Genomic DNA, 57,671 nt, shown 5'->3' with positions numbered 1-57,671 from the left:
ACTATATTTGTAGTTGGATTAAACGGGTTCGGGTAGTTTTGTTCGAGCGTAAATCGTTCAGGCGTATCGGGTTCTGATTCTGTCGGTACCGTTATTCCGGCATTAAACTTATAAATTCCATTAGGATAAGATGCAATCCAGGTATTACCGTTTCCATCATGTTTAATGTCATAAATTCCTTGTGAGTTTGGTAAATCATGGATTACCCATTCTTCCTCATCTACTTTAAATACTCCAACACTTACATTGTTTCTATTGGATAATTCCATCCAAATATTTCCATCCGAATCTACTTCCATTGCTTCTGTAGCGCCAGTCTCTTTTCCCTCAGGAAATTGATATGTTGCTAAATTTTCACCATCCCATTTCCTGAGGCCGTCTTCATCTAAAAACCATAGATTGTGTTCTTGATCAGCCGCTAATTTTGTATAACCTACAGTCAGAACCGAATCAGGATAGGGGCTCCATTTGGACCATTCATCTCCGTCATATTGAATAAGATGCAAACCCGTTGAGGTTGATGAGGTAGCATATATAAAGTCATCGGGACCCTGTGCAAAAGAAAGGACAACGCCTCCTATCGTTCTAGTGTCCATTGGAAAGTGAGTGAAATCCTCCCCGTCATACATTAAGATCCCGCCATCTTCCGTTTGGTAGTGGCCAAACCACATGTTTCCATCGCGGTCTTCATACATTCCCTCTCCGTAAAAGCCCGGATATTCGTCCACAATATGAAATTCACCCTCTTCAAGATAGGAAAGGTCATCGCCTGTAGTCCCAAACCATACGGTGCCATCAGAAGCTGCATGAATTTTCCAGGAATATTTGTCTGCTAATCCGTCTGTTTCATCGTAATAGGTCCAGTCGGTACCATCAAAGTATGAAGTACCGTAGAATCCACTCGCCCAAAGGCCGTTTTTCTCATCAACCGACAAGCCAAGTATAACATTTGAAAAAAGTCCGTTATCAGACCAAGTGGAGTAAAAAGCCCAAGTGTCCTCCTCTTTGAGAAAAACCCCGGCTTTTTCGGAGGTATTTTTCAAAAACATATCGGAGCCATCCTGATTACTTACTATTGTCTCAATAGCTGAAAAATCCTGTCCATCGACAATTTCCGGCATTTCACTCCAGGATGAGCCGTCATAAACGAGGACATTGCTTCCTTCCTGGGCACAATACAATTGGTTATCGGACCCTAATGTTAAATCCACACAGTAGGAATCAAAAATTTCAGAGGTATCGTCATAATTATTCCATTTGCTGTATTCATAATAGGCGATGCTACTGTCGGCTAAACTACCCCAGACAGTTCCATTGTAGTCTGCAGCTATTGCGATGATGTCATCACCCAAATTACTGTTGTCAGGAGTAAAGGACTGAACATAGTTTAAGGATGGTTCGAAGACGGCAATTCCGCTGCTTGTTGAATCCGTAGGTTGCACAACAACCCAAACCCGGCCGTCATCATCAACCGTCATTTCCCGGGCACCTGCTAAGGACAGGTTATCAATGATTTCATAATCCATGGTATCGGAACGAGCTATTACCGTTTCTTGGTCAGGATCATACACGGAAATCCCACCAATTTTTTCTAACACCTGTTCCTGTTGTCCTGTTTCAGGGTCATAGTTATTAGAATAATCGGGCTGATGATAGATCCACAATCGTCCTTGTGAGTCTAATATGCCTTGCTGCATTTGGTTCGACATGGTATCAGAATCGGCTAATTGATAACTGGAAATCTCCTCCCAATTACTGTCATATTGATAAGCACCGTAATTTGTTAACACCCATATATTCCCGTTTTGAACTTCGATCATATCCAACGGAGGCCCCGCCAGTTCTTCTCCCACTTCAAGATGGCTCCAGGTTGACCCATCTAATATATCAACTGCATAATTGGCGTACCCAGAAGACATGAAATAATACCGTCCCTGACTGTCTGCAAATCCATTAACATTATAATACGAAGAAAGTGAATTTTCTCCCGTATTTCGTGGAGTTAGGTGGGCCCCAATTTCTTCATTATTTCCTACTGAGGTTGTTTGAGAGGGTTTATACGCACTTGATGCTCGCTCCAAGTGTCTATTTTCGAGCAGTTCTTTTTTATCAAGTAAAGGCAATTGAAATTGTTGGGCTTGAGCCGGTATATGACATGCATAAGCAATTAAAAGTACACAACTTAGTAGCAGTAATAATCTATAGGGTTTCATTATATTTCTAATTTATTTAAGGCTATATTTTCTACTAGTTATATCGTTATATTGTAAAATTACGTTAACGAAATAATGAAAACTATCAAAAAAAATACACGACATGGGTATGTAGTTTTTGTGGTTCACAGAAACTTTATATTGTTATGTCATGTTGAAATGTTGGTTAGCAATATGTCATTTCGTTCCAACGCATGGCCCCTGTTCTTCATGTGGTTAGTTCCGTTACTTTTATCTCGTATATTTACTTTATATGAATTAACACACATCGCAGCCAATGCACCACGGCTCGCCTGAGCCGTGCATTTTTTTGTCGATTTCTAATAACATCCTATATTCATCTACTTACCCTCATCCCCACGGCCCTGTCTCTGATTTGCAGCAAGCTGAAATCTGTCTCTCTCCAAAGAGAGTTAGGTTTTCTTGCCTAATAAAACAGGTAAACATATACCAGCAATTTATCGAAAGCCAAGAACCCTGTGTCCCTCATGGAGGGACCGGAAAATCAGCTTGCTGATTTTGCAGGGAGGGAAGTCATGCCTTTCTGCCAGACAAAAACCCAGAAACATTTCCCCTTTCAGAAATTCTGATTTCTGAGTTCTGAATTCTATATTCCTTCTCAATTATTAATTCCAAAGCAAGTATATCCAAATCATGAGCAATCCAATCGTCGGCGTAGTAATGGGAAGCGATAGTGACTGGTCTACCATGAAAGAAGCCACTGAAATTCTTGACCACTTTGAAGTACCTTACGAAAAACGCGTGGTTTCAGCACACCGTACCCCCGATGTGATGGCCGAATATGGAAAGGAAGCCAAAAGCCGTGGTATTCAGATTATTATTGCCGGGGCCGGTGGTGCTGCTCACCTGCCAGGTATGCTGGCCAGTCACACTACCCTGCCGGTAATTGGAGTACCGGTTAAAACTTCGGCTTTAGGTGGCGTGGATAGCTTGTACTCCATCGTGCAGATGCCCAACGGGATTCCCGTAGCTACTGTAGCCATCGGTAAAGCTCAAAATGCCGGCTTACTGGCGGTACGCATGCTGGCCATGAATGACAACCAACTCACCTCCAGATTGAAAGCTTATCACAAAGAAATGGCGGATGCTTCAATGAAAAAAACGGAGAATTTGAAATAGGTCTCTAAATTCCGCATTATCTGGCAATTAATTATAAACCAGTCAAGATGGAAAAGAGAGTCATCTTATTTACACTTTTGCTTTTCGGAGGATTAAGCATTTCTCAATGCTCACTGATTGATGGGGGACAAGAAACTATTGATGGGCCACACTATGTATTTTTGGTTTTCAATGAAAATGAAGTTCAAACCAAACCACTAAAACTGGGTCCAGACTTTGGAGAAGGATGGTGGCAAGATCAATTATATATCACATTAACAAATGAAAAACACCTTGCCATACACCCTGGGGCAAGCACTATTTTAATCGCTTCAAAAGATCTAAAATATATTTCGCGGTATTCATTGTCTTATGATGATAACCAACTGGGACCTTGGTTTAGGCTGATCAGGAATAAAGATATCGTAAGATGGGATGATGCAGTATCTGATTCGGTGGTTACCTCAATTACCGTACAAAAGTTTAATACAGAAGATCCAAATAATCCGTTCTACGAAAATATCTATGAATTACATGCAGAACGTCCTTCTCAAGATCGGTTTCTAAGTAAAACCATCTCTTCACATCGCATCAATCTAACAGGCTACGAACTATATGGCTATAATGTAATGCAGATGATGGTTAAAGATAGTTTGGGTACCCGGCTCTCCATGAATCCTTATTATCACCTTTTAAATGCTATTGAAGTACCAAAATTTGAGTCAAACTCAGCCAATGCAGTAAAGATTGATAACGTACCAAGTCTGGATATTCCCTTTAAATATTATGCTGGCACTCTGAATAACCGGTTTTCGTTTGTTATAGGTTATAGTCGTGAGCTTCTGGTTTTTGACTCTAAGACGGGTCCATGGAATACAATCTCTACCCAATTAAGCCCCTACTTTGGTTTTATTAACACTACTACAGCCATCACTGATTCTTCTCTGGCTTTTGTAAATAGCAAGGGATTATGGACTTACAACCCCTTAACAAAAAAGCTCGTTAAGCTACATCCATTTGAAGAGTCTACCCAGGATGCCGTTGTGCAATATGATGAGCAAAAACAAAAACTACTGTTGATATATCACTATAGAGAAACCGAAGGTCACACTTTTACAGGACGTGAGTTTCTAAAAGTCTTTTCATTTGATAACTATGGCCAAAAGACGGAAGTATTCACTAAAAAATTTCCTGATTCTCCATCAGCGATTTCAAACTTCATAAAAGTTGATGGAATGTATTATGTCATCATAAAAAAGCATTCCTGATATGAATACCAAACTAGCCTCGCTACTCATCGTTTCACTATTCTTTATAAATGGATGTTTTGATTTTGGTTGTATGCTTGGTGGTGGATATGAAACTACCAGCTATGGTACTGATTTATACATATTTGAATCCGAGGATGATTTATCTAACTGGAATAACGAAACTGTTTTTAATTACAGTAGCATAGATGCTTACCCAGATATTTATTACGGAATAAGAGATATCAGAACTACAGCAGATGGTACCGCCAGTTTCTATTTTGATCATCTTCCAATATTCATCAATTATGGGTTTAATGAGCAGAATTCTGTGGACTTAAACATCTACAGTAATTTGTCTGATTATTATATACATGACCGAAATATTGACTTGCTTCCCCTTTCTTCTAGTACCGTGTTTGCTATTTTTGAGTTTAGTTCACTTGACGACCCTTATAATGAAGGCGTGTCTCACCCCATGTATTACCGGGAATCCGTTGTTTTGGATTGGGATCTTAGCTCATCGCATTTAGATACTTTGGCTTATTCGGAAACCACTTTCCGAGCTAACAACAAGTTTGGTTATTCTATGTTCCACTCCCCAAGATACGATGTGGATAAAAATGCCTATTTCATCTCAGCTAGAAATGATTATTTAATTACTTCGGATTCCACGAATACCAACTTCTACTACAATGACTTCTTTTCTGAGGCTTTCCTGGTTAAATATAATGCAGAACAAGCCCGTCTCGACTCACTCATCTCTGTAGAACCTTCAAAAACAAACCTTATGGTTCGGGGAAACTCAATTCTCGTATACGGTTCCGATAGTTTTAGAGTCATTTCTACCGATGGCAAAGAATTAACTCCCGAAACTACCGGCAAGAAATTTGTAATGGGCATTGACGGGGAATCAATTACCTTTAACAATGGCCGTGATTATCTCCGGGTTTCCGATAATAAAACCATTCGTCTGGTCAATATTATTTCTGATATCGATTATGCTTTTCCCTCTGAAGATAAAGTTGCCATACTTTCTAATGACCGTCAAACTTTATCCTTGCTGGATGTTGAAACGGAAGAGTTAATCAGACAAATTCAGGTGGAAGACATTGAAGGAATTCCTAGTACACCCTCAAAAAGATCCACTTATACTTTTCGCCGGCCACTTTTTGACCGTGATTCCAATCTCAAATTCATTCTCATGGACCATCATCATTATGATGATCCTGATGAACCTTGTGACTAAGCTTACATCATTCAAACAGCCGAGACAACTGCTAATACAAGAAAATCCTGAATCCGGCTTCGTTGAAAGCCAAATTCAGGATTAATAATTAATTGAATCTATTGATCAGAAATCAGCTTTCTGCTTCTTCAGCCTTGGGATAATCGGTATAGCCCTCCTTACCCGGGGTATAGAACGTATCCTCATCCCATTCAGCTAATTCAAGACCGTGCTCAAAGCGCTCTACCAAATCAGGATTAGAGATGTAGAGCTTGGCAAAGGATACCAAATCGGCATGCCCTTCTTCAATTACTTTATTGCCGCTTTCCTGATCAAAACCGCCGTTAATCATAAGGGTTCCGTCATACATCGGACGGTAGTGCTTGGCTATTTCGTCTACAGCATATGGAATATCCGACACATCCGTGAATGGTTCTGATAAATGAATATAAGCCAGATTATAGTCATTGAGTTTGCTGATCACATAATCAAAAGTTGGGATGGTTTCCTCGTCCATCTCCATCCCAAAAGCCCCATGCAGAGAGGGGTTAAAACGGGCACCGATTTTATGCTCAGGCACTTCTTCTTTTATAGCATCCAGCACTTCAAAAAAGAACCGTGCCCTGTTTTCAATGCTGCCACCATATTCATCGCTGCGTTGGTTTGAGGTTCCATTAAAAAACTGGTGGATGAGATAGCCGTTGGAGGAATGAATCTCCACTCCATCAAAACCAGCCTTCATTGCGTTAGCCGCTGCGTTACGAAAATCCTGTACCGTTTGCTTTATGTCGTCAATGGTCATCTCCTTTGGAGTAACCGTATCCTTAAAGCCTTCTGGCGTGTAAGACTGCTGTTCCGGGTTGATCGCAGAAGGTGCATGGGGTAGCTCTCCGTCATGAAAATCCGGGTGTGAAATCCGGCCTACATGCCAAAGTTGGATAAAGATCTTTCCGCCGGCTTTATGAACACGGTCCGTCACTTCTTTCCAGCCCTCCACCTGTTTTTCTGTATGAATTCCAGGCGTGTTGATGTAGCCTACGGCTTTCTCGGATATCTGAGAACCTTCAGAGATGATGAGTCCGGCCGAAGCCCGTTGTTCATAATACAATCCCTGTAAATCTCCGTTGGGTACGTTGCCTTCGTTATTGGCACGGCTCCGTGTCATAGGTGCCATTACTACCCGGTTTTCTAATTCTAAATGATCGTTTTTAAGTGGTTTTAATAATGGTTGATCGCTCATTAATAATCTAAATATTTAATGCTAATAATTATTTGGTGGGATGCCTCAGGTAAAAGTTGAATAATAGTTTTGATATAGACGCCTGATATCCCAATTCAGATGGTTCAACAGAAATAGAGTGTAAATAAATCCAAAAAATGAATATTCATTCTATTTAATCAATTCATTTGAACTTATCTCGGGATTTGCCTTATTTCCTTTTCTCCTAACCAACCTTAACTTCATTTCAAAAAATCATGAAGGCTTTCTTTACGCTGTTGCTGGGTCTTTTTTGTACCATTGCCCAGGCCCAAACTCACTCTGTTTCCTCGCCCGATAATGATCTCAGTGTGGATATTTATGTCGGCAATCCTGTAACCTATTCCATTCAGTTGAATGGGAAAACAATACTGGAACAGGCTGAAATTGGATATAAAATCAACAACCAGAAACTGGAACTGGGAGAAGCGGCACTTATTGACACCAAAGAATCTTCACATTCGGAAATTATTCGTCCTGTTACGCCAACCAAAAATGCGGAGATAGAAAATGACTACCGTGAATTAGCTTTAGAATATGAAGATTACACCATCCGTTTTCGTGTTTTTGATAATGGGGTAGCACACCGGCTGGAAACCAATCTGGAGGGGCAAATCACCATAAACGATGAGCAATACGATCTGCAGTTCCCTCAAAATACAGAAACCTGGTATCCGCTTGAAGATGGCTTCTTTTCCTCCAACGAGCGCAACTACCTGCATGCCAAACTGGATACCTTATCTCCACACAACCTCGCAAGCCTTCCCGTATTATTTGGTGAAACCGGGGCTCATAAAATTATCCTAATGGAATCCGGCTTGCGTGACTATGCGGGGATGTGGGCTATCAAAACGGCAGAGGGCATTAGTGCTACCTTCCCCAGCTATCCCGACAAAACTACCGACGTTACTGATCGCTACCGGGAAGTAGTAACCCGTCAGAATCATCTTGCCAAAACTTCCGGTACTAGAAATTTCCCCTGGCGAATTTTTGGAGTGGCAGAAAAAGATACCGACCTGCTCAGCAACGACCTGGTGTATCAGTTAGCCGATGAATCAGAAATTGACACAGATTGGATCAAACCGGGCAAAGTGGCCTGGGACTGGTGGAATGCTTTAAACCTGAAAGGCGTGGATTTCGAATCAGGAGTGAACACACAAACCTATAAATACTACATCGATTTTGCCTCGGCGCATGGCATTGAATACGTGATTCTGGATGAAGGGTGGTACAACTTGGGAGATTTGTTGGATATCAGCGAAAACGTGGATGTGAAGGAGCTCATCCGCTATGGTGAAGAAAAGAATGTGGGCATCATCTTGTGGGTGGTTTGGCGCACGCTCAACGATCAGTTTGATGAAGCGCTGGATGCTTTTGCCAATTGGGGCGCAAAAGGCATCAAAGTGGATTTTATGAACCGTGATGACCAGTGGATGGTCAATTTCTACGAAAAAACAGCCCAAGCCGCAGCCGAACGAGAACTGCTGGTGAACTTCCACGGAGCCTACAAACCGTCAGGCATCCGACGTACTTACCCTAATGTAATCACTCGAGAAGGCGTGATGGGCCTGGAGTATAACAAGTGGAGCCAGAATGTGACCCCCACCCATAATGTTACCATCCCCTTCATCCGCATGGTGCCGGGTCCGATAGACTTCACCCCCGGAGGACTCACTAACACCCAGCCTGGAAATCACAGAGTAAGCCATTTCCGTCCTATGGTGATGGGAACCCGTGCAGCCGAAGTTGCCAAATTCATTTTATATGAAAGTCCGCTGCAAATGATGGCCGACACTCCCACCAATTACCAAGATGAAGAAGAAACGGCTCAATTTATGGCTTCCATCCCCACTACCTGGGATCAAACCATTCCACTGGCCGGACAAGTAGGTGAATTCCTGGTTACCGCTCGCAGAAAAGGAGATACCTGGTACATTGGAGGGATGAGTAACGAGGAAAGCCGTGAACTCACTGTTGATTTAGATTTTCTGGAAGATGGAAAGTATGAAGCAGAAATCTTTAAAGATGGGATCAACGCGGATAAACATGCAGAGGATTATATAATTGAAACGCAAAATGTGACTGCATCGGATTCTATGGACCTCAACTTGGCACCTTCTGGTGGTGTAGCAATTATATTAACTAAGCGTTGATACTACACAGAAAAAAAGCCTCACGGATACTGCGAGGCTTTTTCATTCAACGTATTGAAGCTTACTTAAGCAATGTCATTTTTTGGGTTTTGATGTAGCCCGGAGCTTCCATCCGTACAATATACATGCCACTGGAAAGTCCGGCTGCATTAAACTGTACCGTGTGGTCACCCGATGACTGCATACCATTAACCAAGGTAGTTATATAACGTCCCAGCATGTCGTACACCATCAATTTAACGTATCCGGGCTGTGCTACAGAATAGCTAATATTGGTGGTAGGATTAAATGGATTGGGATAAGCGTTATTCAGCTTAAAAGTAGTAGGTTTCTCAGGATTTTCATTGCTTACAGAAACACCATTCCACTCAAATTTATACTGGTAGGCTATCAGGCTACCAAAGGATACATTTATTTCATCCATCAATCCTTCTTGGGAATAGGTGTAGTTTTCCCTCATGTAAACCGACCATTCCTGATTTTCTCCCCAGCCATTATTGATATTTAATACAGTAGAGTCAGGATTCTCTTTCTCATTGTAATAATGCACCAAACTTGTACTTGGAACCGGTTCTCCTTCTTCCCAGGTAACGGTATTGATATATTTGGTTTCTAACAACTGGTTTGAACTATGGTATAAGGTGCTATACTGCTGCTCTATATTTAACCATTTTTCACCATCCCATTCCTGGTAGATATAATCCGGAAATTGATTGTAGATCAATATAGCTGACAAATGGAGAGTAGCATTAAAACTGAATACATAATCCAGGAGTCCCTGTACGGTTAAACCGGGATACATATCACGCTCATAATTTTCCCATTCTTCAGTTTCCCATCGTACTTGAGTGGTATAAATCAGAGTGTCATTAGTTTCTTCCATGGAGTAACGCTCCATCGCTTCCCAGTCTTCCGTATCATCTACCCAATAGTAAATGATGCCTTCCGAGATCTGTCCATTGGTAATAGTGAAAGTATCTTTATAACCAATAACCCATTTACCATCCACCCACTCTTCATATACCACCTCAGCCAGTACCTCATTGTTGTAGGAATAAGAATATCGCTCATAAGGCTCAAGCTCGCCGCTCATATAATTCAACTCTTCATACAACTCCTGAGTTAAACGGCCATTGGTATAAGTGTTTGTCATCTTAGACTCAACTATCCATTCAGTATCAACCCTGGATTCAGCTATTTGTTGGGTCAGCAAACCCGATTCATAGTTGAAATCTACCCGCGTACCATAAAACCAGCTGCCCATATCATAGTAAATGATATCGAGGCCGGTAATCAGGTCTTCCTGTTCAGCTTTTTGCTTGTTCTTTGCAAGGTGTTTTAGCTTAGAAGTTTTTTCAATGAACTTCTGTATCGAACTTTTCTCCACTTTAGGAATGGTTCTTACTTGTGCAGTAATACCGGATGAAGCCACAAGCAGGCATACTGTCATCCAGCATATTTTTGTTTTCATAGATGTGATGTATTTATTCTTGTTGCGATCTACACAACTGATCTCGTCGCCCGGAAAAGCTTGGGACGAACTACCTCTCAGGTGGTTTAATCAAGAAATATTACGACTATTTTAGGAATAGTTTGCAATTCTCAAAAAATAATTTGCACCTTCCAAAATCTCCCCTTAACATTGGAGCCATGAATTTAATCCAACAAAATACCACCCGCTCTTGTACAACGATGATGTGTATGTGCACTGCGCAGGCATAAGGGCTAAGGTATACGATAACGATTTTCAAACACAGCCCTTTTGAATGTAACTCAGAAGGGCTTTTTTGTTGGTTGATGTATAAACGTTCTTTAAAATAGTTGCATTCTCATTGAGAAAGGTGGAGGGATCAGGTCCTGTGAAGCCTTGGCAACCGTCGCCCGATAGCAATATTGGGAGAAAAGGTGCTACATCCTGTCTGTTCTGCATTTGGCGGAATGGAAAAGATGAGTTCGACAAGGTCTTCATTAAAAAAGCCTCTTTCGGATTCATCCCGGAAGAGGCTTTTTTTGTTTTAATAATTTTGAATCAACTTTGGGCTGTCATTACGAGGAGCTCACAAGTTAGATACAGGTTTCAGAATTATAACGATGAAGCAATCTACCGAAAACGAGATCCCAATTAGTTCAGGGAGATCGCTTCGTCGGAAGAAAAGAAGCCTTGATGTAAACTAAGTTACTCCTCGCGATGACATGTTGAATTTAGATTTTTGAATTAGGATTAAATATGCGAAGTACATTTAACAACTGGTATGTGAAAAAGATGAGAGCTAATGAAACGCTTTCTCTTGAAACCGACCGCGTGGAAGAGCTGCTGGAAGAAGTAGAAACCATTGCTGTGGTGGGCATTTCCCGCAACCGCCATCGCGACAGCCAGTATGTAGCGCGTTATTTGCAGAAAGCCGGCTATAAAATTGTGCCGGTAAATCCAGCCGCGGATGAAATATTAGGCGAAAAAAGCTATCCCGATTTGAAAAGCATCCCTTTTGACGTAGATGTGGTAGATATTTTTCGCCGGCCGGAAGACATCCCGGGTGCCGTAAATGAAGCACTGGAGGTAAACCCTAAGGCCATTTGGCTGCAACTGGGAACGGGCGATCACCCCGAAGAACAAGAAAAAGTGGAAGCCCGGGACATTGCCTTCATCCAAAAACGTTGCATTAAAGTGGACCACCAGTTTTTGATTCGGCCCAAACTTGAGGCACAGGAAGCCGGCTAAGACTTTTATACAATCAACAAAAAATAAATACTCACTCAACAACCCTAACCATTATGAGTAACGAAAAAGAACAACGCGACTTAAAATTTGAAACCCTACAACTACATGCGGGACAAGAACCTGACCCAACCACCGGTTCTCGTGCAGTTCCCATTTATCAAACTACTTCGTTTAATTTTGATGATACCGATCACGCCGCCAACCTGTTTGCGCTGAAAGAATTCGGCAACATTTACACGCGTATCATGAACCCGACAACGGATGTATTTGAAAAACGTCTGGCCGCATTGGAAGGCGGAACAGCCGCTCTGGCTACCGCATCGGGACAGGCTGCCCAGTTCCTCGCCATCACCAACCTGGCACAGCAAGGCGATAACATTGTATCCACGCAAAACCTTTATGGCGGAACCTACAATCAGTTTAAAGTTTCGCTGCCACGCCTGGGTATTGAGGTGCGTTTTGCCGAACAAGACACGGTTGAAGAATTCGAGAAACAAATTGACGATGACACCAAAGCTATTTATGTAGAGTCCATTGGAAATCCGCGCGGGAATGTGGCCGATTTTGAAGGCCTTTCTGCCCTGGCCAAAAAGCACGACATTGCGCTGGTGGTAGATAACACCTTTGGTGCAGGCGGCGCACTGGTTCAACCCTTAAAACACGGCGCTAACGTGGTAACAGCTTCAGCTACCAAGTGGATTGGCGGTCATGGAACCTCTATCGGCGGCGTAATTGTAGACGGCGGAAATTTCAATTGGGGCAATGGCAAATATCCCGGTTTCAGCGAGCCTTCTCCTTCGTATCACGGCTTGAATTTCTGGGAAGTATTTGGCGAAGACGGTCCGTTTGGCAACATTGCTTTTGCCATCCGCGCACGTGTTGAAGGCCTGCGTGATTTCGGCCCGGCTCAGTCTCCGTTCAACAGCTTCCTGCTGCTGCAAGGCCTCGAAACGCTATCATTGCGTGTAGAACGCCATAACGAGAATGCCTTAAAATTGGCAGATTGGCTGAAAGATCAAGATGCTGTTGAGTGGATAAACTTTACCGGACTGCCAGAGCACGACCACCACGAGCGTGCCAAAAAATATCTGAAGCCCGGTCACTTTGGTTCCACCTTTACCTTTGGAGTGAAAGGCGGTTACGATGCAGCTCGCAATTTCATTGAGAATGTGCAAGTATCGAGCCACCTGGCGAATGTTGGAGATGCCAAAACACTGGTTATTCATCCTGCTTCTACTACTCACCAGCAGTTAAATGAAGAAGAGCAGGCAGCCAGTGGTGTTAAAGATGATCTGATCCGTGTGTCGGTAGGTATCGAGCACATCGATGACATCATCGAAGACTTTGACAAAGCTTTTGCCACCATTTAAAGGGAAAAGAAACTTCAACCTGTAAGCAGCATATCGTCCGCTGCTCATTAAAATAAAGGGAGCGAGTTTTACGGCCTCGCTCCCCTTTTATCAATCATTCCCGGATGGATCCGGAAACAACTCAACGAATTACAAAATACACAACCTATGTCTACAGTAACAACTCAAACACACATTGATGACAAATTAAATGAAACGCTTAGCGGCGTGATTTCAGCAGTGAAAGAAAAAGCCGATAATGCAGATGTGAGCTTTACGGCTACTTCTGAATTGACAGAAGGCTTCCGCTCAAGCATTAAGGCCCGGAACTTTGAATTTATCTCAGATGAACCCGAAAGTCTTGGCGGACAGAATGAAGGACCGAACCCCGTGGAATACGTGTTAGGTGCTTTTGCAGCCTGCCAGGAAATAGTGATTAAAGCACATGCCGGTCAACTCGGTATTAAACTGAAATCCGTAAAGGTAGAGGTAACCGGTGATCTGGATCTCCATGGTTTTTTCAACCTGGATAATACCCGGCCCGGTTTTACCAATGTGAAATACGAAACGGTTATTGAAACCGACGAAGACGATCCAAAGAAACTTGAACAACTAAAAGACATTTCCCTGAAGAACTGTCCCGTACTGGATATCATACAAAATCCTGTACCGGTGCAAGGGGAATTGACTTATGTGAATTAACCCAATAGAAGGGACGCAATGCCATTTTCGTCCCTTCTACTATAATCCAGGAATACATGGCGAAACCTGAAGTACTTACTTTTGATACTCCTTTTACCACGGAGAGTGGATTTGTTCTGGAAAAGCCACAAATTGCTTACCAAAGCTGGGGCTCTCTTAATGAAAACAGGGACAATGTGGTATTTATATGCCATGCATTAACAGGCAATACCGAAGCTGATGAATGGTTTGGCGGTTTGTTCGGCAAAGACAAACCCTTTGACCCCGACAGACATTTTATTCTGTGCCCCAATATTCTCGGAAGTTGTTACGGAAGTACAGGTCCCACCTCTATTAACCCAGAAACCGGCAAGCCCTACCAGGCTGATTTTCCGAATATTACCATCCGTGATATCGTGCGATTTAATCAACAGCTTCTAGATGATCTGGAAATCAATGGAATAGAACTCATGGTTGGTGGTTCATTAGGTGGCATGACAGCCCTGGAATTTGCCGTAATGGACGACCGTATTGAACGAGCCTGCGTGATGGGCATGGGGAAGGCACACACGGCCTGGGCCATTGGCATCAGCGAAGCACAACGCATGGCTATTTATGCTGATGCACATTGGAATGATGGGTTTTATGATGAAAAAAATCCCCCTAAAAAAGGATTGGCAGCCGCCCGTGCCATGGCTATGATTACCTACCGCACGCCTGAGAATTACGAACAGAAGTTTGGGCGCGATGTTCACCCTCAAAAAGATGTCTACCAGGTAGAATCCTACTTAAATTATCAAGGCCAAAAACTGGTAGAACGTTTTGACGCCAACACCTACGTAACGCTATCCAAGGCTATGGACTTTCATGATGTAGCACGCGGGCGGGGCACGTTTAAAGAAATACTGAGAAAGCTGGATATTCCCGTATTGGTGATCGGCTTTACCAGTGACAAGCTTTATCCCATTGAAGAGCAACAAGAACTCGCCCAGCTCATTCCCAACAGCCGGTTGGCCGAGCTTGAATCGCCTTACGGCCACGATGCTTTTCTGATCGAATTTGATCAACTAAATGTTGAACTCAATAACTTTTACCACTCACTCACTAAAATAAAATCCTGAATTACGGTTTGAAAAAAACAAGCTCAGCACCTCATATACTGCCCATTTCCCAAAAGAAGAAACTCTCCGTTTTCATTGCGGGTATCGGAGCAGTAGGCGGCACTTTAGTTCGCCAAATTAACCAATTGAATTCCAGTGCTTTTGAACTGGAAATTATCGGAGTATGCAATAGCTCCTTCACATTGTGGAATCCCGATATCGATATGCTTGATTCGAAAATGCTGAAAAAGGATGGAGAAAAAACTAACTGGGATACCATTCCCGCACGCCTAATTGACCAAAAGTATGAAAATCCGGTGTTTGTGGACGCTACGGGCAGTGCTAACGTAGCACGTGCCTACTACCAACTATTGACAAATGGCATACATATTGCGACTCCCAGTAAACGGGCCAACACTTTTGAACAGGAGTATTTCAACAAACTGTTGAAAGCAACTCAGAACGGCACCCATTACCATTACGAGACAGCCGTTGGAGCTGGTTTGCCGATTGTGAGCACCCTGAATACTTTGCTTAATACCGGGGATGAGATCACAAAAATCACCGGCGTTGCTTCCGGAACTATGACTTATTTGTTTACCCAACTTCAAAACGGAGTTTCTTTCAGTGAGGCCGTACATAAAGCCAAGCAACAGGGCTATTCAGAACCCGATCCCAGGGATGACCTTTCAGGAGAAGACGTGGCACGGAAATTCTTGATACTTGCACGAACCAGCGGATACACTTTTGAGCGCGATGATATAAGAGTAGATACCCTGGTGCCTGAAAAACTCATTACACTTTCTACAGATGAGTTCCTCAAACATTTACCTGACTATGATGGCCATTGGAAAAGCAGAAATGCCCAGGCTATGGTAAATAACCGCAAGTTACGTTACACCGGCACTTTCAGTCCTGATGGAATTAAAGTAGGCGTGGAAGAAGTTAAAGCTGATTCACCACTGGCTGGCCTAAAAGGAACCGACAACCTTTTGCAAATATATACCAAGAGATATGCAGATTCCCCCATTACCATTCAAGGTCCCGGAGCGGGCCGTAATGTAACGGCTGCCGGTGTTCTGGGGGATATTATTGAGATTGGGAAACAGCTGTAATTTAAATTAGGTTCAAATTACAGTAATAGTTGGGTTTAATTAATTAGCACCGTTTTTAAGTCTATCAATCAGCAACACTGTTGACACAATAGCAGAAACACTCGATGCAAATACTCCCAAGTAATCCCTGAATGAAGGACGGCGTTTAACCCTGACCGTCACCGTATGGTTATTTTCTAATTCAAATGTATACATTCCATCAGGGAAGGGTTCCTCAAAGTGATACTCGAATTTTTTTATTTCTACCAGTTCTTGATCCTGATTAAATTCCTGAATGTTGATTTCTACCCGCATCTTGGACCAATCGAGGTTTGTTTGTCCATCACGGAGTGTTTGTGGACCAAAGCTGTAGGATAATAAAAGTGGCAGCGTAGTTCCTTTTGGAACCAAATAGCGGCCTGAGCTTCCCACATCTCCCCAGACATTGACCGAATCAGCCAATTCTCCCGGTTCAGCTATACGTATTATGCGCTCTCCTAACCTAAACTGTTGAGACATTGGTGTTTGCCTATACTGAGCTTGAGCAAGCTCTACCCCCATTGATAAAAAGATGACCAAAACCAGGCCGTAAATTGCTTTCATATCACTTATAATATTTAATGATTTATACTTAGAAAAATAGAAAAAATACAACTTCAAACTACAGTTATTAAATTTTAATCTCTTTGTTCCTTAAAAGGTTTACAAAATAAGCTTCTCAGAAGAATTGCTTTATACTTTCAACAAATACTCTGCCTCTCTTCTGGAAAATCCAAGACTTTGCAAATCAGACAATACACCTTCCATCTCATATTCTACTCTTATATTTTCGTAGATACCTTTCTCGGTATCTAAAAATGCGCAAGAAGCCCGATAATCACCGTCTCTTGATTGCCCTACGCTACCGGGATTTATAAAATACTTCAGACCTGGTTGAAATTTATTAATTCCAATTTGTTCCGAGACTAAAGCAGGACGATGGGTATGTCCAATGAAACAAAACTGCTGTTCTAATTCGGCAAGCATAGGGCGCATTTTAAAGGCGCTCTCCAAATATTCCCATTTGGATGGATTTACCGGGGATGCATGAGCAGCTATCCATTTTGTATCACCTTCTGTATTAGTAGCGATTAGTGGTAAATCCCGTACCCATTTTTTTTGCTCCTCAGATACTATGTCTTCTGAAAGATCAATCACCTTTCTGTTAGGTTGCCTAAAAACTTCTTTAGATAGCTCACCGGTAATTCCCGCATCGTGATTACCCTTCACACAAATAAAATCTCGTTTTCTTATTTCATTTATGCACTCATCAGGATGAGGGCCATATCCTACCAAATCTCCCAAGCAGATCCAAACTTCTGGATTTTTCTCATCAAGAGCTTTAAGAACTGCCTTCAATGCAGGCATATTTCCATGTATATCAGATAAAATCGCGATTCTACTCACTTATATAGCTATCTGGCTTAAAAAGCTTAGAATTTTAATTTAAGTATGAACTTAAACCTTCTTTTAGGTAATTTAAATTAATATCTTGAATTCTTTTAACCTGCTGTAAATAATAGAATTTTTTAATTAAATCTGCTTTTCGCATAAATTCATTTACTTTCAAGTTAATTTGGTTTCAGCAGGTATAAGTTTTTGCTATTAATTTGTTAAATTAATTTCGTCAAGGAAAAAAGCGATAAATTTATGAGTTCATTCTCCAATAATCACCACCATCCCTATGGAAATGGTCAAAATGGATTCCATGCCAACGGTAATGGAAGTCTGGGTACATTCGGAAACAATTCTTTCGGAAACAACACTGAAGATGATGATGAAATAGATCTCTTCAAATTATTTGGCACCCTTTTACGCAACAAATGGACATTGATCCTCTTTGTGGGTGTTTTTTCAGTATTAGCTGCTATTCTTGCTATAAGTCAAATACCCATTTATAAAAGTGATGGTACACTATTTATTAGTGAAAGCAAAAATCGGTATTCTTATGCTGGTTCAGACCTCTCTAATCTCTTAACCACAACCTATGGTATCGGTGTGGGTAGTACCATTGCCAACGAACTTCAAATTATTAAATCCAGAACACTGAGTGAAGATGTAGCCGACAGCCTTATGTCAAAAGAGTTGTCAGAAGCTGGATTTAAATACCCAGTATTGTGGAGAGCATATCCTGAAGATTCAACTACCACCAGTATTGATACTGTGGCCCAAAGAATTAGAGATAATTTAAGCGCTGTTCAAGTAGATCAAGAAACTGACATTGTTCGAATAGGTTTTGAGAGCCCTCTACCAGAAGAAGCAGCTTTCGTAACCAATTTAGTTATGGATACTTACTCTCAGCTTTCTACAGAGCAGAATAGAGCTATGGCTACCTCTGCGTTAAGCTTTCTAAGGGGTGAAAGAGAAAATATTGAAGATCAGCTAGAACAAACTGAAAATGAGCTCGAGCAGTTTATGGATGAGTCTATGCTAATAGCAACAGACGCACAAACACAGCAACTCATAAACACTATCACTACTCTTGAGACAAAAAAGCAAGAAATACGGGTACAATATGTCGCCGTTAATTCTGCTATTGAGACTTATGAAAGTCAGCTCGACGAAATTAAACCAGGTTTAGCCGACCAGTTTTCAGAAAGTGTAACCCCAAGGTTGACAAACTTCCAGTTTGCTTTAGCAGAGCTTGAGACTGAAAAATTACTCTTGCTTGCTAATAATCCAGAATTAGAGGACAATCCCGACCATCCTGAACTCAAAAAAATTGATCAGCAAATTAATCGTGTTCAAAGTCAGATTCGATCAATTGCTGAAAACTTGATCGATTCCAAATCTAGCTTAGCTCTTAGCTTTTTAGGAAGTGAAACAGGTAATATTGGCCAAAAAATCATTGATATTAATGAAAAGTTAATTCAACTCAGGGTTGAAAGATCACAATATGAAACACAAATAGAAGCTTTAGATGAACGTATAGCTTCTTTTAATGAACGGTTTGAGGAACTACCGGAAGACATTATTGAACTGGCACGTCTTAAGAGAGATGTGAAAATAAACGAAGAACTTTATTTACTGGTTTCTAATCAGTTTGCTGAAATGAATCTTTGGGAACGTACCCAATTTGGCTTAGGGCGTCCACTCGACTACGCTGTAGTTCCCAAAAACCCTATCAAACCTCAAAAAAAGCTTTGGGTTCTGATTGGTTTCTTATTAGGTGGGATCTTAGGAGCTGGATTTATTTTTATCCGCGAAGCGCTGGATGACAGTATCAAATCATCTGACTTTCTCAAAAAATACAACGTACCGTTCCTTGGCAATATCCCTGATTTTAAGATCATTGACTCTTTAGATCCTGACGGTAAACAACTGATTCAGGGTAAATCCGTTTCTAATCAATTACTGACCTTCCTTGATCATATCTCCCCTATTTCTGAGGCATATAGAAGGTTAAGAATCAACACGGTTTATTCCGATCCGGATAAAGACTACAAAGTGTTGATGGTTTCAAGTTCGGCAAAAGGTGAAGGAAAGAGTACCATAGCCGCTAACCTTGCCGTTACCTTTGCGGAAGCTGAAAAAAGCGTACTGGTAGTAGATCTTGACTTAAGACGACCTACCATGCATAAAGTTTTTGGTGAAAACAGAGAGCCTGGTTTGGTTGAACTTCTTTTCGAAACTGCAGGCTTTGATAATTGCATCAAAGAGACCATCGCTCCTAATGTTGATGTAATTTGCGCCGGTAAGAAAACCCCCGAGCCTGCAAGTGTGTTGGATAGCCAACGCTTGAAAACGGTTATTGACAAACTTAAGGACAAGTACGATCACATTATTCTTGATACTGCTCCTTATGGGATTATATCTGACTCAGCCTCTCTTCTGCGCCTCACGGATGGAATTATCGTTGTGGCCCGCTTTGGACTAACCTCTAAAAAGGAACTCGATTTTACTTTGGATGGTCTTAAGCACCTTAACGCCAATATTGTTGGGCTGGTACTTAATGCATTTGATCCTAAGAGAAGTAGTGATTATTACACTAATTACTATTATTACAAACGAGCATACAAAGATTATTACGAGGAAGAAAAAGCTGCATTATAAGCAACACTTCTCTTCTTGAATTTAACTTTTACCATTCCATTGAAAAGCCCGCTGATTTACGTTAGCGGGCTTTTTTGGTCTTGTGTTTGCTGAAAAATTAGTGGGTAGAGGGTTAGCTACATTTATGTAAATAACATGCTACATATCACGCACAGGTTTAGGTTAACCTATACATTCTGATCCCTATTTAGTCCCTCATAATATTTTTAAACTTGCTGATATAAAAGTGTAGCCCAGGGTTGGCCAGCTCTGTTTTTTTGGATGGACTGCCAAAGCTTCTGTTAAAATTACTCCCCCCCTTTTTCCTTCGGAGCGAAGCTTGATGTTCCTGTTGTCGGAGCCCCGGAGTCTATCTTCAGGCTTGTCATCAAGATACCTACCAGGTACAGCAATGACATATTTTATATCGAACTCAAGCTAATATTAGTATAAAAGTGATTACAAGGCTGAACTTTGATGGCCAAATAAAAACTAAAAAAAAACCGAAGGAGAGTTTTTCCTTCGGCTTGATTTAAAACGATTTAAAATTAACCTCAGGCTTCCCCTTGCCCAATAAGCTCGAGGATTTGCTTCACGGCCTCTTCTACCGACACCTCGTCGGTGTTGATGGTCAGGGCCGGGTCTTCGGGGGCCTGGTGGGCCGCATCAAAGCCGGTCAGCCCGGTGATTTCACCCTCCTCGGCTTTCTTGTAGAGGCCTTTCGGGTCGCGCTCCTGTGCCGTTTCGGGGGCGCAGGTAATGTGTACTTCCTTAAAGGCTCCCTCCGGGAATAAGGCTTTCACCGCCTCGCGGTCTTTCGCGAAGGGCGAGACAAAGGTGCACAGCACAATGTTGCCGTGCTCATAAAACAGCCGGCTCAGCTGGCCTACCCGGCGGATGTTCTCCGTACGGTCGGCCGGGCTAAAGCCCAGGTCGCCGTTAAGCCCATGGCGCACCTGGTCGCCGTCGAGCAGCATCGTCTGCTTGCCTTGCTCCCAGAGTTTCTGCTCGGCCGCCCGCGCTATCGTGCTCTTGCCCGCCCCGGAGATCCCCGTCAGCCAGATGAGCTGAGCCTTGTGCCCGTGGCGCTTCTCGCGCTCTTCGCGCGGAATGTTCCAGTCTTCCCACACCACGTTAGGGGAGTGTTGAGTGCTTAGTTCTGAGTTGTTAGTTTCTTCTTCTTTCGATACCGTCGAGCCGGCCCGCATCATCCCCGCGCCCACCGTCACGTTCGTGGTCGGGTCGATGATGATGAAGCTCCCGGTCTTCTTGTTGATCTGGTAGGCGTCAAAAAACAGCGGCTGGCTGGTCGTCAGCTTCACCCGCCCGATTTCGTTGAGCTCCAGGCTCCCCGCCTCTTCCCGGTTGAGGCTGTCCACGTTCATCCGGTAGACAATCTCCTCGGCAAACACCTGCGTGGTCCGTGTGGTGTGCTGCAGCACGTACTGCTTGCCCGGCTCCAGCGGCTTCTCGTTCATCCAGCACACGTAGGCCTCAAAGTTATTGCGCACCGTCGGCACGTTGTCCTTACGCACAATCATGTCCCCGCGGGAGATGTCAATTTCGTCTTCGGTTGTCAGCGTCACCGAATCTCCGGGATAAGCGATCTCGAGGTTCCCCTCGCGCGTCACCACTTCCTTCACCTTGGAGGTCAGCCCCGAGGGGAGCACCTTAATCTCATCACCGGGGCGGATGTGCCCGGAGGCGATGCGACCGGAGAAGCCCCGGAAGTTCTGGTGCGGGCGGATCACATACTGCACCGGGAAGCGGAAGTCCACCACGTTCTCATCGGCGTCCACTTTCACATTCTCCAGGTGGTGCAGCAGCGACGAGCCGTTGTACCACGGCGTGTTCTCGCTCTTGCTCACCACATTGTCGCCCTTCAGGGCCGAGATCGGGATGTAGGTTACGTCGGTGATGTTCAGTTTCTTGGCAAAGGCCCGAAACTCGCTCACGATCTCGTTGAATACCTTCTCGTCGTAGTCCACCAGGTCCATCTTATTGACCGCCACCACCAGGTGCGGGATGCGCAGCAGCGAGGAGATAAAGGCGTGGCGCCGCGACTGCGTCAGCAGTCCCTTCGAGGCGTCCACCAGGATCACGGCCAGGTCGGCCGTCGAGGCCCCCGTCACCATGTTGCGGGTGTACTGGGTGTGGCCGGGCGTGTCGGCAATAATAAATTTTCGTTTCGGGGTGGCAAAGTAGCGGTAGGCCACGTCAATGGTGATCTTCTGCTCGCGCTCGGCTTTCAGCCCGTCGGTCAGCAGCGCCAGGTTCACGTCTTCTTCCCCGCTGGATTTACTGGACTGCTCGATGGCTTCCATCTGGTCTTCAAAAATGGATTTGGAGTCGTAGAACAGCCGCCCGATCAGCGTACTCTTCCCGTCATCCACACTCCCTGCCGTCGTAAAGCGCAGCAGGTCCATGTCCAGGTATTTGTTGTCGGTGTTTGGGTTGTTGGTTTGTCCGTTTGTATCGCTCATGCTATTGCGTGATAAAAAAGTTCGTTATTCGATGTTGAGTGTTCGCCGGTTGGTGTGGAGACTAAAAGTAGCCCTGGCGCTTGCGGTCTTCCATGGCCGTCTCGCTGCGCTTGTCGTCGTGGCGGTTGCCCCGTTCGGTCTGCCGCGCGGCCGCTACCTCCTGGATGATCTCCTCCAGGTTCGACGCCTCCGACTCCACCGCTCCGGTGCAGGTCGCATCGCCAATGGTGCGGAAGCGCACCGTGCGCGTCTCCAGCTCCTCATCGTCCATGCGGTTGACAAACTCCGTGTCGGCCAGCCACACTCCGCGCCGGTCAAATACCTCCCGCTCGTGGGCAAAGTACAGGCTTGGGATCTCAATCTCTTCCTGGGCAATATACTGCCACACGTCCATCTCCGTCCAGTTACTGATCGGGAACACCCGGAAGTTTTCCCCGGGCTTCTTGCGTCCGTTAAACAGGTTCCACAGCTCCGGGCGCTGGTTCTTCGGGTCCCACTGGCCGAATACGTCCCGGTGGGAGAAAAAGCGTTCTTTCGCCCGCGCTTTCTCCTCATCGCGGCGTCCGCCCCCCAGGGCCGCGTCCACTTTATGTTCTTTCAGCGTATCCAGCAGCGTCGTCGTCTGCAGGGCATTGCGCGAGGCGTCCGGGCCGGTCTCCTCTTCCACGCGCCCCTTGTCAATCGACTCCTGCACGCTCCCCACAATCAGTTCCACTCCATGCTTCTCTACCAGGTGGTCCCGGAATTCGATGGTCTCCGGAAAGTTATGCCCCGTATCAATGTGCATCAGCGGAAACGGGATCTTGCCCGGGTGAAACGCCTTCAGCGCCAGGTGGAACATCACTATCGAGTCCTTACCCCCCGAAAACAGCAGCACCGGGCGGTCAAACTGCGCCGCCACCTCCCGCATCACATAGATCCCTTCGTCTTCTAATTCCTTTAGGTGTGATTGAGTTTTTTCTTTTGTCATTTTAATGTGATCGATCTGTATTAGTAAAAATTTATTTGAAAGAGATCAGCCTTTAACTACCAATCCTCAATATTGACTTCTTTGTTCAAACCCAGTAGAAAATAAGGGTTTTTAAGGTTTTCTTTGTTGTAAACCAGTGGTGAATATTTTTCGCCGTTTTCTGATGAATATCTGTATATAGCATCAGCTGCAGCGGTATCCCATTCCATGGTAGGACCAAGACGAGGATAAAGATCTGCTTTACCTTCAGCTACCAGGCAAAACTTGATAGAACTTCCTGACGGCACTTCTTCTTTTACTTCAATGCCAATGGAATTTAGTTTCTCTACCGTCGTATCATCCCCGTGCGAGCGGCTTACCACAATACTGGCTTTGCCGGGTGCTTCAAACATACTGGTTTCCAGTTTTACCGGATTCCCTTCTTTCGTACGCTTGAATGAACCGATGCTTTCCTCAGCATAGTATAAAACCTCAAAAGCCGGAACGTAGACTACGCCCAAGATGGGTTTACCTTCTTCAATCAAAGCAATATTAACGGTAAACTCCCCATTCTTCTTTATAAACTCTTTGGTTCCGTCCAGAGGATCAACCAGCCAAAAACGATTCCACTGTTTTCTTTCCTCATAGTCAGGCACACCCGACTCTTCTGAAATTACAGGGGTTTCCGGATCCATCTCCTTCAAGGCATCCACAATAATATGGTGTGCAGCCAGATCAGCTTTGGTTAAGGGCGAGTCATCCTCTTTGGTGATAACCTCCACGTCTGTTTCGTAAAATTCCAGTATTTTCTTACCCGCTTCTTCTGCGGTTTTAATGACTTGATTGAGCATCCACCTGTTGTTTTAAAAGTTCCAAATATAAGGTATTAAAGATACAGCGACAGCCGCGATGATCAAATTCAACGGCAGTCCAATTTTTAAAAAATCCGTGAATTTATAGCCCCCGGGGCCATAAACCATTAAGTTTGTTTGATAGCCTATGGGTGTTGAAAAACTTGAGGAAGCCGCTATAATCATCACCATAGCAAAAGGCATAAAGCTAACCCCAAGTGATTGTGCCAAGGATAATGCAATCGGAAATATCAATACAGCGGCAGCATTGTTGGTAATCATCTCTGTTAGCAACCAAGTGGCCAAATAGGTAAGAAATAATGCCAGTGTCGGGTTGTCTCCTGCAAAAGCAAATAAATTAGTGGCCAGATGTTCTGCTGCACCTGTATACTCAAGGGCACTACCAAGTCCCAGCGCAGAAGCGATAGCAATTAAAACGCGCCAATCCACACTTTCTAATGCAGAGGAATACCGGAATGATTTTGTAACTAACAAGAGCCCTCCTGCCACAATCGCAGCCTGAAGCATACTTAAAATCCCCGATGCTGCCAATCCTACCATCACCACTACCGCCAAAGCTGCAATCCATGCTTTATTGTAGGTAATGGGAGAAGAGTCTTCAATAGGACTTACCAGGAAATAGTCACTGGAATTTCGGTACTTATCTACAAAATTGGGGAGAGCTTCCAATAACAACACATCCCCGCTTTTAAGAGTGATGTCCCCGATTTTTTCATCAATACGCTCCCCATTCCTTGATACGGCTAACACAACCGCATCGTACCGGTAACGAAAATTTCCTTCTTTAATAGTTTGGCCAATCAAGGGATTAGAACGCGATACCACAGCCTCTATCATGGTTCTTTCATTACGAGGAGCATTCAATTTAAACACCTGGTTGGTTGCCGGTACCAGCCCCGATATTTGCTGAAGGTCAATAATGGAATCCACAATCCCCGTAAAAATAAGGCGGTCGTCTTCTTTGAGATGTTCATAAGGGCCTACTGCTGGAATAGCCCGGCCATTGCGCTGTATCTCAATCAAAAATAACCCTGGCAGGTTTCTTAGCCCTGCATCTTCTATGGTTTGTTCTGCTAAAGGACTACTCTTTGGAATAATCATCTCAATCGTATACTCCCTGGGATCCTGAAAAGTATCCATACTTGAGCCACGCTCCGGCAACAGTTTGTCACCAAAAACCAATAGATATAGAAATCCGGCAATAGCACAAGGGATACCTATGTAGGCCGGCTCAAAAATGCCTAAGGTTTGAGTACTCGCTTCCTGAATCATCAACCCATTAATAATCAAATTAGTACTGGTACCAATTAGTGTGGTAGTACCTCCCAAAATTGCTGCGTAACTCAATGGAATGAGTATCTTAGACACAGGAATCTGTGAAATCCTGCTCCAGCGTTCCATTGCAGGAATGAAGGATGCTACAATAGGCGTATTATTCAAAAATGCACTCATTACCATCACTGGTCCCATCACTCTGAGTTGAGCTTTCTTAACTGTACGTGCGTTCCCCATAACCCGTTGAACCATGAATTGTATGGCCCCGGTTTCTTTCAGCCCTGCGGCAACTATATATAAAGCTCCCACTGTTAACATTCCCTCATTGGAAAATCCTGATAATGCCTGGTCGGCAGGGAGAATACCTGAAACAAATATAATCGCCAGCCCCGAAAATAGGACAATATCCACTGAAACCGAGGTTGTAATCAACGTAATCAGGCAAAAAATGATAATTGAAAGTACAAACCAGCCTGCTACGGTCATGTTGTCAACTCTTTAAAAATATCGTAAACTCGTTTTTAGGTGTACCTAATGTTTAACTAATTAACCAAGCTAAGTATATGATTTATTAACTTAGAATTGAAGGCGTACCTGCAAACCTAATGAATTTCTAACATCCCCTCTTACCTCACTCAGACCGCTGCCCAATACCTGGGTGTTTTCAAAGATAGTAATACCGTACTTAAACCAGATATCCATGTAATCCACTGGCTCGTATTTGACCGTTAAATAAGCTCTTTGACCTTGATTATATAGCACTGTATTGGATAGTACATACAAAAGGTCACTTTCAAACTGATATACCCGGGTATTAAAACTTTCCGTATCGAACAAGGTAACTCTGCCATCTATTCGGAGCTTAGTTGATGGTATCAGGCGCACATCCTGATACATCAGAAAGCCCGTTTCCCAGTCCTCGCCGGCCTCCCGGTTTTGTACAACCTCCATTCTTGTGCGCAGCCGTACTCTTGAACTTAGCTGGTATTCAAGATGCCCTCTGATACTATTCCTTTTCTCAGATCCTAACTTTAGTTTTTCCTGACCGCTGGATTCTATCATAACAAACTCATCATCCCTTACCTCCGAACGCATTAGCAAATAACCATTGATCCGATCATTGAAAAATATTTCAGCCAAGCCAAGCAGGTCCATACCACCGGTGGCCTGCGTGGTTCCAAACCGGGGAGCTGCAAAATAGTATTGGTCAAAATAGGTACTTAGGGTGATTTTTCTGGAAACACTGTGCCTCAAACCTATATAAAAACCCTCTTCGTTTTGGGGAGATGAGGAGCTTTCTCCAAAACCTGTTCCCAGAAACGATTGAAAGTCTTTACTGTACTTTCTGTAAGCAAACGCCAAATCTGTGTTATCTCTTACAGGAGTTTCAACACCGGCAATCCCTCCGTACCCTCCGTTTTGGCTGCGCGCCCATTCACTAAATATAAATGCATTCCCCAACAAACCCCGGTAATCAATGCCGACTACGGAATGTTCTTTTCCTTCATAATCGAACAGATTACTCTTACTGGAACCTTTTGCAATATAATGACTGAAATTATTGACGTATCCGGTGGCGCCAATCAATCCAAGGGGCGAATCCCAGCGGACTCTCCCGCCCCAAGTGGTTTGATCGATATTGTTTTTCCGGGCCCTCTCGTTGGCTGTTCGATGCAAGCCCGATGAAGAAGGAAACCTTGTTGTATCACCATTAATAATTGAAGCTGTCCTTGGTCTGTATGAGTAGAAGGTTGTTAGCTCAATTTCCTGACCATAACTCACCGCCGCTCCCCTAAAATAATTGGTTTCCTGTGCTGATGAATACGGTTTGATACCGCGCTCGTTTTTGCTGATGGTTCCCGTTACCTCGCGACCTTTACCAAAAGCACCGCCCGTCCACAGCACCAACCCCTGCCCAAAGCTGAGGCTGTAATCTCCCAATACCATCGTATTGAGATTTCCCACATCAGAAAGAGCAATATGGGCTGAGTTAAAATCAAAGCCGGTACGGGCACTCAAAGGCTCCCCAGCATCCTTTTCTTGCGTAAGATTTAAGGAAAGATGATTGGATGTCATCCGAAACCGCTGATAGTATTTCATGGCATTGCCTGCATAACCACCCAGAGAGTCAGATCTTTTGAATCCTTCACGGGTTTCCAGATTTTGCTGATACCTGGAAAAAACATCCACTTTGCGACCGGCCAACCAATATTCCGGCCTCATATACATGTCTCTAAACCGTGACCCTGTGCCTCCAACACTTACATAAGGCTGCATACGCCGGTAGGTTGCCTGCCCGATGCCCGGCACTTCCAACAATTCATCAAGCGTCTCAAATGGCTTTGATTGCCGGTAATCCAGAATACCACGAGCAATTTTTAAATTGATGCCCGGCACCTGCAAAAAATCGTCCAGTCCTGCCTGATTGATGTTGACTGGATTAGCAGCTAAATCTTCCAGAAACTGGGTAAGTTGTTCTCCTGCGTCTTCAGCATCCTCGGTATCTAACTCTTCAAATGCTGCTTCTAACTGCTCTTCTACCGAAGTAGTGTCTTGAGCCATACACAAAATTGGCACTGCCCCAAAAAGCAGCATAAAGTATAGTAATATGCGTGATAGCCCCCTCATGATTAAAAGAAGGTGACAAGATCCAGACCAGGACTCAATCCCAGTAACTGATGCCTTTGTACCACCATGTTTATCTGCCAGCGTAAGGCTGAGTATCCGAAACCAAAAGAATAGGTCATTGGTTTGGTAGAAACACCTACCCTGCCTTTCAGGGATTCAATTACTAAAATTTCCACTCCTCCGCGATAGGAAACTGGGTAGCGAACATCTTTAACAGTATCCAGGGCGAACAAGGCTCGCTCATTTAACTGATAGGAAAGCCCCAAGGCCATATCACGGTATAAATCTTCCCGGATACCCTGATATTTTGGACGGTTGATATTGATGGAGCGTGCCCCAAGCCAAAGTCCATCCGTTAGCTCTGCTGCAATGCCAAGGTCAACACCCAGGGCACCACCGCTTCCATAATCGCCGCCAAAGGCAATATGGCTGTAATTAAGCACTATTCCGGCATGCAGGTTTCTCCATTCATTTTTGTATCCAAGCCTGGCCCTTGTTTTATTGAATAGCTCATCGCCATAGCGATGGATACCCAAGAGTGCCGTGCCATATCTGGTAGGTAAACTACCGGCTGCAGCAAGGTCGGTAAGCTCCGGGAAACCATAATTTCGGATTCCATAAAATCCAACGGCTTTTTCTGCGTTAGTGGCAAGGGCTGGGTTGTTAAACAGCGCCCAGTGGTCAGCCGGCATACCGGTACCAGCCTGTCCCATTCCCAATGCTCTGGCCCCGATGGTCAATTGAGCGTTGGCAGGCCTTACTATCATCCCCAAAAATAAAAGGAAAGAAATTTTATATAGAACTATGCGTATTCGTATCATTAGTACCTTATTAAAATCCCCGTTATGATACATCCGAAAAACACTTTTAATGTAATAAAGCACATTATTTTATGTGCATTCTTTTTTGGTTTAATTCCACAAGGCTCGTGGGCACAGGAATTTAATTGTGATGTGACCCTGAACACCGACCAGCTGGAAGGTTCTTCCTTTGATCACCTGGAGGACCTGGAAACCAATTTGGAGGCATACATCAATGATTACGAATGGTCTGATCAGGAATTTCTGGAGCACGAACGACTAAATTGCCGTATTCAGATTGTTATAAACAGTGGTACCTCTGATTTCATCTTTTCCGCAGAAACAGTTTTCCAGGTACAACGCCCTATCTATAACACCACGGCACAAACTACCTCTGTGCTCATCAGTGATGATACCTGGCAGTTTAGCTATCCCGAAGGCAAAAGCCTGATTCACGATGAAATGCAATTTGATGATTTAACGGGCTACATCGACTTTTTCAGCTACATCATGCTGGGCATGGATTTTGATACCTTTTCGGAATTTGGCGGGGAAGAGTATTATGTGCAAGCACAGAATATCCTGAACCTGGCTGAATCAGCGAACTCTATCGGATGGTCGCGCAGTACCAATAACCGCCGAAACCGAAATATGCTGGTCACTGATTTGGTATCTCCAAGTTATCGCTCCTTACGATCGGCTATCTACCAATATCACCGGCATGGTCTGGATAAATTTATAAATAATCCCGAAGAGGCCCGACAAAATATCCTGGATGCCCTGGCTTCTATTCAGGAAGCAAAAAGACGCTCCACCAGTAACCTCTTGTTTGATGTTTTCTTTGATACAAAATATCGCGAAATCACTGCCGCATTCACCGATGCCCCCACACAAATACGCCTTGAGGCTTATGATATTTTACGCCAAACCGACCAGGGACATCTCACCGAATACGATCGTTTGCAGAATTAAATTTATTTACGACCCGGCAGATTACATAGTGTCAACTATAATTCAATGAGAAGGATTACGAAAGCGAAAGCGGTAGCTAAAACCATGACTATTGCTTGAATGAATAGCATAGGCCTCAATCTGCTTACTCAGTGTTTTGATCAGTGTAAGCCCCAGTGAGTTGGACTTTTCAATAACCTCCTCGAAGCTTTCTGACATGCCCTTGCCATTATCACTGTAAACCACCTCTACTTCTCCATTGGTTCTTTTTACTACAATGGAGATCTCTCCTTCTTTCTTTCCTGTAAAGGCATGATTATAGGAATTTTGTATCAATTCATTCATTAACAAGCTGAAAGGCACTGCACGATTAGGGGTTAATATGATTCTATCTACATCGATCTCAAAACTTACCGTTTTCACATCGCTTTGGTAGCTATGGCATATATCCTCACACAACTGCACTACCAAATCCCTGATATTAATCTCAGCAAAATTCTCGGTTTTATAGAGCAGCTCGTGCACATTTGCGATAGACAAGATTCGCGATTGCATGGTGGATATCATTTCCAGGCCCGTATCTGTATTGTTGGCATGGTCGCGTTGCAGTTCTAACATTCCTGATATAACAGCAAGATTATTTTTTACCCGGTGATGGACTTCCGCAAGCAATACCTCTTTCTCTTTTAAAGAATTTTGAAGCTGTTTTTTACTCTTTTTGAGTTTATCCTCTGCTTGTTTGCGAGCTGTGATATCGCGTGATATCCCAAAAGTGCCGATTACTTTTTCACTTTCATCAACCAATGGAAATTTGGAGGTTGAAGACCATAAAACCCTGCCGTCCGTGAAAGTTTCCTTCTCAATGATTCCAATCTTTGGAACCCTGGTTTCCATAATCTGTTGCTCGTCCTCATAAGCCTGACGGGCATGCTCTTCCGAAAAAAAGTCAAAATCGGTTTTCCCAATTAATTCTTCCATCCTTGATGCGCCAAGCCGTTTTGCCAATTGCATGCTGGCTTTGATAAATCTGCTATCAGTGTCTTTGAAATAGATTAGATCAGAAGTGGTATCCAATAACTTATCAAAAAGGAAACTGTTATCTATGCTGTTTCCAGAAGATCTAAAAAAGGATGAAAATCCCATATTTTTGCTCTTATTTCCATGCAAATTCCAACAACTATCTACTATTATACGAAGATAAGTTGATCTAAAAAATATTTAAACAACTACAGTTCAACGAATTATGAATTCCCGCCTACCACCTCTTCATTTTTCTTATGTGAGAAATAATATTATCCAATCAAGGCAAAATTCTCACCTAATTTTGTTCAAATTAGTCGTAATCAAAGACTCACTGTTCTCTTTTAATGCACATAAATAAGACGTTGTATTACTTGTGAATTTTGTTCAAGTTTTCGATTCCATCAACCCCAATAAAAAGAGAGGGTATTTTTGCAACTTATGACTTAAATCTTGCTGCTTTTCTAAACATTTACATGATGGTTTTGTATATTAGCCGCCCAAAAAAGCGGTTCCATAACTGAAATTTTGAAGTTAAATATTCCCCCGAATGAAATTTTACGTTTGTATAAAAATGGTGCCCGATGTAAACGCACCGCTACAGATAAAAGACGGTCAATTGATACAGGATTCCGACCGCCAGATTCTAAACGCTTATGATGCTTCCGCCGTTGAAGAAGCCCTGGTACTTAAAGAAGCACATGGCGGCGAAGTAGAAGTGGTTTGCATTGGATCCTCCAAGGCATCTGAAACGATCCGGAAAGCCTTAGCTATGGGTGCAGATAAAGCAACTCATATCCTTACTTCAGGTGATGAAGAATATGATTCCGGCTCTTATGCCAAAATTTTAGCCAAGTTCTTTGAGGATAAATCGTACGATGTACTTTCTTTGGGCAAACAATCTCAGGATACGGACGCAGGCCTGACAGGAAGCATGGTGGCGGAATTGCTAGACCTTCCCTATGCCACCAACGCGGTGGGACTGGAAGCTGAGAAAGATAAACTTATCGTAAGGCGCCAAGGTGATACCGGACAGGAAATGCTTGAACTACCTACTCCATGTGCTGTCACTTGCTCTAATGACATGAATGAGCCGCGTATCCCGAACCTGAAGGGCATCATGGCGTCCAAGCGCAAACCGATGGAACAAGTGGAGCTTTCCGCTCTTGGATTGAATGAAGACGAGCTTACGGCCAAAACCACTGTTTTGAGGTATGAAGAGAAACCAGAACGTGAAGCCGGCAAGAAGTTTGAAGGCGAACCGGATGAAATAGCTAAAGAAGTAGCCCAGCTGCTGGACACTGAAGCAAATGTTATTTAAAAGAAATTAGAAATGTTGGATTTTGAATTTTGAATATGTGATCCAATTCAAAATTTAGAATTCATAATTCAAAATTATGACTGAAAGGAATTACTCATGAGCACTATTCTTACCCACATAGCCATTGCAGACGGCAAAATTAAACGTTCCTCTTTAGAAGTTCTCTCTCACTGTAAACAACTCGCCGAACAAGGCGGACATTCGGTTGAAGCGGTTGTGATTGATGCCAATGCTTCTTCTTTTGTGGAAGGCATCCAGAAATATGGAGCATCAAAAGTGTATGTAGTGGAAGATCCTATCTTCAAAAATCATATGAATACGCCGCTTTTGAAGGCCTTATCCAATGTGATGGAAACGGCCAATCCCTCAGTATTTGCTTTTGCCTCTACCGAAGGCACCAAAGATATTCTGGGCGCTTTAGCAGCGAACCAGGATGCGGCCGTACTCCCGGATGTTTCTTCTTTTGAATTGACAGAAGGTGGAGTAAAAGCCAAACGCCCGGTGATGGCCGCCAAAATTATTTCCAACACCGAAGCCAAAGGCGATAAAGTAATCGTCTCAGTCCGCTCCGGCTCTTATGATTTGGTTGAGAACGAAACCTCAGCTGAAGTGGTAAAAGTTGACTTCAGCATGGATGAAGGCGAGCTCAAAGCCACCCTCAAGGAAATCATCTCGGCTTCCGGCGATACCATTGACCTGAACGAAGCCGAAGCCATTGTAGCTGCCGGACGTGGAGTGAAGGATGAAGAAGGCCAAAAACTGATCTCCGAACTGGCTGAAGTTTTAAATGCCGGCATCGGTGCTTCAAGGGCTTTAACGGAAGCGGGCGTATATGACCCAAGCTTGCAGATTGGTCAGACCGGAAAAGTAGTTTCTCCACAACTCTATATTGCTGTAGGTATCTCGGGAGCGATACAGCACGTGGCAGGTATGGCCAATTCAAAAGTGATTGTAGCCATCAATAAAGATGCTGATGCCCCCATCTTCGAAATTGCCGATTATGGCCTGGTTGGAGACCTCTACAAAGTACTCCCTCCTTTCATCGAAGAACTCAAGAAAATCAAAAGTTAATTTTAAATGCTAAATGTTGAATTTTGAATTGATCTCTTACACAGGTGTGAAATCAATTCATCATTTATAATTCAACATTCAAAATTTTCCTCATGGACGAAAAGTTTGATTGTATCGTAATTGGCGGTGGCGTAGCCGGATTGGCTGCAGCCATGACCCTGGCCCGCAATAACATGAAATTCCTGCTGATTGAGCGGGGTGAATTTGCCGGATCCAAAAATGTATCTGGTGGTGTGTTGTGGGGGAGCGATCTTGCCAAGCTCGTTCCAAATTACTGGGAAGAGGAAGACGGCGGCTGGGAACGGTTTATCAACCATCGCCGGCTTACGCTAATGGATGAGCAATCAGCTTTTACGCTTGATTTTAAATCCTCTCACTTTAATGAACCACCCTATTCCGGCGTGGTCGTTCTTCGTTCCAAGTTTGATAACTGGCTTTCCGGTAAAGTGCAGGAGGCGATTGATGCTTCTGATTTTGCTATGGATTCTTTCATCGCCACTAATATTAAGGTGGATGAAGTACTGATGGAAAACGACAAAGCCGTTGGGATTCGCACCGGCGAGGACGAATTCCACGCCGATTCCGTAATTATTGCCGAAGGAGTGAACAACCTGCTTACACGTCAGGTGGGTTTGCAGGATGATTATGTGCCGGCCGATCATATGCTCACCGGCATCAAAGAAATCATTCGGTTTGATCAGGAAGTGCTGGAGCAAAAATTTCAGCTGAACGAGCTAAGCGGGATGAGCAACGAGTTTGTGGGCTGGGCCACCGATGGCGTAGAAGGCGGTGGATTTTTGTACACCAACCGCGATACCATTTCCCTGGGATTGGTTCTGGGCATCAAAGACATGCGCGAAAAGAAGAAAAGCCCGCATGATGTACTCAATCACTTTAAGACCCATCCTGCCATTGCCGATATCATTAAAGGCGGTGAAGTAGTGGAATATTCCGCACACGTAGTTTCCTCAGGTGACAAGCGAGTGATGCCCAAAGAATTGTACAAAGAAGGTATCTTACTGGTTGGAGAATCTGCCAATTTGTTAATGAACGCCGGCAAAGCCATCCAGGGTATGGATTATGCGATGCGCTCGGGCATCCTTGCAGCTGAAACGATTGTAAAAGCCAAAGAAAAGGACGATTACAGCTCGGCTACTTTGAGTGATTATCGCAAGAAGATGGATGAGAGCTATGTGATGAAAGATATCAACGGATTCCAGGATGCCGTGCACCTGCTTCACACAGAAACTATGCAGCAGAAAGTACCAAATTTAATCTGTGATTTTGGCCGTCAGTTCTTCACCATCAAGAATGAACCAACGCCAAAATCCAAAGATATGCTGAAGGATGCAGTGAAGCGGCATGCTTCTTTCTGGGAATTGGTGAAATTAGGATTTAAAGCTGGAAAGTCTTTGTAAGTGAAAGGTGAAAAGGCAAAAGTAAAAAGGCACTCAAATCATATTTGATAGCATTGCGAAAACTTCATTTGCCAATTTTTCCAGCTTCTTTATTTCATCGTTTTTTAAATAATTGAGGTTAATCGAAATTTCTACTTGAGTATCGAGTTCTACTAATGATGATCTGGAAATACGGTAAAATCTTTTTCTGTCTTTGTCGGACTTTCGAGAAGAACCTTCTGCAATATTTGAAGGAATAGAGACAGAAGCACGTCGCATTTGACTTGCTAACCCAAAAGTTTCTGACTTAGGATAGCTTTCGGTTAACCGATAAATCTCACCAACTAATTGAACACTTTTTTTGTAAACATTTAAATTCTTATGATTTAGCTTGATCAAAGTACCCCCGATTTGGTTTATAGTTCATAAATAAATACAAAAAATTTACCCTTACGGGAAGTGAAAAGGACTCAATTTCACTTTTTCCTTTTCACTTTTCACTAAACAGAAAAACTATGAAAAACCTCAAATTAACAGAACGCCTTGGGTTGGTAAGCTACCGGAATCAATCCAAATCCGAGATTAAGCCCCATATTGTGGTGGATACGGATATTTGTAACTCCACGTGCCCCCATAAATGTACGACGTGGGTATGTCCGGCCAATTGCTATACCATGGATGAAAACAACCAGGTGCATTTTCAGGTAGAAGATTGCATCGAGTGCGGCACCTGCATGTATGCTTGCGACCAGGGAGCGGTAGACTGGAATTATCCCGATCCGGAAATTGGCCGAGGCGTAACCTGGAACTTCGGATAGATGGTGTTATGGTTTTACAGTGCTATGGTGTTAAAGTGTTAAAGTTTTTCCTAATTAACACTAACACCGTAACACTCAAACACCTTAACACCGTCTTAAAATCCTAAGTCTTGTAATACCTCATCTTTGGTTGCCAGCGGATATTCATTCAGGAGAGCGGTAGCAACAATCAGCCGGTCGGCGGGGTCATCGGGAAAATCTTCGGGGAGTTTATCCTGTGCGGCCACTACTTTTTCATCAATAGGCACCACTTTGCACACATCAGCCCGGGTAGCGAGTTCAATCCAGCTTTTAAAATCCGGGTACAGTTCAATCACTCCTTTTCGGTTTAACATTTCCGCTTCCCATACCGATGCTGCTGAAATAGCCGTTTCTTTGTTTTTTGCATGACGATGAAGGGTTTCGCGTTCTTCGTGGGTCAGGGGACCTTCATCCAGCAACCACCACAACCACACGTGGGTATCAAGTAAAATCAAAATAAATCCTTTTGGTTATCCTTTTAGCCATCAAAGCCGGAATGGCGGGAAGTGAGTCCGGAAGCCGACCCCTTGCCTTTCAATTCTTCCCATGGAGCCTCAGAGGTAGGATCCTTCAGCTCCAGTTCTTTGCTCAGAGAACGAATCACCAAGTCTTTGAAACTGATGCCGTCTTCTACAGCCTTAATTTTGGCCTTCTTCATTAAATCGTCGGGTATGTCAATAGATGTTCGCATATCCGCATATTAGCGTATTTGTGAATGCTTATCAAATTAAATAGTGACTGATTTTAGAAGGCTTCCGATTTAGCATGGTGCAAGTGTCCACTTATACTATCGCTGTTTGCTATTAGCTCAATTCATCTATATGGACTGCAATCCACCACTGCCCTCTCTCTGGATTATGGCTAAAAGTCAAATCCGGTCTCTCTCCTCCGAATGCTCGGAGCAGGCGATAGAGAGATAGGTTCTTGCCAATTTAAATGTTTTGATCTTTAGCTTATATACATCAATAACCATGAACCTGTGTCCCTCATGGAGGGACCGAAAAATCAGCTCGCTGATTTTGCAGGGAGGGCAGTCAACAGCGAGGCAAGCAACTATCCACCAACCTTCATTTTTTTACACAATCCCGAACGATATTTTAAAAAGAATCCGTTATCTTGGAAGCGTTTCCAATAGTGAAATACAAACAGATATTATTTCAGATTTATGAATGAGGTTTTAGAAAAAGGTTTATCCTTTGAGCTCACGGAAGATCAAAAAATGATTCGTGACAGCATCAAGGAATTCGTAGAACGTAATGTAGCGCCTACGGTTATGGAGAGAGACAACAGTAAGGAATTCCCCCATGAGATTGTGGATCAATTAGGAGAATTGGGAATGCTGGGCATCTATCATGAAGAGCAATATGGTGGTGGCGGCTTTGACGTAGTCAGCTTCTGCCTCGCGCTCGAAGAAATTGCCCGCTGGGACGCCTCCCTGGCTTTGACTGTTGCTTCCCATACCTCCCTGGGCACCGGACATATTGCCCTGGCCGGTTCTCATGAGCAAAAATTACAGTACATGCCGGATCTTACCTCCGGAAAAAAATTAGCGGCCTGGTGCCTCACCGAACCCGGTTCCGGCAGCGACGCCTCCGGAATGAAAACCACCGCCATCAAAAAGGGTGACCATTATATATTAAACGGTTCCAAGATTTTCATTACACAAGGTTCTGTGGGTGATACGTATGTGGTATTGGCCAAAACCGATCCCGACAAAGGAACCAAGGGTATCTCGGCTTTTATTGTAGAACGTGAATGGGACGGTGTGAAACCCGGACCGGGTATGCATAAGCTGGGGATGAATTCTTCAGACACTACGGAAGTGGTATTTGAAAATGTGGAAGTACCGGCCGAAAACCTGTTGGGTGAAGAAGGACAGGGTTTTGTGGACACCATGAAAGTCTTGGACGGCGGTCGTGTGGGAATTGCTGCGCTGTCCGTGGGTATTGCCCGTGGATCCCTGGAAGAATCCCTGAAATACTCTATGGAGCGTAAACAATTTGGTAAAGCCATCGGTGATTTCCAGTATTTGGAAGGTAAGATGGTAGACATGGCCACTGAAATTGATGCCGCCCGGCTTCTCACCCTCCGCGCTGCCACGCTAAAGGATCAAGGCAAGCCTTACACCTCAGAAGCCTCCATGGCCAAACTGTTTGCTTCCGAACTATCCGTTAAGGCCGCACTGGAAGCTATTCAGATTCATGGCGGCTACGGATATACCAAAGAATATCATGTAGAGCGTTTTCTGCGGGATGCCAAGCTAATGACCATTGGCGAAGGCACTTCCGAAGTTCAGCGCCTGATCATTGCAAGGGAGCTAAAGAAGTCTCTGGTATAACTTTTTAGACTTTGTTGTTGGATAACTTAAGCGCATGGCTTTCGGGCTGTGCGCTTTTTTTATAATGAGACTATTCGAAAAGTGGAAATCACTGGATCTTTTTGATTTCATATTGGTAGATGACATCTGATGCTTCACTGTATACAAACAGATGCGTCTCGCTATTTTGAATCAATTTAGCAGGGATATCTAACTTGTACTTTCCCACCATCTCTTCTTCTACTAAATCATATTCATAGACTGTTTCAGTTTGATACTTCCCATTTTTACTATCTACAATTAGAAAAACCCGGTTGGGATCTAAGGGGTTATCGGATATGTTCACAAATTTCTCTTCCAAATCTTGTGGCGGAATGCTTCCAACAAATTCTCCCATTCTTGCTGATATTGGTTTGGGATTCCCCGGATTTAATACCTGAATTGTTTTTAAATATGAGCCGGTATTTCTTTCCCATACCATCATATCACCGTAATATGTATTGATATGTACCAAATATTTATCAGTTAAAGCAACAAAACCACTAAAACGAAAAGCTTTACTATCCTTCTCCGGTAAATTATATCTTAGTTCCTCTTTTTTCGTATTCGGATCATACTTTACATAGCGAATCCCCAAGGCTGTATTCTGTACTTTGATTAAGAATTCCTCCTCACCAGAAATGTTATAAATAGTTCCCACATTACTTCCCTTATCAAAAAGGACTGTTTCATTTGGTTCACCACGATGAGACATCGTTATCATTCTTCGTAAATCAAGATCTCCTAAAATAAGCTCATCCTTTGATATGGAGATTCCAAATGGACCGCGAAATACTTCGTTTGGCCCTCGCCCTTGGTTAAAAGTAAAAAAGTTGATCTCCCTTTCTTCGGTATCAATAGAATAGATCCTTTGCAAATTTGGACATACAGAGTAAAGCATTCCTTCTTCGTACTCCAAAAAGGAATGATAAAAGCCTTCCTCTAACTCATACCTATAATCTAATTCCAATTGAATTGGACTTGTGGATTGGCCTACCGCGAAATCCAACGTATTTACAACCAAAAAGATGACGATGTAAATCTTCCCCAAAAATAGTTTATCTATCATTTTATTCTCTATTTTGTTAACCCCTATACAGTAAAAACAGCGTTTTATTTCTGTTTAAAAATTAATGTACTTCTTAAATATCAAAAAGTCATTTAACAAAAAATTAATAGTCACCAATTTAGAGCCCTAATATGATAAGTAGATAGTACTACCGGTACTATCTAGACTAGAAAGTTGAAGCCTGAACCCATCATTTATAAATATCGACTGGCTGATAATAAGTAGTTAAAATTTTCAACTTCTGGCAAGAAATGCTTTTATCCACTACCGCAATTTTCTTACTATCCAACAACACAGAATTTTTAGACTAAATAGCTCCCGATATGGCCAAGAACCTGTTTAATACCGATGACGCCTTTCTTTTTGAATCGGAACTGAATGAGGAGGACCGCCTCATCATGGAAACCGCGCGCGATTACGCTCAATCCAAGCTGGAGCCCCGCGCCCTCAAAGGAAATACCGAGGAATTTTTTGACCAGAATATCGCCAAAGAAATGGGAGAAATGGGGCTGCTTGGGGTGACCATCCCGGAAGAATATGGCGGCTCCGATGCCAGCTACACAGCCTACGGACTCATCGCCCGCGAAGTAGAACGGGTGGATTCCGGCTACCGGTCGTTTATGAGTGTGCAATCGTCTTTGGTGATGTACCCGATTTCAGAGTTCGGAACAGAAGAGCAAAAGCAAAAATACCTGCCCAAGCTGGCCTCGGGTGAAATGATTGGCTGTTTTGGATTGACTGAACCCGATCACGGCTCCGATCCCGGTTCCCTGGTAACCACGGCTGTTAAGACCGATGGCGGCTGGATTTTAAATGGTGCCAAAATGTGGATCACGAATTCCCCCATTGCTGATTTAGCCGTAGTCTGGGCCAAGGCCAAAGAAAATGAAGGAGACGAAGGCGTAATTCGCGGCTTTCTGGTGGAAAAAGGAACCAAAGGATTCTCCGCCCCGGCCACTAAATACAAGATGAGCTTGCGGGCTTCCGAAACCGGTGAGTTAGTATTTGATGACGTATTTGTGCCTGATGAAAATGCTTTCCCGAATATAAAAGGACTTAAAGGCCCGTTCATGTGTCTCAACTCCGCCCGTTATGGCATTGCATGGGGAACCGTTGGGGCGGCCGAATTCTGTTATCAAAAAGCACGGCAGTATGTGCTGGATCGCAAACAATTTGGTAAACCACTGGCTGCCAATCAGCTGATACAAACCAAATTGGCCAACATGCTCACTGACATCACCTCCATGCAGATGCTGGCCTATAGATTGGGCAAACTTAAAGATGAAGGACGGGATCATCCCTCTATGACCTCTCTGGCCAAACGCAATAACTGCGGCAAAGCCCTCGAAATTGCCCGTGTTTCCCGCGATATGCACGGCGGCAACGGCATCACCGGCGATTACCGGGTGATTCATCACATGGTGAACCTGGAATCGGTAAATACTTACGAAGGCACCTACGACATCCACGGACTCATACTTGGACGTGAAATCACCGGCATCCAGGCTTTCACCCCAAAAGGAAATGAGTGATGATTACACGCATCTGGCACGGCTGGACCTCCCCCGAAAATGCCGACGCCTATGAGCAGGTATTATATAAGGAAGTGATTCCCGGCATTGAAGCTAAAAACATTGAGGGTTTTCAGAAGATAGAAGTCCTTCGACAGGAGCATCAGAACGAAGTGGAATTCGTCACCATCATGTATTTCGATGATCTCGACGCGGTCAAGGATTTCATGGGTGGAGATTATAAAGTGGCCCATGTACCTGCTGCAGCACAAAAGTTATTGAAGAGGTACAATAAACGGTCCGAACATTATCAATTAAGAAAAGAACAGGCCTATTAGTTATCACCTCAATCCTTGATTTACCCTATTAAAGGCATCAAAAACGAATAAAAGCCGGAGCCTCTTTACCCCAATTTCACGCACAGCTTTTCACAATTTCTTCATTTAAGTGCTACAAAGACATTCATACTTTCCTACTGGTATATACAGCCTTAACCTATTGCATTACAGTAGTTTGTAGCAAAATATATCCCTTTTAAGTTATTCAGGAATTTCACTCTCATTTGCGCACAAGAAAAGCGCTTACTTCCCTACCCAGAACTCGAATTCGGCGATTGCAAAACTTGCAATTCTGAGTAATAGCATTTTCCATTACAATACTTGCTTTATTTTTTTAATATTTAATAGCGATAAACGCAATAGTTCCAAATTTTTTGAACCTAAAAATTATTATTGCTAAAAAGTTTCGATCCAAGAAATTCAGGTAGCAATAATTTTGAAGCAGCCAAAATCACCAGCTTTAATTTGGAAAATTCGGAACTTATGTTATTTATCAGTTAAGTAGCTAAGCGAAAGGGATGGACAGCCTACATTATATGATCTGAAAGCAAGTACCGGATCTAAAAACAAATCGTATTCTCAGTCTTAAGGTTGTCTTAAAACCTGTCCGGAATCAGGCAGATTGATCAGGTACGTTTCGGTTGGCACTTATCACTCACTCAATTAGAACATCGAAGTTAGGAATAATATGAAGAAGGTAGGAACTAAAAGTCCCCCTAATAAGCAGGGATTATATAATCCTGAACACGAGCACGATGCATGCGGTATTGGTTTTGTTGTTAATATAAAGGGGAAGCAATCACACAAAATCGTGAATCAGGCACTCACGGTTCTCCGCAACCTTGATCACCGTGGTGCAACCGGAGCAGAAGCTAATTCTGGTGACGGTGCCGGTATCTTGATGCAAATTCCTCATAAATTCCTGCAACAATCTTGCGAAGGCTTAGGATTTGATCTTCCTGAACCCGGTCAATATGGTGTTGGAATGATCTTTTTACCCGGAGAGCGTGAAGACCGCTTGCCCTGTGAAAAAGTAGTAGAGCGAATTGTAGAAGAAGAAGGACAAGAAGTTTTGGGCTGGCGTAAAGTGCCTACCGATAACTTCCACCTGGGCGATACCGCAAAGGCTTCAGAACCATCCATTCGTCAGCTATTTATAAAGCGCAGCCCGGACCTGGAAACAGAGCTGGATTTTGAACGCAAACTGTATGTGATCCGCCGGCGTGCCGCACGAGCTGTGGAGGACATGGAGCAAGAGATTTACGAAAAAGAACTTTTTTATATCTCCAGTTTCTCCTGCCGTACCATTATTTATAAGGGAATGTTGACGCCCAAGCAGGTTGAGGTTTATTTCTCTGATCTGCACCACCCGGACATGGAAACCTCCATTGCCCTGGTTCACTCCCGCTTCAGTACCAACACCTTCCCGAGCTGGAAACTGGCACACCCTTATCGATACCTTATTCATAACGGAGAGATTAACACCTTACGGGGCAACCAAAACTGGATGCGAGCCCGTGAAGGACAGCTGGATTCCGAACTTTTTGGGGAAGACCTCGACAAAATCTTCCCAATTATACAGGATGGCGGTAGTGACTCTGCCAAGTTTGATAACTGCCTGGAGTTTCTGTCGCTTACCGGCCGCTCCCTACCCCATGCCGTGATGATGATGATCCCTGAACCCTGGGAGAAACATCAAAGCATGGACAAAGACAAAAAAGCTTTTTACGAATATCACAGCTGCCTGATGGAGCCCTGGGACGGCCCCGCTTCTATCGCTTTTACCGATGGAAAGATTGTAGGTGCTACACTTGACCGTAACGGCCTCCGCCCTTCACGTTATTATGTAACCAGGGATGACACCGTGGTGCTGGCCTCAGAAGTAGGCGTTTTGGATGTGCCGGAAGAAGACATCGTTAAGAAAGAACGATTACAGCCCGGCCGCATGCTGCTTATAGATACCGAAAAAGGCCGCATTATTAGTGATGAAGAGATTAAGCAACAAATTGCCACCGAACATCCTTATGGAGAGTGGCTGGAAGAAAACCTCATCAACTTTGACAAGGTAACTGAAGAGTTGATGTATGAAGAGCCGGACATCCCCCATGAAGAAGTGGTACACCGTCAGAAAGTATTTGGCTACACCTACGAAGACCTTAATGTTAATATTGGTCCTATGGCTGAAAATATGCTTCAGCCGGTAGGTGCTATGGGTAACGATGCGCCAATGGCGGTCTTATCCAATCAGCCTCAGTTACTGTACAATTATTTTAAACAGTTATTTGCACAGGTAACCAACCCTCCTATCGATCCGATCCGTGAGGAATTGATTACTTCCACCGAAACCATTTTGGGCAGTCAGGGTAATATCCTGAACCCAACTCCGGAAAGCTGCCGACAGATTGAGCTGGCTTCGCCGGTACTGACCAATGAAGAGATGGAGCAGCTCCGTGAACTGGAGTTGAGAGGCTTTAAATGCCAGGATCTGCCAATTTTCTTTGAAGCCGGATCCGGTGGCGAAGGGCTCGAAAAAGCCCTCGACAATTTATTCGAAGCTGCCGATAAGGCCATTGACAAAGGAGCTAACATTCTGATTCTCTCCGATCGTGGCTTTGACAGCGAGCATATCCCGATCCCTGCCCTCTTAGCGGTAGCCGGCCTGCATCACCACCTGGTGCGCTCTGGTAGCCGAACCAAAGTAGGCATCGTGTTAGAATCTGGTGAACCTCGTGAAACGCATCACTTCTGTACCCTGCTGGGTTACGGTGTAGATGCGGTGAATCCCTATATGGCCTATGAAAGTCTTTATGACTTGATGCAGGAAGGCTTTATTGAAGGCATTAGTTATGAACGCGCCATTAAAGGTTACAACAAAGCGGTAGTAAAAGGCATTGTTAAAGTGATGTCTAAGATGGGTATTTCAACCATCAAATCTTACCGTGGCGCACAAATTTTTGAAGCCCTTGGCCTCAGCAAAGAGGTTGTGGACAAATATTTCACCTGGACTGACTCCAGAATTGGAGGTATTGGTTTGGACGGCATCGCCAAAGAAGCAGAGATGCGTCACCGAAAAGCCTATCCCAATATCCAAACAAATGGAAAAGTGTTGGAAGAAGGCGGCGATTACAAGTGGCGTAAGAAAGGTGAATACCACATGTACAATCCCGAAACCGTACATACGCTGCAGTTTGCCAGTAAAACCGGTGATTACAAATTGTACAAAGAGTACGCGCGTATGATTGATGATCAACTGGATCCCGCTCCTACGCTGCGCCATTTACTGGACTTCAACTTTGAAAAAGATCCAATTCCTATTGATGAGGTTGAATCGGTTGAATCCATTTGCAAACGATTTAAAACCGGGGCCATGTCCTATGGATCAATTAGTGAAGAAACCCACGAAGCCATGGCTATTGCCATGAACCGTATTGGCGGCAAGAGCAATACCGGCGAAGGTGGTGAAGATCCCAAACGCTATACCCTTGACGAAAACGGTGACTCCCGCAACAGTGCGATTAAGCAGGTAGCCTCCGGACGCTTTGGTGTAACCAGCGAATACCTGACTCAAGGCGAAGAAATTCAGATTAAAATGGCCCAGGGTGCCAAGCCTGGTGAAGGCGGTGAGCTGCCCGGCCGTAAAGTATATCCCTGGATTGCCAAAGTAAGGCTTTCCACGCCCGGTGTTGGGTTGATCTCGCCCCCTCCTCACCATGACATTTATTCTATTGAGGATCTGGCTCAGTTGATTCATGACCTGAAGAATGCCAACAAGAAAGCCCGCATCAATGTGAAGCTGGTTTCATTGGTTGGCGTAGGAACCATCGCTGCCGGTGTTTCTAAAGGTCATGCCGATGTTATTTTGGTAAGTGGCCACGATGGCGGAACGGGAGCATCACCCCAAACTAGTATCAAACATGCCGGACTGCCATGGGAGCTTGGACTTTCTGAGACCCATCAGACCCTGGTATTAAATGATCTGCGCAGCCGGGTGACTCTTGAAACCGACGGACAGATTAAAACCGGCCGGGACATCGCCATTGCTGCGCTTCTTGGAGCTGAAGAATATGGCTTCGGTACAAGTGCATTGATTACCCTTGGCTGTATTATGATGCGTGTTTGCCATCTGGATACCTGTCCGGTAGGCATCGCCACTCAAAACCCGGAACTCCGTCACAAGTTTAAAGGCGATCCGCAGTATGTGGTGAACTTCATGAAGTTTGTGGCTCAGGATATGCGGGAATACATGGCTAAGCTCGGCTTCCGCACGGTTGATGAAATGATCGGCCGAACCGATAAACTGAAGCAACGCAAAATCGATCACTGGAAAGCCAAATACCTGGATCTTTCTCCAATACTTTACAAACCTGAAGCCAAAGATGGAGTGGGAATCAGGAAGCTCATCAATCAGGACCACGGCTTAGAAAACTCTTTAGATATTCAAACCCTGATGGATATTTGCGAACCGGCTCTTGCCAACAAAGAACCAGTAAAAGCAAAACTGCCCATACGAAATATCAACCGCGTGGTAGGCACAATTGTAGGCAGCGAAGTAACCCGCCGTTACGGACGGGAAGGTCTGCCGGAAGATACCATTCACCTGAATTTCAAAGGCTCAGCCGGACAAAGTTTTGGTGCTTTTGTGCCCAATGGAATGACCCTGGAGCTGGTTGGTGACGCCAATGATTACTTTGGCAAGGGACTTTCAGGCGGTAAACTCATTCTTTACCCGGATGAGGCCGCGCACTTCAAACCCGAAGAAAACATCATTGTTGGTAACGTATCCTTTTATGGCGCTACCAGCGGAGAAGCATACATCCGTGGCATGGCTGGAGAGCGTTTCTGTGTGCGAAATAGTGGAGTTAAAGCCGTAGTGGAAGCCGTAGGCGATCATGCCTGCGAATATATGACCGGCGGACGCGTTGTGGTATTAGGCTCTACCGGACGAAACTTTGCTGCGGGAATGTCAGGTGGAATTGCTTACGTACTGGATGAAGTAGGCACCTTTGCCCATAACTGCAACACCGAAATGGTTTTCCTTGAGCGTCTGGAAGACGAAGAGGAAATCAAAGAAGTGAAGCAAATGATCCGCAGACACTGCGATTACACAGACAGCAATAAAGGTTGGAAGATTTTGGCCAAATGGGACGAAATGATTTCCAAGTTTGTGAAAGTGATGCCCAAAGATTTCAAGCGCATGCAGGAATCTATTGCTGAATCAGAACAGCAGGGTTATGATGGCGAAGATGCCGTCATGGAAGCTTTCCTGGCAAACAAGGCTGACAAAGCCCGGGCTGCCGGCAACTAACGAATCACCAACCAACCTCGGGGCTGAACATTAACCTGCAGCCCTGAGGTACCTCACTTTTTGCTAAAACATTAAACATAAGTTTTTATTGACATGGGTAAGACAACCGGCTTCATGGAGTATGATCGTAAAACGACTCCTTACCGTAAACCTGACGAACGTATTGACAACTGGGAAGAATTGTATGAACCTCTTTCCGAAGAAGAATTACAAAAACAAGGGGCCCGCTGTATGGACTGCGGCATTCCCTTTTGCCACACCGGAGCAGAAATCAGTGGCAAATCTCTGGGATGCCCCATTCACAACCTCATTCCTGAGTGGAATGACCTGGTATACCGTGGCAAGTGGAAAGATGCACTGCACCGCCTGCACAAAACCAACAACTTCCCCGAATTTACTGGCCGCGTATGCCCCGCTCCCTGCGAAGGTTCCTGCGTATTAGGTATCACTGATCCTGCCGTAGCTATCAAGAGTATTGAACAGGCTATTGTTGACAAGGGTTTTGAGGAAGGTTGGATTGTTCCTGAACCGCCAGAGACCAGAACCGGAAAAACGGTTGCTATCGTAGGCTCCGGACCTGCAGGATTGTCCGCAGCAGCACAGCTGAATAAAGCCGGGCACAAAGTTACGGTCTATGAACGAGCTGACCGTATTGGCGGACTGCTGACCTATGGCATCCCCAACATGAAACTGGACAAATCCATCGTAAAACGTCGTATTGATATTCTGCGTGAAGAAGGCATTGAGTTTGTGACGAATACAGAGATCGGTACCGATATTCCAGCTACAGATCTCCAGGAAAAATTTGATGCAGTTATTTTAGCCGGTGGCGCCACCAAGCCACGTGATCTTCCTATCGACGGTCGCGATCTTAACGGCATACACTTTGCTATGGAGTTTCTGCATGCGGATACCAAAAGTCTTTTAGACTCTGACCATGAAGATGGAAACTTCATCTCGGCAAAAGACAAAAACGTAATTGTGATTGGCGGTGGAGATACCGGTACCGACTGTGTGAGTACCTCGCTGCGACATAAGTGCAAGGACCTCACACAGTTTGAGATCCTTCCTAAGCCACCTGGCGAGCGCTCTGAGGATAACCCCTGGCCACAATGGCCCAACGTCTATAAAGTGGATTACGGGCAGGAAGAGGCTGCCGAAAGGTTTGGCGACGATCCGCGTCAGTATCAGGTAATGACCAAGAAGTTTGTAGGCGATAAAGATGGTAATGTAAAAGAACTCCATACCGTACAAATTGAATGGGTTACAGACGAAAACGGTCGTAAAAGACCGGAAGAAATTGAAGGCACAGAAAAAGTATGGAAGGCAGACTTAGTACTGCTGGCCATGGGCTTTCTGGGACCTGAAAGTCCGGTACTGGATCAGCTTGAAGTTGAGAAAGATGAGCGTTCTAATGCCAAAGCCGAACATGGTGCTTATGACACCAATGTGGAAGGTGTTTTTGCCGCGGGTGATATGCGCCGCGGACAAAGCCTGGTAGTTTGGGCTATCAACGAAGGCCGCGGAGCTGCACGCGAATGCGACCGCTGGCTGATGGGAAGTACCGAACTGCCTTGATAAGCACTCGTTTTCTTGAAACAGTATGTATACAAAAGCCCGTTTCACTGCGGGCTTTTTTTATTTTCAAAAATACTATCAAGCCTCAAAATTTTTTCTGTATTTCACGGAAAGCACACAATTTCAGAATATTGTTAGCGTAGTAAAGTCTACACATTAAATAACTTGGAGAGATTAAATGAAGAGAACGTTTCCCATCAACCTACTCCTATTTTTCGCCCTGCTCATCGGCATCACTTCTTGCAGCGAAAACACCTTAGGACCAAAAGATTATGCAGGAGTTTATACGGCAAAGAAAATCGGGCAAAATGTGACCATTCCTCTCACCATTTTCAAAACCACTGATGGCCGGATTGAAATTGAAACTCAATGGCTTTCCAATGGGATGCAAACTGTGTCCGCAAAGCTGGACGATAAGAAATTTAGCTTTAACCAAGAGGTTTGGGGAGAGCAAATAGTTGGTTCAGGTACTTTCAAGAAAGGAACTATTTCAATTATATATCAGGCTCAGGGTAATACATACCGGATTATTGCGAGTCAGTAGGCTAACGGCTATAGCTTAATCATCAATACGAATAATCCCCACCGGACAGGCGGCAGCTGCACGTTCGTTAAATTCGCGTTCGTGCTCGCCAACTTCAGCGCGGTGTACCCGGCCTTTTTTCTTGCCGCCAACGAGGACGCACTTTCCATCCCGCTTTGACATCTGCCAGCGTTCGGGCCAGGCTTCCACACAATAATTACAGCCGATGCATTTATCCCGATAAAAAGTAATCCGCATCAGTTTCTATCCTCCCAGATGTACACTTTGTCGCCCTCTCGCACTTCTGCTTCCATTTTTATGGTGCAATCTTGTCCCTGTTCTACTTTCTCTGCCGGTTGCTCATCCACCCACAGAGAATCCACTTCCACTTCAGCCACACCGGTTTTATTCCCAATGATTAGCAGGAAATCCCCAGGTTTCACTTCACGGGCTTTGATCCGTATATGTGCCACTTTGGCTTTGGGATAGTAATGCAGCACTTTACCCACAAAGGTTTTCTCTTTGGTAGCAGCCGAACCATGTACTTTGCTCCACTCACCCAAACGGCGGCCCAGATAATAACCATCCCAAAAACCCCGGTTATACACCTTCTCCAAATCATCTTTCCACTCAGCCAGTTTTTCGGGGGTGAAGGTTCCCTCTGAAACGGCCTGTGCCGCTTCTTTGTAGCAGCGGGTTACCGTTTTTACATATTCGGGTGAACGGCCCCGGCCTTCCAGTTTCAACACCTCTACCCCGGTATCCAATACCTGGTCCAGAAAATCAATGGTACATAAATCTTTGGGAGACATGATGTATTCGTTTTCAATCTCCAGCTCCACACCTTCATCATTCGTCACCCGGTAGGCATGGCGGCAATTCTGTTTACAAGCACCCCGATTCGCGGATGAGTTGTAGGTATGCAAACTCATATAACATTTACCTGAAACGGCCATGCATAAAGCTCCGTGGGCAAAAATCTCAATTTGAACCAGATTGCCTGAAGGTCCTGTTATATTTCGCTCCTTGATGCCCTCTACAATCTTTTTCACCTGGCCCAGGCTTAGTTCTCTGGCCAGTACCATCACATCCGCGAAATGACTGTAAAACTCCACCATCTCAATATTCGAAATGTTGGCCTGGGTGGAAATATGCACTTCCACGCTCTGTTTGAATGCATAGGAGATAGCCGCCTGATCAGCCGCAATGATAGCTGTAATACCATTTTCTTTCACGGCATCGATAATGCGCTTCATCAGTGGCAAGTCATGATCGTACAGTACCGTATTTAGGGTGAGATAGGTGCGAATGCCTGCCTTTTGTGCCAGCCCGGCTATCTCGGGCAAATCGGCCATGGTAAAATTATTGGAGGCCCGGGCCCGCATATTCAGCTGTTCGATGCCAAAATAGACCGAGTCGGCACCACCTTGAATAGCCGCCTGTAACGAGGACCAATCCCCCGCTGGGGCCATAATTTCCGTTTTATTTATCAGCGTGCCATCGGCAGTTGGCTGAAGCATAGTTTCTTCTTTCATATCAGAATGGATACCTCATATTTTAACCGACCGGAAAGGTGCTTCCAATAAACACCAATCCATTTTAGCAGAAGATCCCAATAGAATATGTAGGTGGTATGAAGAGCCTAATTAGTCACCATCAAAGCGTTTAGTATCCAGCTCTTCAGGAATAGCAGCCCCACCAACCAAATGCTCAGCCAGCAAACTCCCAACATATTGTGAAAAGAGCAGTCCCTTTGAACCCATGGCCGTATATATACATAAGTTTTTGTGTTCAGGATGACGTCCAATTACCGGCAGTTTGTTAGGCGTGGTAACCCGCACTCCGGCCATCTGGTTCTTCTTATGAACCTTATCAACCAAACCGGGATACATTTTCTCAAGTTTTCCCTTTATTTGCACAAACGCTTTTTCTGAAGTGCTCAGATCCTCAAATTTATGCTCGTAGGTTGATCCGACTATCAGATCCCGCTTTCCACGCCTTAAACTGTAGCCCATGGCAGATGTGGCATGTTCCCACTCCAAATCCTGATCGGCTTCAAAATGGACAATCTGTCCTTTTACCCGGTGCAGTGGCAGGTATTCCCAATCCTCGAAAAAAGGCGTCTGATGACCCGCTGCTATTATTACATGCTCTGCTTCAGCTTCTGTTCCTTCCCCAAACTGTATTGTAAATCCGTCATCCTTTTTATGGTGATGATACTGAGCTGTTTCATACCTGCAATCCACTCCTTTATCGCGCAGATACTGCCGAAAAATGTTTTGGTAATTATCCACCAGTACTGTAAAGCCTACATCCAAAAACAATGCACCATGATTCGGTGCAATATTAGGGTTGAAGGCCATGACATCATCTTTTTCCATCCATCGGATCCACCCCTTCGGCCAGTCATATTTCTCCAGCGATTCCCGAAAATTCTCCGCCAGCTTCTCATTTATCGCAGGCCGAATGGCCCCAGTATCGGAGATAATAGGTGTATCTTCGGCAAAATCTTGCAATTCTGTAATGAGGTCCCTCAGGGCGGGCAAGCAAAGATGCACATTCCACGACATTTTCGCGCGCCGGCCTGTGGCTGGATTAACCAAAGCTGCGGGAGGTCCGGGTGCCGTTTCCGAGACATTCGGATCAATGAGTAAAACCTTCTTATTTCGATTGGCTAATTCGTTTGCGATAGCGGTCCCTGCTATTCCGGCTCCAAAGATCGCTGCATAAAATTTTTCCATAAAGGATGAATCTATTTTCGTTGGAAATCACACCTCGTAAAGTATCATCAATTGACCTTAAATTAAACGCTATTCATCCGAAGTTTGAACGACTTCCGTATAGGCTTCAGAGTGCCGGATTTTCCCCCCTTCGTATGCCGTATAGGTCAATAATCCCAAGGTAATCAGGGCGGTTAATAGAATGGCAATATTCAAGCCCGTTTCGAAGCGGAGTTTTAATTTACGTGAGGCAAGGGCGCCTATGCTCAGGAATCCCATCACCACTGCAAACCACAGAGAGATCTCAGCAGCCTCTTCATGATCATGAATAGTATCGTGAGAAACGGAAGCTACCTCTTCTACAATATCTTCGGCTGATTCGCCGGTTTCAATTGCCAGGTAACTGCTCGCTGCTCCCACAATAAATAATACAAAGGCGATATTGCGGATGGAAACTTCTTTTTTGTACATCCCCCACGCCAGAATCAAAATGCCAATCAGCGTAGTAAAAATAGGGATGTGATTTACAATCAGATGAAGATGTGCTGCATTCATAGTAACTCCTTCTCTAAAATTCCTGTTTCTTCTCCACAAGTTCTTTTCCCTTTTCCATCCAGTGGTAGATGGTGGGCAGAACCAGTAATGTAAGCAGTGTAGATGTCACCAGTCCTCCAATCACTACAGAAGCCAATGGGCGTTGCACTTCGGAACCCGGTCCTACATTGAAAGCCATGGGAAGGAAACCAAGGCTTGCTACCAGTGCCGTCATCAATACCGGGCGCAAACGATCGGCTGAGCCCTGAATCACCGCGTCTTTCAAGCTGGTTCCCTCTTTGCGCAGATCATTCAGGTGTGATATCAATACGATACCGTTCAACACCGCAACGCCAAACAAAGCCACAAAACCGATGCTGGCCGAAACGGACAGATACAACCCGCGCATCCACAGGATAAAAATACCGCCCGATAGAGCCAGAGGCAAGTTTAGGAAAATCAACATAGTAAATCGGAATTTACCAAACATCATGTACAGCAAGCCAATGATGATCAGCAGGGAAAGCGGCACCACCAACAACAAGTGATTCATAGCTCGCTGCTGATCTTCAAAAGCCCCGCCATACTGCAGAAAATAACCGGCCGGCACCTCCACTTTTGATTCTATAGCCTGTTGCAGGTTTGCCACATAGGTTCCGGTGTCAATATCGCGGATGTTTATGCCCAGTATGGCACGCCGCCAGCCGTTTTCACGGGCAATTTCGCGGGGACCTTCTTCAGCATAGATGTGTGCTACCTGCTTAAGGGGAATATATCCGCCATTAGGCAGCTGGATGGGAACATCCATGATTTCCTGGAAGGAATTCCGCAGGTGTTCCGGCAAACGCACCACAATATCGAAGCGACGCTGACCTTCAAAAATCTGTCCGGCCGCACTCCCGCCAATGCCAGTTTCAATCACATGCTGTACTTCGTTCACATTTAGTCCATAAGAAGCCACCGCCTCGCGGTCAATTTCGATATTGAAATAAGGCTGCCCGCTGCTTTGCTCCAGGTAATGGTTGTCGGTTCCTTCCAAATCACCCAGTATTTGAGAGATATCCCGGCCAATTGCATCCAGTGTTTGCAAATCTTCTCCGAATATTTTTACGGCGATATCTGATTTCACTCCACTTGTCAGCTCATCTACCCGCATGGCAATAGGTTGGGTGAAGTTATAAGACAGTCCGGGCTCGGTTTCCAGGTAGGGGCGAATCAGGTCAATAATGCCTTCCTTATCCAATCCCTCCCGCCATTCTTCTCTTGGTTTCAGCACTACCCACACATCGGTTTGATGCACGCCCATCCAATCGTTAGCCAAATCTGAGCGACCGGTTTTAGGCACCACCGTTTTTATCTCGGGGATGTTTGCGGTGAGCTTTCCGGCCAGCCAATCAGCATTTTCAACGGACTCTTCGAGGGTAACAGAAGGCATTCGTACCTGCTCAATCAGGATGGAACCCTCGTCCAGTTCCGGCAAAAATTCGGTCCCAAGAAATGGAAGGACCGCCAACGAGGCAAGAAATACCACCACGGCTGAACCTACTGTAATGGCTTTTTTATTTAAGCTGCCTTCCAGGAATTTTTTGTAGCGGGGACGCAGCCAGTTGATGACCACATTCCTGCGGAGCTTCACCCCGTTTTTAAAGATGATGGCCGACATTGCCGGGATGTACACCAGAGCTAATATCAGCGAACCAAATACAGCCGTAGCTACCGTTATAGCCATCGGGCGATACAAGATGCCCTCCATTCCCGAAAAAGTCATCACAGGTACGTAAACCATCAGGATAATCAGCACTCCGTAGAAAATGGGTCGTGCTACTTCATGCGCTGCCTCACGGATTACCATTAGTTTCGATTTTTTCCCGTCATCATGGTTGAGGCGGTGGACGATATTTTCGACCATTACTACCGAACCATCCACGACCATACCAAAGTCGATGGCTCCAAGACTCATCAGGTTGGCAGCCAGCCCCAGCTGATCCATTCCAATAAAAGCAAAAAGCATAGATAAGGGAATCACTGAAGCCACAATTAACGCCCCGGTGATTTCACCCAACAGCAATAACAACACGGCGATTACGAAAAAGCCTCCTTCTACTAAGTTGGTTACAATGGTATCCGTCGTGCGATCCACCAAATCCGATTGATCATAGAATTTCTCGATGTACACTCCTTCAGGCAGACTCTTGTTTACCTCGTCTATTTTCTCATCAATATCGGCAATCACTTCACGGCCATTGCCCCCGCGCAGCATCATTACGATGCCGGTTACAATCTCGCCGTTTCCGTCTTGGGTTACTGCCCCCTGACGCAGTTGTCTTCCGAGCTCTACATTGGCTACATCCTTTATATAAATCGGGCGGTTGTCCAATTCTTTAACGATGATATCTTCAATATTTTGAGCCGTACTGATTTGGCCAAAGCCCCTGATGATGTACTGTTCCCGATTATGTTCCAGGTAATTTCCACCAGAAACGCTGTTGTTGTTTTCAATGGCATCGGTGAGGTCTTTCAGGCCAATCCCGAAATTCCGAAGCCGGTCGGGATCAACCTGTACTTCATATTGTTTCACAAAACCGCCGAATGAGTTGATCTCCGTTACCCCTTGCACGGTTTTAAGCTGAGGAGCAATCAGCCAGTCTTGTATGGTACGCAGCTCGGTCAGGGTCTGATGATTTCCTCTTACTACATACTGCACAATCTCCCCTAAAGCCGTTGAAATAGGCCCCAGTTGCGGTGAAGAAACCCCTTCCGGCAGCTCACCGGCAATACTTTGTACACGCTGGCTTACCAGTTGGCGGGCAAAATAGATATCGGTACCTTCATCAAATTCTATGGTTACGGCAGACAACCCAAATTGCGAAATAGAGCGTACTTCTTTGATATCCGGCAACCCGTTCATGGCCGTTTCGATGGGATAGCTCACCAGGCGCTCTACATCATAGGGTGAATAGCGGCCGGCTTTGGTAATCACCAGCACTTGCACGGGCGTCACATCCGGCTGGGAGTTGATGGAAATATCCTGTAGTGAAAATATACCGGCTACGGCCATTAAGACTACCAATGACAAGGCCACAAATTTTTGCCTAAGACTGAAATCAATGAGGTTGTTTAACATGGGTTCTTCTGCTAATATTTAATCTGCAAATTGTTCAAAACGCTCAACAGCCTTCAGGCTGAATATCTGCGACACCGCTACTTTTTCTCCCGTTTCCAGTCCGCTATTCAGGATAGCATGTTTTGCCGTAAGCCGGGCGATCTGCACCCTGCGTAATTCATATTCCAAACCGGAATGCTGTACAAAAACCGTGGCATTGTTCTGCTCAAACTGTACAGCGGAAATGGGGATACTCACCGTGTTGTTCGCTGGTTTTGCCTGATACGACACCCGCACGCTTTGCCCAACCATCGGCCAGTTTTGGGTAGTTCGTACAATGGAGTTCAATACCACCGACCGATTATTCTGATCAAGAGCGGGATTCACGGTGGTCACCGCGGCATCGATAGTGTGAGCGGAAACGCCTTCCCGGCTGGCACGCTCGCTTATGGTTACAGCCATACCCGGTTGGATAAATATAGCGTCTTCGGGAGCTACAAATCCTCGCACCAATACTTCGGTGTTGTCAATGATATCCAGCAGTTTCTGATACGCCGTGACCGATTCGCCCATCTCAATCAGGTGCTCGTTTAATATTCCGTCAATGGAGGCATACAAGGTGAGCTTGGCGTTTGGATCGGAAGTTGAAGGATCCCATTCCTGAATTTGTTGATTCGTAATGCCTATGGCCTTGAGACGTGCCAGCGCTGCACTTTGTTTGGTTTGAGTCCGTTGCAAATCGGCTTCAGCGCGTTCCAGAGTACGCTGGGGACTGATTTTCTCTTCCGTCAACACCTTCAGCCGCTCTACCTGCTGTTGCTGGTAGGTGATTTCTGCCGTGGCTTCCAGATAATCAGCCACCAGGTTGGCAAACTCCAGGCTCTCGAGCTCCAGTAACGGATCACCTTTCGATACCTTCTCTCCCTCGTGGGCATAAATGTTTGAAACCCGTCCGTTAATAGGAGCACTCACAACAGAAATGCGTTCGGGGGCGGCAAATACTTCGCCGGGAGCGTCAATGGAAAAACTGACCGGATCGGAATCTACCGTATAGGTTTGAATCGCCAGGTTATCCGCCTGTTCCTGAGTTAGCTTGATGGTTTGTAAGGTTTCGGAAGCCTGCAACGAAGGCGGAACGCCCGGGTCTTCTTGGGGGGAGATGTCCTCTTTGCCCGAGCAACCTGCCAGCCCAATTAGCACAGCTGTTGCCACCGTTACAATTTTTCTTTTGTGGGATGAAGCGTTCATTGGAAGTCTCATATCTAATTAAAAATGATGTCGTTTTGCAGAAAGCGTTCCAGTTCAATGATGGTGAGGTAATAGTCACGCAGCGTGCGGTAGTAGGCCTCTTGGGTTCTCAGGTAGGTGCGCTGAGCTTCCAGCAGGGTCAGCAAATCCAGCTCACCCATACTGTAGCCGGTTTGGGTCATTTGTACCAGCTCTTGCGACTGTGCCTGGATATTACCCTTAAAGCGCTCAATGTTTGTTTTGGCCGTTTCGTAACTGTGCCAGGTTTGCTCGGCCTGTTTTTTGATGAGGAGCCGGATGTCTTCATATTGCCACTGAGCCGCATTTTCCATGGCATGCGCCTGCTGCACTTTGGGGGATTGTTTGGCAGCAAACCAAAGCGGAATAGAAAGGCCTACTTCAAAGCCATAAAAATCATAATCGTTACCAAAATCCTGCCGGTAGTAACTCATGTTCAGATCCGGCAAGTACGCACTTTTGGCCACTTTGACCTGGTAAGCAGCAGCACTTACCTGCTGCTGCATTTGTTTTAGTTTGGGGTGATCCTGAAGCCGGTTCATTACCTCTTCCTGGTCAATAACTACGGTGAGGTATTCAAGCGTATCGGGAAAGCTGATGTCATAAGTCTGATCTTCCGGATCTAATCCAATGGACTGAAATAAATCATATCGAGCATTCATAATCTCCCGAAACGTTGATTCCATGCTGTTTCGGGCTTCTTGCAGCTGTAGATCAGCCTGCATGGCATCAATCTCGGACGACTCGCCCATATCGGCCCGAGCCTGCGCGGCCCGTTTCAAATCTTCAAAGAGTCCCACCTGTTCGCGCGCCAGCTTGCCCGATTGCAAGGTGTACGCCAGGCGGGTATAGGAAGCTTTAACATCGGCCTTAACCTGGTTTCTGAGGTCGTCCAATTTAAGTTGCAGCGATTCAGTAGTAGCCTTTTCCTGCTTCACCCGGTAATAACTGCTAAGCGGAAAATCCATGCCTTGGGTGATCGACCACCGTTGCTCCATAAAAGCACCATCGTTGATACCTTCTTTGAAGTAATTGATTTGAGGATCATCCAGCCCCCAGCTTAGTACCTGTTGTTTTTGCTGTGCCACAATCTGTTGCTGCAGGATATTGATTTGCGGATGCTGGCGGTAAGCAATCTCCAGCGCTTTTTCTACACTTAGTGCCAAAATATCTGCAGTATCTGCAGGACTCGTACCCATTTGAAAAAGCATCAAAACCAGTGTTAGAAAAGAGTGAAACATATTGGTTTACTTTTGAGCTTTAAGAATTCGCCCAAAAGCTACCTAACAAATCTGTAGAGAAAATGGATTTGGGGATGAACTTCATCTGCCGACTTCAGTTCGTCCGATGAATGTGGAGGTAAACCGATATGCATGGTCTTTAAAAAATCGTCAGGTACTGTGTTAAAAATCAAGAGAAACTTCTATTTTTATGACTTCAAAGAACATCATGATGCCTTTGCATGTGATGTATCTACAGTAGCCTTGCCTTTGGCAGGGCTACTTTTTTTATGGGTGGCTTGGTGGGCTT

The 57,671-nt window shown here is 44.6% G+C and carries 44 protein-coding genes and 1 riboswitch (1 of these 45 running past the window's edge); of the genes, 21 read left to right on the top strand and 23 right to left on the bottom strand.

Translation table 11 applies throughout. The features are described 5' to 3' along the window. On the bottom strand, window positions 1–2,081 hold the 5' portion of the coding sequence (locus FN815_RS05695; RefSeq protein ID WP_221930254.1) for a Periplasmic ligand-binding sensor domain-containing protein. It extends 211 nt beyond the left edge of the window; the window shows 2,081 of its 2,292 coding nt (coding positions 1–2,081); the start codon lies at window positions 2,079–2,081; the stop codon falls past the left edge of the window. Between the two features lie 786 nt (window positions 2,082–2,867). On the opposite strand from FN815_RS05695, the gene purE reads away from it, so the two are divergent. The 3 genes from purE to FN815_RS05680 are packed head-to-tail and all read left to right on the top strand — an operon-like array spanning window position 2,868 to window position 5,828. Continuing rightward, a complete protein-coding gene (gene purE, locus FN815_RS05690; RefSeq protein ID WP_142453661.1) occupies window positions 2,868–3,353 on the top strand; it encodes a 5-(carboxyamino)imidazole ribonucleotide mutase in 486 nt (161 codons plus the stop codon). Window positions 3,354–3,400: 47 nt separating this feature from the next. Beyond that, a complete protein-coding gene (locus FN815_RS05685) occupies window positions 3,401–4,600 on the top strand; it encodes a hypothetical protein (protein ID WP_142453660.1) in 1,200 nt (399 codons plus the stop codon). 1 nt (window position 4,601) lies between these two features. Next, the gene (locus FN815_RS05680) at window positions 4,602–5,828 is read left to right on the top strand and encodes a hypothetical protein (protein ID WP_142453659.1); all 1,227 of its coding nucleotides are present in this window, start codon (window positions 4,602–4,604) and stop codon (window positions 5,826–5,828) included. Between the two features lie 112 nt (window positions 5,829–5,940). Here the strand turns inward: FN815_RS05680 and FN815_RS05675 are convergent, their stop codons facing one another. Then, window positions 5,941–7,047: an alkene reductase gene (locus FN815_RS05675; protein ID WP_142453658.1), complete on the bottom strand. Its 1,107-nt coding sequence runs from the start codon at window positions 7,045–7,047 to the stop codon at window positions 5,941–5,943. 236 nt (window positions 7,048–7,283) lie between these two features. Here FN815_RS05675 and FN815_RS05670 point away from each other — a divergent pair, with 236 nt between their 5' ends. Then, window positions 7,284–9,218, top strand: coding sequence for a glycoside hydrolase family 97 protein (locus FN815_RS05670; RefSeq protein WP_142453657.1), 1,935 nt, complete (start codon window positions 7,284–7,286; stop codon window positions 9,216–9,218). A 61-nt stretch (window positions 9,219–9,279) separates the two neighbouring features. On the opposite strand, the gene FN815_RS05665 is transcribed toward FN815_RS05670, so the two are convergent. After that, a complete protein-coding gene (locus FN815_RS05665; protein WP_142453656.1) occupies window positions 9,280–10,689 on the bottom strand; it encodes a T9SS type A sorting domain-containing protein in 1,410 nt (469 codons plus the stop codon). A 355-nt stretch (window positions 10,690–11,044) separates the two neighbouring features. Then, window positions 11,045–11,172: riboswitch (SAM riboswitch) on the top strand. 273 nt (window positions 11,173–11,445) lie between these two features. On the opposite strand from FN815_RS05665, the gene FN815_RS05660 reads away from it, so the two are divergent. The 5 genes from FN815_RS05660 (at window position 11,446) to FN815_RS05640 (ending at window position 16,182) form a co-directional block, all read left to right on the top strand. After that, entirely contained in the window at window positions 11,446–11,937 is a 492-nt protein-coding gene (locus tag FN815_RS05660; protein ID WP_221930253.1) for a CoA-binding protein, read from the top strand. Window positions 11,938–11,990: 53 nt separating this feature from the next. Further along, on the top strand, window positions 11,991–13,307 hold the full coding sequence (locus tag FN815_RS05655; RefSeq protein ID WP_142453655.1) for an O-acetylhomoserine aminocarboxypropyltransferase/cysteine synthase family protein: 1,317 nt from the start codon (window positions 11,991–11,993) through the stop codon (window positions 13,305–13,307). A gap of 147 nt (window positions 13,308–13,454) precedes the next feature. After that, entirely contained in the window at window positions 13,455–13,988 is a 534-nt protein-coding gene (locus FN815_RS05650; protein ID WP_142453654.1) for an OsmC family protein, read from the top strand. Between the two features lie 56 nt (window positions 13,989–14,044). Next, window positions 14,045–15,088, top strand: coding sequence for a homoserine O-acetyltransferase MetX (gene metX, locus FN815_RS05645; RefSeq protein WP_142453653.1), 1,044 nt, complete (start codon window positions 14,045–14,047; stop codon window positions 15,086–15,088). An 8-nt stretch (window positions 15,089–15,096) separates the two neighbouring features. Next, window positions 15,097–16,182: a homoserine dehydrogenase family protein gene (locus FN815_RS05640; RefSeq protein WP_246075166.1), complete on the top strand. Its 1,086-nt coding sequence runs from the start codon at window positions 15,097–15,099 to the stop codon at window positions 16,180–16,182. A gap of 39 nt (window positions 16,183–16,221) precedes the next feature. Here the strand turns inward: FN815_RS05640 and FN815_RS05635 are convergent, their stop codons facing one another. Together FN815_RS05635 and FN815_RS05630 are read right to left on the bottom strand one after the other, a co-directional pair. Next, entirely contained in the window at window positions 16,222–16,764 is a 543-nt protein-coding gene (locus FN815_RS05635; RefSeq protein ID WP_142453651.1) for a hypothetical protein, read from the bottom strand. Between the two features lie 129 nt (window positions 16,765–16,893). Next, window positions 16,894–17,607: a metallophosphoesterase family protein gene (locus FN815_RS05630; RefSeq protein WP_142453650.1), complete on the bottom strand. Its 714-nt coding sequence runs from the start codon at window positions 17,605–17,607 to the stop codon at window positions 16,894–16,896. Between the two features lie 243 nt (window positions 17,608–17,850). Between FN815_RS05630 and FN815_RS05625 the strand changes: the two genes are divergently transcribed. Beyond that, complete coding sequence (locus FN815_RS05625) at window positions 17,851–20,253, top strand: GumC family protein (protein WP_142453649.1); 2,403 nt, start codon at window positions 17,851–17,853, stop codon at window positions 20,251–20,253. 533 nt (window positions 20,254–20,786) lie between these two features. On the opposite strand, the gene cysN is transcribed toward FN815_RS05625, so the two are convergent. The 6 genes from cysN to FN815_RS05595 all read right to left on the bottom strand — a co-directional run bounded on the left by cysN (window position 20,787) and on the right by FN815_RS05595 (window position 29,260). Further along, window positions 20,787–22,715 (bottom strand): sulfate adenylyltransferase subunit CysN, encoded by a 1,929-nt coding sequence (cysN, locus tag FN815_RS05620; protein WP_142453648.1) that lies wholly within the window; start codon window positions 22,713–22,715, stop codon window positions 20,787–20,789. 61 nt (window positions 22,716–22,776) lie between these two features. Then, entirely contained in the window at window positions 22,777–23,685 is a 909-nt protein-coding gene (gene cysD / locus FN815_RS05615; RefSeq protein ID WP_142453647.1) for a sulfate adenylyltransferase subunit CysD, read from the bottom strand. A 56-nt stretch (window positions 23,686–23,741) separates the two neighbouring features. Further along, window positions 23,742–24,515 (bottom strand): 3'(2'),5'-bisphosphate nucleotidase CysQ, encoded by a 774-nt coding sequence (gene cysQ / locus FN815_RS05610; protein WP_142453646.1) that lies wholly within the window; start codon window positions 24,513–24,515, stop codon window positions 23,742–23,744. 12 nt (window positions 24,516–24,527) lie between these two features. Next, the gene (locus FN815_RS05605; RefSeq protein WP_142453645.1) at window positions 24,528–26,297 is read right to left on the bottom strand and encodes an SLC13 family permease; all 1,770 of its coding nucleotides are present in this window, start codon (window positions 26,295–26,297) and stop codon (window positions 24,528–24,530) included. 90 nt (window positions 26,298–26,387) lie between these two features. Beyond that, window positions 26,388–28,373 carry a ComEA family DNA-binding protein gene (locus FN815_RS05600; RefSeq protein WP_185957181.1) on the bottom strand — a complete coding sequence of 662 codons (1,986 nt, stop codon included), beginning with the start codon at window positions 28,371–28,373 and terminating at the stop codon, window positions 26,388–26,390. Between the two features lie 68 nt (window positions 28,374–28,441). Further along, window positions 28,442–29,260, bottom strand: coding sequence for a hypothetical protein (locus FN815_RS05595; RefSeq protein WP_221930252.1), 819 nt, complete (start codon window positions 29,258–29,260; stop codon window positions 28,442–28,444). Between the two features lie 24 nt (window positions 29,261–29,284). Here FN815_RS05595 and porD point away from each other — a divergent pair, with 24 nt between their 5' ends. Then, window positions 29,285–30,211, top strand: coding sequence for a type IX secretion system protein PorD (gene porD, locus FN815_RS05590; protein ID WP_142453642.1), 927 nt, complete (start codon window positions 29,285–29,287; stop codon window positions 30,209–30,211). Between the two features lie 42 nt (window positions 30,212–30,253). Here the strand turns inward: porD and FN815_RS05585 are convergent, their stop codons facing one another. After that, complete coding sequence (locus FN815_RS05585; RefSeq protein ID WP_142453641.1) at window positions 30,254–31,333, bottom strand: sensor histidine kinase; 1,080 nt, start codon at window positions 31,331–31,333, stop codon at window positions 30,254–30,256. A 427-nt stretch (window positions 31,334–31,760) separates the two neighbouring features. Between FN815_RS05585 and FN815_RS05580 the strand changes: the two genes are divergently transcribed. The 3 genes from FN815_RS05580 to FN815_RS05570 all read left to right on the top strand — a co-directional run bounded on the left by FN815_RS05580 (window position 31,761) and on the right by FN815_RS05570 (window position 35,020). Further along, window positions 31,761–32,531: an electron transfer flavoprotein subunit beta/FixA family protein gene (locus FN815_RS05580; protein WP_142453640.1), complete on the top strand. Its 771-nt coding sequence runs from the start codon at window positions 31,761–31,763 to the stop codon at window positions 32,529–32,531. A 96-nt stretch (window positions 32,532–32,627) separates the two neighbouring features. Continuing rightward, window positions 32,628–33,602, top strand: coding sequence for an electron transfer flavoprotein subunit alpha/FixB family protein (locus tag FN815_RS05575; RefSeq protein ID WP_142453639.1), 975 nt, complete (start codon window positions 32,628–32,630; stop codon window positions 33,600–33,602). Between the two features lie 92 nt (window positions 33,603–33,694). Further along, a complete protein-coding gene (locus tag FN815_RS05570) occupies window positions 33,695–35,020 on the top strand; it encodes an FAD-dependent oxidoreductase (RefSeq protein ID WP_142453638.1) in 1,326 nt (441 codons plus the stop codon). A 33-nt stretch (window positions 35,021–35,053) separates the two neighbouring features. On the opposite strand, the gene FN815_RS05565 is transcribed toward FN815_RS05570, so the two are convergent. Beyond that, complete coding sequence (locus FN815_RS05565; protein WP_246075164.1) at window positions 35,054–35,398, bottom strand: four helix bundle protein; 345 nt, start codon at window positions 35,396–35,398, stop codon at window positions 35,054–35,056. Between the two features lie 116 nt (window positions 35,399–35,514). Here FN815_RS05565 and FN815_RS05560 point away from each other — a divergent pair, with 116 nt between their 5' ends. After that, on the top strand, window positions 35,515–35,817 hold the full coding sequence (locus tag FN815_RS05560; RefSeq protein WP_142453637.1) for a ferredoxin family protein: 303 nt from the start codon (window positions 35,515–35,517) through the stop codon (window positions 35,815–35,817). A 95-nt stretch (window positions 35,818–35,912) separates the two neighbouring features. Here the strand turns inward: FN815_RS05560 and FN815_RS05555 are convergent, their stop codons facing one another. Next, the gene (locus FN815_RS05555) at window positions 35,913–36,293 is read right to left on the bottom strand and encodes a type II toxin-antitoxin system VapC family toxin (protein ID WP_185957180.1); all 381 of its coding nucleotides are present in this window, start codon (window positions 36,291–36,293) and stop codon (window positions 35,913–35,915) included. Between the two features lie 23 nt (window positions 36,294–36,316). Then, window positions 36,317–36,529, bottom strand: a complete 213-nt coding sequence (locus FN815_RS05550) for a hypothetical protein (protein WP_142453635.1) — start codon at window positions 36,527–36,529, stop codon at window positions 36,317–36,319. Between the two features lie 474 nt (window positions 36,530–37,003). On the opposite strand from FN815_RS05550, the gene FN815_RS05545 reads away from it, so the two are divergent. Continuing rightward, a complete protein-coding gene (locus FN815_RS05545) occupies window positions 37,004–38,176 on the top strand; it encodes an acyl-CoA dehydrogenase family protein (protein ID WP_142453634.1) in 1,173 nt (390 codons plus the stop codon). 88 nt (window positions 38,177–38,264) lie between these two features. Here the strand turns inward: FN815_RS05545 and FN815_RS05540 are convergent, their stop codons facing one another. Next, entirely contained in the window at window positions 38,265–39,263 is a 999-nt protein-coding gene (locus FN815_RS05540) for a hypothetical protein (RefSeq protein ID WP_142453633.1), read from the bottom strand. 323 nt (window positions 39,264–39,586) lie between these two features. Between FN815_RS05540 and FN815_RS05535 the strand changes: the two genes are divergently transcribed. From FN815_RS05535 to FN815_RS05515, 5 genes are all read left to right on the top strand, one after another. Further along, window positions 39,587–40,795 carry an acyl-CoA dehydrogenase gene (locus FN815_RS05535; protein ID WP_142453632.1) on the top strand — a complete coding sequence of 403 codons (1,209 nt, stop codon included), beginning with the start codon at window positions 39,587–39,589 and terminating at the stop codon, window positions 40,793–40,795. Next, window positions 40,795–41,112 (top strand): antibiotic biosynthesis monooxygenase family protein, encoded by a 318-nt coding sequence (locus FN815_RS05530; protein ID WP_142453631.1) that lies wholly within the window; start codon window positions 40,795–40,797, stop codon window positions 41,110–41,112. The genes FN815_RS05535 and FN815_RS05530 overlap by 1 nt, the downstream gene beginning before the upstream one ends. A gap of 688 nt (window positions 41,113–41,800) precedes the next feature. Continuing rightward, a complete protein-coding gene (gene gltB / locus FN815_RS05525) occupies window positions 41,801–46,417 on the top strand; it encodes a glutamate synthase large subunit (protein WP_142453630.1) in 4,617 nt (1,538 codons plus the stop codon). 93 nt (window positions 46,418–46,510) lie between these two features. Further along, complete coding sequence (locus tag FN815_RS05520; RefSeq protein WP_142453629.1) at window positions 46,511–47,995, top strand: glutamate synthase subunit beta; 1,485 nt, start codon at window positions 46,511–46,513, stop codon at window positions 47,993–47,995. Between the two features lie 178 nt (window positions 47,996–48,173). Next, window positions 48,174–48,539: a hypothetical protein gene (locus FN815_RS05515; protein ID WP_142453628.1), complete on the top strand. Its 366-nt coding sequence runs from the start codon at window positions 48,174–48,176 to the stop codon at window positions 48,537–48,539. Window positions 48,540–48,554: 15 nt separating this feature from the next. Here FN815_RS05515 and FN815_RS05510 read toward each other — a convergent pair whose 3' ends face one another. From FN815_RS05510 to FN815_RS05480, 7 genes are all read right to left on the bottom strand, one after another. Continuing rightward, entirely contained in the window at window positions 48,555–48,776 is a 222-nt protein-coding gene (locus tag FN815_RS05510) for a ferredoxin (protein WP_221930251.1), read from the bottom strand. Beyond that, entirely contained in the window at window positions 48,776–50,053 is a 1,278-nt protein-coding gene (locus tag FN815_RS05505) for a U32 family peptidase (RefSeq protein ID WP_221930250.1), read from the bottom strand. The genes FN815_RS05510 and FN815_RS05505 overlap by 1 nt, the downstream gene beginning before the upstream one ends. Before the next feature lie 111 nt (window positions 50,054–50,164). Further along, window positions 50,165–51,259 carry an NAD(P)/FAD-dependent oxidoreductase gene (locus tag FN815_RS05500; RefSeq protein WP_142453626.1) on the bottom strand — a complete coding sequence of 365 codons (1,095 nt, stop codon included), beginning with the start codon at window positions 51,257–51,259 and terminating at the stop codon, window positions 50,165–50,167. Between the two features lie 69 nt (window positions 51,260–51,328). Further along, complete coding sequence (locus tag FN815_RS05495) at window positions 51,329–51,793, bottom strand: DUF2231 domain-containing protein (protein ID WP_142453625.1); 465 nt, start codon at window positions 51,791–51,793, stop codon at window positions 51,329–51,331. Between the two features lie 13 nt (window positions 51,794–51,806). Further along, a complete protein-coding gene (locus FN815_RS05490) occupies window positions 51,807–54,896 on the bottom strand; it encodes an efflux RND transporter permease subunit (RefSeq protein WP_142453624.1) in 3,090 nt (1,029 codons plus the stop codon). A gap of 18 nt (window positions 54,897–54,914) precedes the next feature. Continuing rightward, the gene (locus FN815_RS05485) at window positions 54,915–56,123 is read right to left on the bottom strand and encodes an efflux RND transporter periplasmic adaptor subunit (RefSeq protein WP_185957179.1); all 1,209 of its coding nucleotides are present in this window, start codon (window positions 56,121–56,123) and stop codon (window positions 54,915–54,917) included. Between the two features lie 14 nt (window positions 56,124–56,137). After that, window positions 56,138–57,382, bottom strand: coding sequence for a TolC family protein (locus FN815_RS05480; RefSeq protein ID WP_142453622.1), 1,245 nt, complete (start codon window positions 57,380–57,382; stop codon window positions 56,138–56,140). Window positions 57,383–57,671 lie beyond the last annotated feature (289 nt).

The organism is Gracilimonas mengyeensis (assembly GCF_900182705.1).
Classification (GTDB): domain Bacteria; phylum Bacteroidota; class Rhodothermia; order Balneolales; family Balneolaceae; genus Gracilimonas; species Gracilimonas mengyeensis.
This window is presented reverse-complemented; position numbering and strand designations above follow the sequence as displayed.

Excerpts from the sequence above, each read along its gene's own strand:
- FN815_RS05625 (WP_142453649.1), top strand. The coding sequence starts at position 17,851 with ATGAGTTCATTCTCCAATAATCACCACCATCCCTATGGAAATGGTCAA.
- FN815_RS05480 (WP_142453622.1), bottom strand. The coding sequence starts at position 57,382 with ATGTTTCACTCTTTTCTAACACTGGTTTTGATGCTTTTTCAAATGGGT.
- FN815_RS05680 (WP_142453659.1), top strand. The coding sequence starts at position 4,602 with ATGAATACCAAACTAGCCTCGCTACTCATCGTTTCACTATTCTTTATA.
- cysD (WP_142453647.1), bottom strand. The coding sequence starts at position 23,685 with ATGACAAAAGAAAAAACTCAATCACACCTAAAGGAATTAGAAGACGAA.
- FN815_RS05575 (WP_142453639.1), top strand. The coding sequence starts at position 32,628 with ATGAGCACTATTCTTACCCACATAGCCATTGCAGACGGCAAAATTAAA.
- cysN (WP_142453648.1), bottom strand. The coding sequence starts at position 22,715 with ATGAGCGATACAAACGGACAAACCAACAACCCAAACACCGACAACAAA.
- FN815_RS05495 (WP_142453625.1), bottom strand. The coding sequence starts at position 51,793 with ATGAATGCAGCACATCTTCATCTGATTGTAAATCACATCCCTATTTTT.
- FN815_RS05570 (WP_142453638.1), top strand. The coding sequence starts at position 33,695 with ATGGACGAAAAGTTTGATTGTATCGTAATTGGCGGTGGCGTAGCCGGA.
- FN815_RS05515 (WP_142453628.1), top strand. The coding sequence starts at position 48,174 with ATGAAGAGAACGTTTCCCATCAACCTACTCCTATTTTTCGCCCTGCTC.
- purE (WP_142453661.1), top strand. The coding sequence starts at position 2,868 with ATGAGCAATCCAATCGTCGGCGTAGTAATGGGAAGCGATAGTGACTGG.
- FN815_RS05685 (WP_142453660.1), top strand. The coding sequence starts at position 3,401 with ATGGAAAAGAGAGTCATCTTATTTACACTTTTGCTTTTCGGAGGATTA.
- FN815_RS05540 (WP_142453633.1), bottom strand. The coding sequence starts at position 39,263 with ATGATAGATAAACTATTTTTGGGGAAGATTTACATCGTCATCTTTTTG.
- FN815_RS05670 (WP_142453657.1), top strand. The coding sequence starts at position 7,284 with ATGAAGGCTTTCTTTACGCTGTTGCTGGGTCTTTTTTGTACCATTGCC.
- FN815_RS05545 (WP_142453634.1), top strand. The coding sequence starts at position 37,004 with ATGAATGAGGTTTTAGAAAAAGGTTTATCCTTTGAGCTCACGGAAGAT.
- FN815_RS05500 (WP_142453626.1), bottom strand. The coding sequence starts at position 51,259 with ATGGAAAAATTTTATGCAGCGATCTTTGGAGCCGGAATAGCAGGGACC.
- FN815_RS05650 (WP_142453654.1), top strand. The coding sequence starts at position 13,455 with ATGTCTACAGTAACAACTCAAACACACATTGATGACAAATTAAATGAA.
- FN815_RS05535 (WP_142453632.1), top strand. The coding sequence starts at position 39,587 with ATGGCCAAGAACCTGTTTAATACCGATGACGCCTTTCTTTTTGAATCG.
- metX (WP_142453653.1), top strand. The coding sequence starts at position 14,045 with ATGGCGAAACCTGAAGTACTTACTTTTGATACTCCTTTTACCACGGAG.
- FN815_RS05585 (WP_142453641.1), bottom strand. The coding sequence starts at position 31,333 with ATGGGATTTTCATCCTTTTTTAGATCTTCTGGAAACAGCATAGATAAC.
- FN815_RS05490 (WP_142453624.1), bottom strand. The coding sequence starts at position 54,896 with ATGTTAAACAACCTCATTGATTTCAGTCTTAGGCAAAAATTTGTGGCC.
- FN815_RS05560 (WP_142453637.1), top strand. The coding sequence starts at position 35,515 with ATGAAAAACCTCAAATTAACAGAACGCCTTGGGTTGGTAAGCTACCGG.
- FN815_RS05655 (WP_142453655.1), top strand. The coding sequence starts at position 11,991 with ATGAGTAACGAAAAAGAACAACGCGACTTAAAATTTGAAACCCTACAA.
- porD (WP_142453642.1), top strand. The coding sequence starts at position 29,285 with ATGATACATCCGAAAAACACTTTTAATGTAATAAAGCACATTATTTTA.
- FN815_RS05550 (WP_142453635.1), bottom strand. The coding sequence starts at position 36,529 with ATGCGAACATCTATTGACATACCCGACGATTTAATGAAGAAGGCCAAA.
- FN815_RS05665 (WP_142453656.1), bottom strand. The coding sequence starts at position 10,689 with ATGAAAACAAAAATATGCTGGATGACAGTATGCCTGCTTGTGGCTTCA.
- FN815_RS05675 (WP_142453658.1), bottom strand. The coding sequence starts at position 7,047 with ATGAGCGATCAACCATTATTAAAACCACTTAAAAACGATCATTTAGAA.
- FN815_RS05600 (WP_185957181.1), bottom strand. The coding sequence starts at position 28,373 with ATGGCTCAAGACACTACTTCGGTAGAAGAGCAGTTAGAAGCAGCATTT.
- FN815_RS05605 (WP_142453645.1), bottom strand. The coding sequence starts at position 26,297 with ATGACCGTAGCAGGCTGGTTTGTACTTTCAATTATCATTTTTTGCCTG.
- FN815_RS05520 (WP_142453629.1), top strand. The coding sequence starts at position 46,511 with ATGGGTAAGACAACCGGCTTCATGGAGTATGATCGTAAAACGACTCCT.
- FN815_RS05505 (WP_221930250.1), bottom strand. The coding sequence starts at position 50,053 with ATGAAAGAAGAAACTATGCTTCAGCCAACTGCCGATGGCACGCTGATA.
- FN815_RS05530 (WP_142453631.1), top strand. The coding sequence starts at position 40,795 with ATGATTACACGCATCTGGCACGGCTGGACCTCCCCCGAAAATGCCGAC.
- FN815_RS05635 (WP_142453651.1), bottom strand. The coding sequence starts at position 16,764 with ATGAAAGCAATTTACGGCCTGGTTTTGGTCATCTTTTTATCAATGGGG.
- FN815_RS05510 (WP_221930251.1), bottom strand. The coding sequence starts at position 48,776 with ATGCGGATTACTTTTTATCGGGATAAATGCATCGGCTGTAATTATTGT.
- FN815_RS05595 (WP_221930252.1), bottom strand. The coding sequence starts at position 29,260 with ATGATACGAATACGCATAGTTCTATATAAAATTTCTTTCCTTTTATTT.
- FN815_RS05580 (WP_142453640.1), top strand. The coding sequence starts at position 31,761 with ATGAAATTTTACGTTTGTATAAAAATGGTGCCCGATGTAAACGCACCG.
- FN815_RS05485 (WP_185957179.1), bottom strand. The coding sequence starts at position 56,123 with ATGAACGCTTCATCCCACAAAAGAAAAATTGTAACGGTGGCAACAGCT.
- cysQ (WP_142453646.1), bottom strand. The coding sequence starts at position 24,515 with ATGCTCAATCAAGTCATTAAAACCGCAGAAGAAGCGGGTAAGAAAATA.
- gltB (WP_142453630.1), top strand. The coding sequence starts at position 41,801 with ATGAAGAAGGTAGGAACTAAAAGTCCCCCTAATAAGCAGGGATTATAT.
- FN815_RS05660 (WP_221930253.1), top strand. The coding sequence starts at position 11,446 with ATGCGAAGTACATTTAACAACTGGTATGTGAAAAAGATGAGAGCTAAT.